Source organism: Massilia pinisoli (assembly GCF_024753285.1).
GTDB lineage: Bacteria > Pseudomonadota > Gammaproteobacteria > Burkholderiales > Burkholderiaceae_D > Telluria > Telluria pinisoli.
Map to the genome: position 1 here is coordinate 1 of NZ_JANUGW010000032.1, position 57,671 is coordinate 57,671.

Consider the following 57,671-nt stretch of genomic DNA (forward strand, 5'->3'; position numbering starts at 1 on the left):
TGAACCTAAAAAAACGCCGCCCCGGTTTCCCGGCGCGGCGTCAACTCTGCTGTGATCAGTGTAACCGATCAGCGGCCCGAATGGTCAGGCAGTTTCTTTCAATTGCTCCAGGATTGCCGGATTTTCCAGCGTGGAGATATCCTGGGTGATCGTCTCGCCTTTGGCCAGCACGCGCAGCAGGCGGCGCATGATCTTGCCGGAGCGCGTCTTCGGCAGGTTGTCGCCGAAGCGGATCTCCTTCGGCTTGGCGATCGGACCGATCTCCTTGCCGACCCAGTTGCGCAGCTCGGCGGCCAACTTCTTCGCTTCCTCGCCGGTCGGACGCGCCTGTTTCAGCACGACGAACGCGCAGATCGCCTCACCGGTCGTGTCGTCCGGCTTGCCGACGACCGCGGCTTCCGCCACGATCGGGTGCGCCACGAGCGCGGACTCGATCTCCATCGTGCCCATGCGGTGGCCCGACACGTTCAGCACGTCGTCGATGCGGCCCGTGATCGTGAAATAGCCCGTGTCCTTGTTGCGGATCGCGCCGTCGCCGGCCAGGTAGTACTTGCCGCCCAGTTCATCCGGGTAGTAGGCGCTGCGGAAGCGGTCGGGATTGTTCCAGATGGTGCGGATCATCGACGGCCACGGACGCTTCACGACCAGGATGCCACCCTGCCCGTTCGGCACGTCGTGGCCGGCTTCGTCGACGATGGCGGCCATGATGCCCGGCAGCGGCAGCGTGCAGGAACCCGGCACCATCGGCGTCGCGCCCGGCAGCGGCGTGATCATGTGGCCGCCCGTTTCCGTCTGCCAGAACGTGTCCACGACCGGGCAGCGCTCGCCGCCCACCTGCGTGTAGTACCACATCCACGCTTCCGGGTTGATCGGCTCGCCGACGGTTCCCAGCAGGCGCAGGCTGGACAGGTCGTAGTTCTTCGGATGGACCTTCTCGTCCGTGTTCGCGGCCTTGATCAGCGAACGGATCGCCGTCGGCGCCGTGTAGAAGATGGTGGCCTTGTGCTTCGCGATCGTGTCCCAGAAGCGGCCCGCGTTCGGGTACGTCGGCACGCCTTCGAACACGATCTGCGTGGCGCCGACCGCCGTCGGGCCGTAGCAGATGTACGTGTGGCCCGTCACCCAGCCGATGTCGGCGGTGCACCAGTAGACATCGTCCGGCTTGATGTCGAAGGTCCACTTCATCGTCAGCGCGGCCCACAGCAGGTAGCCGCCGGTCGAGTGCTGGACACCTTTCGGCGTGCCCGTCGAGCCGGACGTGTAGAGGATGAACAGCGGGTGCTCCGCATCGACCCACTCCGGCTCGCATTGTGCGCTCTGGCCGTCGACGAGGTCGTGCAGCCACAGGTCGCGGCCCTGCTGGAAGTTGATGTTGCCGCCCGTGCGCTTGTACACGATGACGTCGCGGATCGTGTCGCAGCCTCCCAGTGCCAGCGCCTCGTCGACGATGGCTTTCAGCGGCAGCGATTTACCGCCGCGCAGCTGCTCGTCGGCCGTGATGACGGCGACGGCGCCCGCGTCGATGATGCGTTCCTGCAGCGACTTCGCGGAGAAGCCGCCGAACACGACGGAGTGCGTCGCGCCGATGCGCGCGCACGCCTGCATCGCCGCCACGCCTTCGATCGACATCGACATATAGATGATGACGCGGTCGCCCTTCTTGATGCCGCGGGCTTTGAGGCCGTTGGCGAATTTGCAGACGCGCTCGTGCAGGTCGCGGTACGTGGCGCGGGTAACCTGGCCATCGTCCGCTTCGAAGATGATCGCCGTCTTGTCGCCGTTGCCGTTCTCGATCTGGCGGTCGAGGCAGTTGTACGACGCGTTCAGCTGTCCGTCCGCGAACCACTTGTAGAAGGGGGCGTTCGATTCGTCGAGGGTCTGCGTGAACGGCTTGTGCCACGCGATGTTCTCGCGCGCCAGGCGGGCCCAGAAACCTTCGTAGTCGCTGGCGGCTTCGTCGCACAGCTTTTGGTAGGCGTCCATGCCGGAGATGGCGGCATGCGCTGCGAATTGCGGGGACGGCTGGAACACGCGGTGCTCTTGCAGTCCCTGTTGTTGGGTCTCGTTCTCGGCCATACTAGTCTCCAATTAAGTAGTAGTAATTTTGCCTCATACCTTAGGCGCCCTCGCTTACTGAGCCCTTACAGGCGCGCGCTGGCCTCGGAGCGGGTCATTCTACCAACATCGGCGGACGACGAAGGCAAGCCGGCAACGCGCGACGGGTGTAGAATGTTGAGCTGTCTTGACCGCAGCCGCATTGGAAAGCCCGCCAGATGCTTGATTCGCAACCCTCGTCCAGCGCAGGAAAACGCAGCGCCCTCGCCAGTTTCATGTTCGCCAGCCGCTGGCTGCAACTGCCCCTTTATCTGGGGCTGATCCTCGCGCAGTGCGTGTACGTGTTCCATTTCTGGGTCGAACTCAAGGATCTCGTGCTCGCCGCGCTCGGCAACGAGGACGCGCTGCACCACGTGTTCCAGGCCGTCGCCGTGCCGGGCGCGCCGCTGCCGGACAAATTGAACGAAACGACGATCATGCTCGTCGTGCTGGGCCTCATCGACGTCGTCATGATCTCGAACCTCCTCATCATGGTGATCGTGGGCGGGTACGAGACGTTCGTGTCGCGCATGTACCTGGAAGATCATCCGGACCAGCCGGAGTGGCTGTCGCACGTGAGCGCGTCCGTGCTGAAGACCAAGCTGGCGATGGCGATCATCGGCATCTCGTCGATCCACCTGCTCAAGACGTTCATCAACGCCGCGGTCTACGACCCGAAGCCGTTGATCGCGCAGACCTGCATCCACGTCGTGTTCCTGCTGTCGGCGATGGCGATCGCCTACACCGACCGGATCATGATGACCACCCAGAGTGACAACAAGCACCACTGATTCCACCGTAATCCAAGACCCCCACAGCGAGAACCCCATGACTGTCATTAAACAGGACGACCTGATCGAATCGGTCGCCGCCGCGCTCCAGTACATCAGCTACTACCACCCCGCCGACTACATCCAGCACCTCGCGCGCGCGTACGAGGCCGAGCAAAGCCCGGCCGCCAAGGACGCCATCGCGCAGATCCTCACCAACTCGCGCATGTGCGCGGAAGGCAAGCGCCCGATCTGCCAGGACACCGGCATCGTCAACGTGTTCCTGAAGATCGGCATGAACGTGCGCTTCGAAGGCTTCGGCAGCGGCTCGATCACGGACGCCGTCAACGAAGGCGTGCGCCGCGCGTACAACTTCGCCGACAACAAGCTGCGCGCCTCGATCGTCGCCGACCCGCACTTCGAGCGCAAGAACACGAAGGACAACACGCCGGCCGTCGTCCACATGGAACTGGTGCCCGGTAACACGGTCGACGTGATGGTCGCCGCAAAGGGCGGCGGCTCGGAAAACAAGACCAAGTTCGTCATGTTGAATCCGTCCGACTCGCTGGTCGACTGGGTCCTGAAGACCGTCCCGCTGATGGGCGCCGGCTGGTGCCCGCCGGGCATGCTGGGCATCGGCATCGGCGGCTCCGCCGAGAAGGCCATGTTGATGGCCAAGGAGTCGCTGATGGAAGACATCGACATGTACGAGCTGAAAGCACGCGGCCCGCAGAACAAGCTGGAAGAGCTGCGCATCGAACTGTGCGACAAGATCAACGCGCTGGGCATCGGCGCGCAAGGCCTGGGCGGCCTGACGACCGTGCTGGACGTGAAGATCAATATGTACCCGACGCACGCGGCGTCGAAGCCGGTCGCGATGATCCCGAACTGCGCCGCCACGCGCCACGCGCACTTCGTGCTGGACGGCTCGGGCCCGTCGTACATCGAACCGCCGGCGCTGTCGACCTGGCCGGACGTGAACTGGACGCCGGACACGCAGAAATCGAAGAGCGTCAACCTCGACACGCTGACGAAGGAAGAAGTCGCATCGTGGCAGCCGGGCCAGACGCTGCTCCTGAACGGCAAGATGCTGACGGGCCGCGACGCCGCGCACAAGCGCATCCAGGACATGCTGGCGAAAGGCGAACCACTGCCGGTCGACTTCACGAACCGCGTGATCTACTACGTCGGCCCGGTCGATCCGGTGCGTGACGAAGTCGTGGGCCCGGCCGGTCCGACGACGGCGACGCGCATGGACAAGTTCACCGACATGATGCTCGAGAAGACGGGTCTGATCGCGATGATCGGCAAGGCCGAACGCGGCCCGGCCGCCATCGAGGCGATCAAGAACCACAAGTCCGCCTACCTGATGGCCGTCGGCGGTTCCGCGTACCTCGTGTCGAAGGCGATCAAGTCGGCGAAGGTCGTCGGCTTCGAAGACCTGGGCATGGAAGCGATCTACGAGTTCGAAGTCAAGGACATGCCCGTGACCGTCGCCGTCGACGCGACCGGCACGTCGGTGCACCAGACCGGTCCGAAGGAATGGGCCGCGAAGATCGAATCGCTGAAGCTGATCCCGGCGTAAGCCGAGCGACGGCGCGATCGATGCCATATCGATCGCGCCGTCGTACAATCCCTCCATGTCCTCATCCACGTTCTCCAACGACGCGCCGGTCGGCGTCTTCGACTCGGGCCTCGGCGGCCTGTCGATCCTGCGCCACATCCGCGCGCAACTCCCGCACGAACACCTGATCTACGTGGCCGACACGGGCTTCGCGCCGTACGGCGACAAGTCGGAACAGGTCGTCGCCGAACGCTCGCTGGCGGTGGCCCGCTTCCTCCTCGAACGGGGCGCGAAGGCGATCGTCGTGGCCTGCAACACGGCCACCATCTCCGCCGTCAAGGTGTTGCGCGCGCATTTCCCGCACATGCCCATCGTGGGCGTGGAACCGGGCCTGAAGCCGGCGGCCGCCATCACACGCAGCGGCAAGGTCGGCGTGCTGGCGACGGCGCGCACGCTGGAAGGCAGCAAATTCCTGCAACTGCGCGACCAGATCACGGAAGCGACGGGCGCCGCATTCCTGCTGCAGCCATGCCGCGGCCTCGTCGACCGCATCGAACTGGGCGACACGGCCGGCACGCGCGAGCTGCTGGTGCGCTACGTGACGCCGCTGCTCGAGCAAGGCGTCGACACCCTCGTGCTGGGTTGCACGCACTACCCGCTCGTGCGGGCTTCCATCGAAGAGGTGATCGCCTCCGCGGGCGCGCACGACGTTGCACTCGTCGACACTGGCGACGCGGTGACGCGCCAGCTGGTGCGCCTGCTCGACGCGGGCCGGTTGCTGCGCGCCGCCTCTCCCGACGCGCCCGGTACGCTGGTCGCATATACGAGCGCCAGCGCCACCGCGTTGTCGGCCGCGTTCAACAGCCTGATCGGCATCGATCCGCCCGTGCACGAGACGACGTTCGGCGTGGCCTGACGGTGCATCGCACTGCTGGGCAAACTCGATTTGCCAGAATGCGAATGACCCTATATAATCTCGTTCTGTCTCGGCAACAACGGGACAGTATGTAAGACAGTGGTGGCTGTAGCTCAGTTGGTAGAGTCCAGGATTGTGATTCCTGTTGTCGTGGGTTCGAGTCCCATCAGCCACCCCACAGAATTCGAAAGCCCGGCCTGTCCGGGCTTTTTGCATTTCGCCTCTGTCGTACGCCTCCCCCTACCTTTCTCCGATTTCTTCGTCCTGGCGCAATACCTGCCTAAATAGCACACCGCACCATCGCCTTGGCAGTCACCCGTGCGTGGACTGCCGTACTGCATAGGAAAGGCGATCCCGATGTGCGGCATCAGCGGAGTTGTCAGCAAGAATGGTTCGGCCGTCAGCCGCAAGACGATCCAGGCCATCAACGACCTGGCCGCGCATCGCGGGCCGGACGGCGAAGGTTTTTTCTTCGGTGCACAGTTCGCCCTGGGGCACCGCCGCTTGGCCATCCTGGATTTGTCGAAGGACGGCCACCAGCCTATGGAATACGGAGAAAATTACGTCATCACCTTCAGCGGCGAGATTTTCAATTACCTCGAAATCCGCGAACAGCTGACTCTCGACGGCTATCGCTTTTCGTCCGAGACGGACACCGAGGTCATCCTGTGCGCCTACGACAAGTGGGGAACGTCCTGCGTCGAGCGCTTCAACGGCATGTGGGCCTTCTGCCTGTATGACAGGGAAAAAAATATCCTGTTCTGCAGCCGCGATCGATTCGGCATCAAGCCGTTTTATTACTCGGATACGCCCCAACGGTTCGTCTTCGGCTCGGAGATCAAGCAGGTCCTTTGCGGCAAGGGCGGCAGCGCCGTCGCCAATATGCGCGCCGTACGCGCTTTTCTGATCGAAGGCCTTTCCGACCACACGCGCGAAACGTTTTTCGATGGCGTGTACGCGCTGGCAGCGGGTCATAACCTCGTGTATTCGCTGCGATCCCACCGTGTGGAGGAATGCCGCTACTACACGTTGGCGGCGCGGGACGACGTGCCGGCCTTGGACGAATGGGCCGCCTCCGAACGCTTCCTGGCCGAACTGCACCGATCGGTCGCGTACCGGATGCGATCGGACGTCAAGGTCGGCGCCTGCCTGAGCGGCGGGCTCGACAGTTCCGCCGTCGCGGCCCTCTCGTCAACCGTCTGCCGCGCGACGTCGTCGACACGGTTCCAGGCAGTCCACGCGAAAGCCGGCGCCGGCAGGCTCGACGAAAGCGGCTTTGCCCGCGACGTCGCCGCGAAGTGCGACATCGACTTGTTCGTCATCGAACCGAGCGCCGACGATTTCATGGAAGCCATCGACGAGGTCGTCTATTGCCAGGAAGAGCCGTTCGCCACCCCGTCCGTCTTCATGCAGTATTTCGTGTTCCAGAAAGCGAAGCAGATCGGATGCAAGGTCTTTCTCGACGGCCAGGGCGGCGACGAGGTCCTGCTCGGCTACGAGCGCTATTATTCGGCCTACCTCCGCTCGCTGCCATGGCACGCGGCGATCCACGAGTTCTTTTCCATCACCGGCCATTCCAGGCTCGCGCCAAGGGAGTTGCTCGGCTACCTGCTGTATTTCTCCGTGTCACGAATCCGCATCGCGAGGCTGAAACGGAAGTTCGCCTACGTCAGGCCCGAGTATCTGATCCAGTTTCCCAATATCGCGGCACTGAATGCGGCTGGTCGCAGCGTCCGCGCACTGCAAAGAGTGGAAATCGAACGGTTCCAGCTGCCCCATCTGCTCAGGTACGCAGACCGCAACTCGATGCGCCATTCGATCGAAGCGCGCCTCCCGTTTCTGGACCACCAACTCGTCGAATCGGCGTTTGGCCTGAACAACCGCTTCAAGATCAGGAACGGCTGGACGAAGCACGTCATGCGGGTCGCACTGGCCGGCCTCGTGCCCGACAGTATTTTGTGGCGCAAGGTCAAACTCGGCTTCGAGGCGCCTGACGCGGCCTGGCTCGAGGCCGCCGGCGCCGAGATGCAAGCGGTCATCGGCCGGTCCGCCATCGTGCAGCACATGTGCAAGGTCAAGCCGAACTTCGACAAGCTCGACAGGGGGACGCTCTGGCGCCTCTACAGTATCGCCAAATGGGAAGACATCTACGCGGTGCAGCTGACGGCGGGCACCGGGGAATCGCCCGGCTGCGGCAATCCCAACCGTACGCCACAACCCATCGGCATGAACTAAAATGCATGCCAGAAATGTATTAACGTCAATCATATTTGAGCAAATGAATTATTTGCCCTATACTTGAACTCAGCAAACATCCAAAAAACCGAGCGGCAGGCCTTGCGTTGACCTGACCGCCCTGCGGCCCCGCCGCATCGCCGGATGCGCTCCGCATCCACTCTGTCAACGGGTCCAGACGCCGGCCGGCACGGCCGCGCTGTGACCGCCCGCCTCCGCGCCCCGGACCGGATCCCCCATCCCGCACCGGCCCGCGCCGAGGTCTTTCATCGAGGGCCAAACACGCATGACCCCAACACGTCCATTGCAGCGAGACCATTCTTGCGCGATCCACCTGGTCGCTGGCGCGTGCGCGCTGTGCGCCGCCTTGATGGCGCCAGTGCAGGCCGCCGGCCGCAAGCCCGCGCCGGCGGTTCCGCCGACACCCGCGATCGCCGACTTCACCGCGTTGAGCGGCGCGCGGCCCGGCGACTGCGCCGCACCAACCGATCCGGCCCTGTCCACGATGGGCATGCCGACCATGCGCCGCTGCGCCTGGGGGCAGCGCGTGGAAATGTTGTACTGGCGCAGCATCCCCGCCCCGGCGGGCACCTGTCTGCCGCCGGCCGCCATCGCGTGGTACCGCCTCGCGCAAGCCATCCATGCGGACGCGCCGCCGTGGAGCGCCGCGTGGTCCGGCAGAACCATCGCGACCGGCACGGGCGACGCGCAGCAATTGGCCGCGGTCTGGCGCGGCGGCGATGGCCAGTGGTCGGCCACGCTGTGGCGCTGGCGGCCGACCGACAAGCCCGCGACGCGCACGTGGCAAGCCGGCCACTGGAACGACGTGACGCAGGCCGCGCACGCCATCGACGCGGGCAATCCGCTGCCCGCCGCGTCGCCCTTGTTCGTCGCCTGGCGCGACTCTTCGCAGGGCAAGCCGCGCATGCTGGACGGCGATACGTGGCGCTGGGTGTCCGACAAGACGTGCCTGCGCCTCGAGACCTCGGGCATCAGCCAGACCCGCATCCACCTGCCCTATTCGCGCGACGACGCGCGGCTCGAGCAGCGCAGCGGCATGCAGGTGCAACTGGCGCGCCGCTTGCCCGACGCCGAATGGCTGCAGCCGTTCACGTTGCTGGACCCGGCGAAGCCCGGCGAGCGCACGGGCGCCAAATTCATCGCCGTCTGGAAGGAAGGCCGCAGCGTCAAGGGACAGCTGTGGATCCCGTTGCGCGGCGACGCGGGCATCGTGCGTGCGCGCATCGTCAGCGACCTGACGGCGGCATCCGCCGACCCGAAGCAGCGCGCGGCCGTTGTCGAACGCGAGCTGACTGCGCTCGCCCACGCATGGGAGGTGCGCCATGAATGACGAACTGTCGACGCCCCTGTGGCTGCTGTCGCCGCTGGCCGTGCTGGGCGCCGGCCTGATGCTGGCGCTCGTGATCGGCCTCACGCTGCAGCGCTTCCGCATTCCCAAGCTGTACGGCGCCGTGATCGCGGGCCTGCTGCTCGGCGCAACCGGCGGCGGCTTCATCGACCGCGCGCTGCTGACCCAGTTCCAGGAACTGCTCAACGGCGCCGCCGCGCTCGTGCTGTTCGAGGTCGGCCGCAAGATGGACCTCGCATGGCTGCTGCGCAGCGGACGCCAGGGCGCGAGCCTGCTGCTGGCCACGCTGCTGCGCGGCGCCGCATCCGCCATCGCGCTGGGGCTCCTCGGCCTGCCGTGGGGTGCCGCGATCTTCATCGGATCGATCCTCATCGCCGTCAATCCCGTCATCCACAGTTCGATGGTGGCGGACGAAAACGCGAGCGGCACGAGCACCTTCGCCACATCGAACATGGTCGGACTCTCGAACCTCGTCGCGCTGCTGGCGCTCGCCGTCACGCTCGCGTGGACGCGCAGCCACGGCCCCGACGCCGGCGGCGACTTCGCGACGGAGCTGATGCGCCAGGGCGGCAAGCTGGTGGTCGGGGCCCTGATCGCCGTGCTGTCGTACGGCGTGTATGCCGTCGCCACGCGGGCATGCAAGGTGCCGGCCACGCTGCGGCCCGGCATGCTGCTGGCCGCGCTGCTGATCGACCTCGGCCTGTGCTCCGTGATGTCCGCGAGCGCCCTGCTCTCGCTGCTGCTGATGGGCGTCCTGCTGCGCAATGCCGAGAAGCGCGACAACGTGTTCCAGGCCCAGTTGAAGACGGCGCAGGACATCGGCTACGTGCTGCTGTTCCTGATGTCGGCCGCCCTCGTCGACCTGCAGCAGCTGCTGCACGGCTGGGCGATCCTGGCCGCCGTGACGGTATTCGTCGTGCGCATCGCGGCGACGCGCCTGGCACTGTGGCCGGGCACGGCGTGGGACATGCGCAAGCAGCATGCGATGGCGTTGTCGATGTGCTCCCTCGTGAGCTACGGCGGCCTCGTCGTCGACAACACCCTCAACGCCTATACCGGGCTCGATGCGACGTCCACCGCCGTCATGGGCGCGCTGCTGGCCCTGAACGTCCTGCTGGCGCCGGGCCTCACGTGGCTCGGCTTGCACTTGGCAGGCGAAACCTATCGAGGAAGCGCCCAATGAGCGAACTACTGAATGACGAAGCACTGGGAAAACTGAAAACGGACGCCCAGGCACAGGCAGTGTCGGGCCAGGGTCCCGCATACCTGCCCGACTTCAAGCCGTCCACGGTCGGCACGATGGGCATCGAGCTCGAACTGATGGTGCTCGACCGCCTGACCTACGACCTGTTCCCCGCCGCGCCCGACATCCTGCGCCTGCTCGACAAGCACGACAAGCCGTGGGTGCACACGCCCGAAATCACGACGTCGATGCTCGAAGTGGCGACCGCGATCCTGACGTCGTTCGACGAGGCCGCGGAGCAGCTGGAACACATCCGCACGACGGTGCAGCGCGCCGCGTTCGAGGTCGGCGCGTCGATCTCCGGCGGCGGCGCGCACCCTTTCCAGAAGTGGAACGAGCAGCGCATCTATCCGAAGGAACGCTACTTCGCGTCCGAACGCAAGTTCGGTTATCTGGCTAAACTGTTTACCGTGTTTGGCATGCACGTGCACATCGGCGCCGGCACGCCGGACGAAGCGATGCGGCTGTGCGCCTGGCTCACGCAGCGCGCCCCGCTGTTCATCGCCCTCTCCGCCAATTCCCCGTGCTGGCAGGGCGAAGTGTCGGGCTTCTGCAGCTCGCGCAGCAACGTCGTCGGCGCGTTCCCGATGAGCGGCATCCTGCCGTACGAGATCCGCACGTGGGACGATTTCCGCGCCCACTTCGACCAGCTGGCCGCGCACGGCATCGTCAACAGCATCAAGGATTTTTATTGGGACGTGCGCCCGAAACCGGAATACGGGACGATCGAGCTGCGCGTGCTCGACACGCCGTTGAAGCCCGTGTACGCGGCCGCGCTGGCGTGCTACGCGCGCGAGCTGTGCCTCGAATGGGCCGACCAGCCTGGCCGCTGGCCGGGCAGTACCAGCCGCGAGCTGTACATCTGGAACCGCTTCAACGCGGCGCGCGACGGCGTCGACGCGAGCTGGATCGATCCGGAGACGGGCGTGTCGATGCCGGCCGCGCAGGCGATCCGCGCCGACCTGGAACGGCTGCGGCGCCGCGCGCAGGACCCCGGCTTCGGCAAGGCGTGCGACGTGATCGAACACCTCATGCGGGACGGCGGCCAGGCACGCTGGCTGCGCGCCCACCTCGATGCCGGCGGCGGCATGAACGACCTGGCGCGCATGGCCAGCGAGATGTTCGAGGAGGACGCGGCGCGGGCCTGACCGTCACGAGCGGTTCGGATTGTCCGGACGGCGGTCGAAGCGGTTCGGCACGCCGTCGCGATCGCGATCGCCGTGACGCCAGCCGCCGCGGTCCAGCTCCCAGCCGCGGTCGCCCTGGCGCCATTCCGGACGATGCCAGACGTAGCCCGGGCGCACGCGCTCCCAGTGGCCGCGTATCCAGACGTAGCGGTGGCCGTTCCAGTTCCAGTAGCCCGGCGCCCACTCATAGCCGTGGCGCGCAGCCGGCACGACCTCGGCGCGCGGCGGCGGCGGCGCGACGCGGACGACGGCGACGTCGCGTGCGAACGCCTGCGCCGGCAGGACCGCGGCGCTACTTGCCAAGGCGATGGCGGCGGCACAAAGAATGCGTTTCATGGTGGCTCTCCTGTCGTTGCGTTGTGAGACCACTATAGCGATCCGCCGCGCGCGCCGACGGCATTGAAGCAGGCGCTTACATGCGAAACATGACGCCACACCCCGTAACAGATTTTCACGGGGCGAAATGCAAAAAGGGCGTCCCCGCAGGGACGCCCTTTCGGACTGTCGGGTGCCGCCAGGCCGCAGGCCTCGTGCGCTCCCGGCCAAGATGCCGGGGACGCAGAGCCTCACCTGGGGCGCCGAGCCTGGCCGGCCGGCACCCGCGCAGCGATCAGTCGAGCTTCCAGGCGTAATCGACCTTGGTCCAGGTCTGGGCCGGCGCGCCATCCTTCGTGCCCGGCTTGAACTTGCAGGACGACAGGCCCTTCAGCGCGGCCTTGTCCAGGCCCTTGAAGCCGCTCGATTTTTCCAGCTTCGAGTCGGCCACGGAGCCGTCCGTGCTGATGAGGAACGACATCGACGTGATGCCCTGCTCTTCGTTCATCAGCGAGGCCTTCGGATACTCGACCTTGCACTTGGACGGATCGAACGTCGCCGGCGTCTCGCCTGCGAAAGCGGAACCAGCGATACCCGAGACCAGCAGAGCAACCAAGCTCACAGCAAATTTCTTGTTGGACATTTTTATTACCCCCGAAAAACAAAGTTTTTTTTGATGCCGGCGCTGTCGCCGGCGCTGGACGAGCCGTCCTGGCTCAGAATTCTTCCCAATCGTCGCTGGCGGCAGCCGCTGCGACTTTCTTCGCGGTCGACGCCGGCGCATCGGCCGGGCGCTCTTCCTGGACCGGCGCCGCGGCGCGTGCTTTCGCCGCCGGCTTCTTCAGCTGCGGCTTGGCCGGACGGACGACAACGGCGCGGGTGGTTGCGGCGGCCGGTGCCGGCGTCGCCGCGACCGCGGGCTCTTCGCCTTCGGCCAGCTTGAAGATGCTGACGACGCGCTGCAGTTCCGCGGCCTGGTCCTGCAGGCTCTGGAAGGCGGCGGCCGCTTGTTCGACGAGCGCGGCGTTCTGCTGCGTCATGCCGTCCATCTCGATGATCGACAGGTTGACCTGCTCGATGCCGGCGCTCTGTTCGGCGCTGGCGCTGGCGATGTCGCTCATGATGTCGGTCACGCGCTTGACGCTGGCGACCACCTCATCCATCGTCTCGCCGGCCTGGCCGACGAGCTTGCTGCCGCGGCCGATCTTCTCGACGGAATCGCCGATCAGCTGCTTGATTTCTTTCGCCGCCGCAGCGGAACGCTGGGCCAGGTTGCGCACTTCCGACGCGACGACGGCGAAGCCGCGGCCCTGCTCGCCGGCACGGGCCGCCTCGACGGCCGCGTTCAGCGCCAGGATGTTCGTCTGGAAGGCGATGCCGTCGATGACGCCGATGATGTCGGCGATCTTGCTGGCCGAGCTGTTGATCTCACCCATCGTGCCGACGACTTGCGACACCACTTCGCCACCCTTGCGTGCCACGTCCGATGCGGTGGCGGCCAGGTGGTTGGCTTCGAGGGCATTGTCCGCGTTCTGCTTCACGGTCGACGTCAGTTCTTCCATCGCCGACGCCGTCTTTTCCAGCGAGCTGGCCTGCAGTTCCGTACGCGACGACAGGTCGGTGTTACCGGCTGCGATTTCACGCGATGCGGTCGTGATGGTGTGCGTGCCGCGACGCACCTGGCTGACGATGTCGACCAGGCTGTTGCGCATCTGTTTCATTTCCACGAGCAGGCTGCCGCGATCCGACGATTTCGTCTCGATGCCGATCGACAGATCACCTTCGGCGATGCTGCCGGCGATCTTCGCGGTATAGCCCGGTTCGCCGCCCAGCTGCTTCAGCAGGCCGCGGGTGATGACGGTGGCGGCCAGGATGCCGAACGTGACGGCCACGCCCAGCAGTACGAGCATGAAGTTACGGGCGCTGGCGAAGGAGGCTTCCGCATCGACCTGGGCCTGTGCGTTGAGCTTGTCTTCCAGCGCACCCAATTGGTCGAGCCCCTCCAGCCATTTCTTCTGGGCCGGACGGATTTCCTTGACCATCACGCGGGTGGCGTCCATCGCGTTGTTGGCCAGGTACAGGGCCGATGCCTTGGCGATGGCCGGCATGGCGGCGCCTTCCGCATCCTTCACCTGGTTCAGCAGGGTTTTTTCTTCGGCCGACGCCTCTTCCGAGAATTTCGCGGCCAGCTTGCCCTGCAGGGCATCGTACTTGGCGGTCTGTTCCTTGAAGCGGTTCAGTTCCGGCTCCATGTCCGCCGGGTCGGTCATCAGGGTCAGCGTACGCAGCGACGTGACGCGTTCGCTGACGTTGTTACGCATATCAACGACCAGGCGCGTCACGACATTATTGACGGTCACGACGTGGTCGAGCCGGTTTTGGATCTGCGCCATGCGCAGGATGCCGACGACGGTAACCATGACCAGCAGCACGAGCACCAGAGCAAAGCCCAGGCCCAGACGCACGCCGACCTTCATGTTTGCTAGATTCATTCCTTATCTTCCCTGTTTCAAGTGAACGGCCTCGCTCCAGGCCTTCTTTTTTGTTACAGAAAGTCCATCTTCCCGGTGGACTTGCGTATTTCCGTCAGGATAAATCAAAACGACGAATTTTCAGACAGAAAACATGCACTACTGTAATTATGTTTCACCACAACAACAGGATTGAATGTCGTGCAAGGAGAAGAACCCGCATTATCGACGTGTTCTTGCTTTTCGGCAAGCAAGACGATGCAAATGATTTCACAATTGCATCATTTTCTGTAGCGGATTTTGAACACCCCGGCCGCATCATGCGGCCGGGGTAGGAAAGGAACGGCTCAGGCGGCCAAGCGGAGGCGGCCTGCGGCTTCGAGGAGGAGTTCGGGGTTGCCTTCGGCGAGGCGGCGCGCGTCGGACAGCATCTGGCGATACCCGCGCGCCCCCGGCAGGCCGGCCATCAGGCCCAGCATGTGGCGCGTGATGCTGTTCAGGCGCAGGCCCAGCGGGCCGTAGCGGTCGAGTTCGGCGCGGATATACGGAATCATCGCCTCCAGCACCTGCTCGCGCGACTTCACCGGCGTCGCGTCGCCGTAGAAACGGGCGTCCCACCCCGCCATCGAATACGGGTTGTGATAGGCCTCGCGGCCGATCATGACGCCGTCCACGTGCTGCAGGTGCGTGGCGATGTCGTCGTCCGTCTTGATGCCGCCGTTGATGATGATCTCGAGTTCGGGAAATTCGCGCTTCAATTGATATGCGACTTCGTAGCGCAGCGGCGGGATCTCGCGGTTTTCCTTCGGCGACAGCCCTTTCAACACCGCATTCCGCGCATGCACGATGAACGTCCGGCAGCCGGCATCGGCGATGGTGCCGATGAAATCGCGGACGAACCCGTATTCCTCGTTGTGGTCGATGCCGATGCGGTGCTTGACGGTCACATCGATGCTGACGGCGTCGCGCATCGCCTTGACGCAATCGGCGACGAGCTGCGGCTCCTGCATCAGGCACGCGCCGAACGCGCCCTTCTGCACGCGCTCGGACGGGCAACCGCAATTCAGGTTGACCTCGTCGTAGCCCCACTGCTCGCCTAGGCGGGCGCTCTTCGCGAGGTCGGCCGGGTCGCTGCCGCCCAACTGCAGCGCGATCGGATGCTCGACGTCGTCATAACGCAGGTGGCGCTCGACGTCGCCATAGACCAGGGCGCCCGTCGTCACCATTTCTGTATATAACCACGTGTGCTTCGTGATCTGGCGGTGGAAGACGCGGCAATGGCGGTCCGTCCAATCCATCATCGGGGCAACACTAAGTAACCTCTTGTTTCTATTGGTATTATTGTCGCTCATTTTTCATATGTGCAGCTCTGAGTGCACACGAAGTGCACACAGCAGGATTTAACTGGAGCATAATCGGTACATAACTTGACGCACAAAATTTGCACACGATGGCTACGATTACGAAACTTCCTAGCGGGAAATGGCGGGCGCAAGTCCGAAGGGGTGGAATGTATCGAGGAGAGACGTTCACCCTGAAACGTGACGCTCAGGCATGGGCACAGCAGATTGAAGTGCAAGCAGAACACATAGTCGCGAGTGGCTATCAGCCAGTCCCCGAAGGCTATAGCGTCGGCAACCTAATCGACGCCTACGGGCAAGAGTGTAACATGGGTGGGCGGACTAAACAGGCGACCCATGCCATGCTGAGGCGTGAACTCGGCAGCATCCCGTTGAAGCGTCTAAACAGTATCCACCTACGAGACTTCATCGACAAGAGACTCAAGGCTGGCGCTGGAGGGGTGACGATTGCGGCCGACCTATCATTCTTCGGTGCGATCCTGAAATGGGGGAAGCACTCGCGCAAGCTGGATGTACCCGCTGACCTCGCGCGCGACGCGCGGCGTGACCTTACAGCCCGTAAAGTGAACACTCGCAGCAATGAGCGGGAACGCGAGCCAACGCCGACAGAGCTTGAAAAGCTGTTTGCATATTGGCGAGACAACAAACGCCAGAAAATCCCGATGGCAACGCTCTGTGCGTTCGCTTTGGAAACCGCGATGCGACAAGATGAGATTTGCTCGATACTGGTGGAAGACGTGGACCGGGAGAAACGTACTGTCATTATCCGTGACCGCAAGGACCCACGCAGAAAGGCGGGCAACGATCAGAGAGTTCCCCTGCTCCCTGATGCCTGGAAGCTTGTCGAACCGATACTCGCCACACGAGAAGCTGGCCGCATCTTTCCCTACCAAGCAGGAAGCGTTAGCACAGCATTCACGCGCGCGTGTACAAAGCTAAAGATCGTTGACCTCCATTTCCATGACCTTCGACACAAGGCGACGAGCGACCTATTCCGGAAGGGGTTAACAATTCCACAGACTGCCCTGCTCACTGGTCACAAAACATGGACACAACTGAAAAGGTACACGCACACCAAAGCGGAAGACGTTCACGCAGCGATCGCTGCGCTGACGAATAGCGGACTGAAGGCCCCTACGCATGACTAAGCGAGCGAAGCAAGCAGACGCTGTTGACATCAGCAAACGGATTCGTGATGGCTTCGGGCTAAAGAACGACTTTTCCCACTCCTTTCTGGCAGGAAGAAAAACGACGTTCGCAGCAGCCTTGCTTGATACTCCCAAAACGTTCGTAATGCACATGGACATGGTGCTTCGCAAGATCGAACCTCAACTGTCGGAGGAAGCTCGTCCACTCTACGACGAAATGAAGAAGTTGGTAGAAGAAATAGAAAAGGAGAGGCCACGCAATCGCGTGTGGCGCTTCCCCCTGGCTCTTAACCCCTCAAAAGCCGCAGCACGTGCTGAGACAGCCAGATACATCGCAAAGCGCGAACGGATCATGGTGCTGCTTGAGGAAGCGGAAACACTTCACCGGACAGCACCTGCCCTCGCTGCGCAGAAGGCACAGGCTTCACTTGGTAAGGCACAGAGCGTACGCGCTTCACAAAACCGCAAACCCGATCTCGATGACGACAAGCGGAGAAGCATCGCAAAACGCTACTGGTATGCCAAGGAAAACGACGAGTCCTACGGCGTCGTGAAGGCCTTGGCGGCCGAGTATGGAGTAAGCGCCACGACAATCCAAACTATTGTGAAAAAGTTCAAACCAAACTGAATTCGCAAGTAGCCGGGGCTGCTGTTTGATCACTCCTCATAATGGAGTCCTCACAACAAACAGGAGGACTAAATGGAAATTGATCCAGACACCAGCCCGAACATAGCTGACCTTGCCGACCTTGCCCGCCTCGTTGACTGCCTCGACGAACAAAGTGTGGCTAAGCTCGCAGGAGTGAAAGTATCGACTCTCGATGCATGGCGCAAAAGGGGCAAAGGGCCTGAATACATATTGCTTGGCCGCAATTACTTCTACCCTATCTCAGCAGTCCGAAAACACATCGATAGTTTGGTCCGCCCACGTCCGGCTCTCGACCCACAACTCTTAACCTTGTGATGGGAACTAACGTACTAAGGGAGCAGCAAGGACTGACGGCTCGGCCCTATACAACCGCACGACACGGCGCAGAAGCTGATGAACGCGGCTTGCAATAGCCTACAGGGGACGAGGCAGTGCACAGGGCTGAAAGAAAATTATGCACCTTGGATATTTCCCAGGGACGACACGGGGTCATTTTCAGGCCATAGAACCCTTGCTAAGGCCCGAGCACAACTTTCACTGACAAACGTCGATAGGAATGCCATTTCCAGGCGTTCTAAGGGGGCTAGAATCGATTTGTTTGGAATGAACGACTTCGGATGACCTCAAGCGAGAAAACGCTATGACAAGCCCAAAAAACCATTGAAAAGATGAAATTCAACGATTCGGGCAAAAGAGCGGAAGAGCATTCAGTTGGCGCAATTGGCGAATGTTAATTATTTCTTCGATTTGTTTAACAAAAACGGTTTATGAAAATTGACAGAATGCCAACCCGATGTTATAGTTTGATTATGTGAAGTTAGAAACAATCCATACTTCACTCATCAAACTGGCGCAAAGCCGCTTCAGCTCGACGATTCAGAGCAATAATCTCCCTCATTCCAAGCAAAGCAAATCCTTGATTCCCCTAGGATTTTCATTGGTTACATAGTAGTAAGGACAAACAATGAGGGCATTCTAAACTACAGACAAGCTTATCATTGATTGACTACTCACGTCAACAGGAAAGAGAGAACGATTGAAGTACGAGACAGTAATCACAAGGAGGAACGGAGGAAACCACAACCCACCGGCTACGAAAAAGGCATGGAAATGGCTTGATGTATGCAGCAAGGAGTATCGCAGCCCTCGCCTCTATCACTTGGTCTTCTGTGCATACAAAGAACTTGCGGCTTACATGGGCTATCAAGGCTACAGAACGAACAAGGCATTGCTAAAAGATTTGATGCAACGACTCAGACGTAAGGGGATCAGGTGTAGCTATCGTGCCTGCCGCGAGATAGACGAAGGCCCGAAGGGCGATCACTTGCACGTTTTTCTCTGCTGTGAAGCCGCTGTGGCGAACCCCGCTCAAGTACTTAATTTGACGACGGACGGCTGGCTGTACCGATACGCCAAGGATGTTGGCGCTTACGTGCATCTGAACGAACCTAAAGACCCAATGCACAGCGGCCAGCGATACATGAGCTTACCTCCATCCAAGCCCGAAAAAATCCTGGACGCCAAGGTATGGATTACCTATCTGTTCAAACGTCGCACCAAACCCGATTATGGGGAAATCTACACATCAAGTCGAACACTATAGGAGGAAGCATGCACTGAAACTATCAATAGAAACAGTAACTTGCAAATAATTATTAACCCAAAAGGAGGGAATTGAATGAAAGAGAAATTGTATGTACGACCCGTATGCAGACTACATAGCCAAGTGCAAAGCCCCGAAAGAACCTAGTCGAGCCCGAAAGCTCATCCAATGCTTTATACTTGGCGCCAAACGCGGATGGAGTAACGCACAAATAGCGGACAGATTGAATGAGTTAGATATTCAGACCTTAGTAGGCAAGCGTTGGAGCCCAAACAACGTCGCTATGGCGATTTTGAAAGCTGTGCGATTTGATCAGAACAGCACATTGGCACATATGCTAGCGCGAATGATTCAATCTGGAGAAGTCAGCGACGACGATCTGTTGCTCCTTCAGCGGCGAACGCGAGTTATGCATTAAAGCGCAAAGCGAGCACGATCCCGCGCAAGTACCTCTAGGGCCGCCCATTGTGAACTCTGACGATGGTGTAGCAGACCATTCCTAGTGCGATTAGTCCGCCTACCCACATTGCACCACGCGGGTACTTCTCGAATGCTTCAGGCAAAGCCGCCAGCGCCGTCAAACAAGTCGATAAGTCTACCTTCCCCATTTCTGGCCTCCCATGCTGTAGGCAGCACAACGCTACCCATTGCAGAATTATTGCAGTGTTTGCGGGCCGTGAAACGAAGATTGGTCTTCACTCCAGGTTGTTTCCTCGCCATGACGGAGCGAGCGAAGCATCACGTTCCAGCAGCTACAGCCCTCTAGCATGGGCGATCTTCATAGGGAAAATACCGCTCCGTGATCTGGACAATTTCGACGGGAATACGATAGGACCGCACATGGTACGGATTTCATCGATGTTGTAGATGAAGTATGTTCGGATGCGGCTCTCGTCACCGACAATGTCGGTTTGCATGCGAATTATCGTTCTCGGCGGCGTCTCGGGCGGCATTAGGGCAAGTTCCGCACCTTAGCACTTGACGACTTGGTATACTGTATATGCATACAGCATTTCCGAGAGGCAACCATGAGGGTTAGGATGGTAAAAATGTTTCAGAGCGGTGTCGAGCTAGAAAAGCGCAAGCTGCACGACAGATACGCGCGCGTCTACCGTGGACGACTCACAATTGCCGATGTCACGCACCAAGGACGTCATAGGCCATCCAAAGTAGCGCGAATTGTGGGAGATTACGATTCCGCTTGTGAACTCTACGACGTGACGCTTCTTTGGCTGAACGATAACAGGCTCACCTTGACGGGTGACGAACGCATAGCGAACGATCAAGGTAAGCTTGTCTACTATCGGCAGAGTTGGCTGGTCATGCTCGACACAGAGTAGCGCCCCGATTGACCCATCGATTCCCGATGGCCGGGGCATTCTCATCAGCGTCGGTTTTTGGACTTACGGCGACGAGAGAAGACTAGTCCAGCCATAGCCACCCCGATTAAAGCTACTGAACTAGGCTCGGGAACAGCGGCACCATCTGCGGACTGGCGAAAAACCGCCCAGTTAATCTGCGGGTAGCCGAAGCCGTTGTATCCATCGCGCACGGGTGTTGTATCAACATCTATAACCATATAAACGTAGTCTTCCACCGCGTCAATATAACTACCAGTAAAGTTTCTCACATACGCTGTCTGGACCTGATCGAGCCCAGGAGGGAGATAGATCGGGATCAATGTTTCGCACTGGAACCCATCCGTACAACCACGAATGTGGGTTGTAACGCTATCGAACGCTCCGGCGGAGCCATCGATGAAGACCTGATCGAGTAAAGCTTGACCAGCAGCCCTACCGTCAGCAGTGGTATGGAAGGCAAATGCGGAATTCGCGCAGCGATCGAATAGTGAGTTACATGACCCATCCATAAAGGAGACGTCATAGCGCTTGCCCGCGACGTTGACATTTTTTGCGCCGGTCAGAATGCCGTTGGCGTCAACCAACAGAGTAGGGGTTGCACTCGCCTGAGCTGTTATGGCAACAGTGCAAGCGACTGATAGCGTGCGAAAGAGGTCACGAAGTTTAATAGCATTCTCCCGGTTATAGATGAGGAAGCTGCTCGGCCGCAGCATTCGTTGCACCTCAACAAGCATAAAACATGCCGACTGGAAAATTCTCAGGCAAAACAGTCACTTGTTAGGTAAGCAACCCTATTATCTAGTTGTTGTGTAAGGACTGCCGACAAATTGATGTCATCCGTGGAAATCGTGCACATGATTAATCCGCTTCGTGCCCCAAGCAAAGCTGACACGCGGGGCTATGATTTCATACGAATAGTCGAGCAGCAACGTGAAATCGATCGAGGAAATTTTTCGGGCATCTCTTCGGGCCCCTCGGACGGACCCGGACTTGCTACTACCTGCGGAAGCAGGAAGGTGAGCTGATGGTGTCAGACTCCCTGGAAGTGCAGACAAAATTGTACTGCCCCCTGATCGAAGCGAGTAGACTGGCCCGCCCCATTGACCGCTGGGCCAGGCAACTAGGTGATTGCTTAGCTGCTGAACTTGGTCAACAGAAACTGTTCAACAAACCCGATCACTCCCCCCACGTCCGGTTCGCTGATCTTGTCCCAGTTTGCGTGAAGGGCATAATTGCGAATCGTCGGCATCCGATCAAGCATAGCCTTTTGAGCGCCAGCGACGTGCCCAGCTGATTTCAGAGCGTTGATGATGTCGGACATCGTTTTGTCCTCGACCTCAAGCTTCTTCGCGATGGCATAACGCTTTAATGTGTCTTCCAAGGCCGCACAGGCAAGAACAGCAGCAACGTCCTTATGGCCTTCGTCCAGAGACTTCCGGGCAAGTGCTACGAAATCACCAAACACTTCACCTGACACGCGAAGCTCGACGTTGAACACGTAGCCTCCTTCAAAGTCCTCCTTCGCGCTTCGGAAGATGTTGAAGAGTGTCTTAACGGCAGATGCGGTGCTCTTACACGCATGATAGGACGCGGAAAAATTGAGGTACTGCTCACTGGTTTCGCCAAAGACGGCACGCAAGAGGCTCTGAGCGCTGGTAGCCCATCCTCTCCATTCGCCGTCTGGCACGTAATCAGAACCAGACAATCCCGGTGTGGAACGGAAGGGAATATGTTGACGTTTGATTTCTAGCTCTTGAAAGCGTTGAGCAAACACTTCGTTCATCAATGGCTCCTTGTTGACTTGTTGCCACATTAACACGGTCGCGTGCTGGCAGGAAGTAAATCGACATGGCTCACTAGGGTATACCTCAGCAAACCTAGCAAACTGAGGTATTAAGGTGGCTCATTAAGCTTGACTGTAAATGAGCCAGCACCTATTATTGAGCCACCAATCCTATTGAGCCAAAAAGAAATAGAGATGACTAAGGCCTGTTATTACGGACGGATCAGCACGACCGAAGGACAAACAAGCGCAAGCCAAAAAGAAGACGCGAGGACTAACGGGGTGGACGAAAAACATGTCCACATTGACGAGGGCGTAAGTGGTTACCATGTTGCCCCAAACGATCGTCCCGAATGGAAGCGTGTGATGGACAAGCTGTCCGACGGAGGTGTGTTATATGTACGTTGGCTCGACAGGATCAGCCGACGCTACGACGAACTTCACCGGGTAATGCGCGAGTTGATGAACATGGGCGTTCGTGTGGTATGTACACTAAACCGAATGGAGTTTGATGGGACCGCCACTGACCCCATGAAGAAGGCCACGCGCGATGCGATCCTTGCTTTCATGGCAGCTCAGGGCGAAGCGGATTACATCAACCGCCGTGAGATGCAGGCTCGTGGTATCGCTATTGCGAGGGCTGAAGGGCGTTACAAAGGCAGAGCCAAGGCTACGGACCCAACCACGGTGAAGGCATGGCGTGCAGAACATGGTAAGAGCATCGCTGAGACAGCCGAACACTTTGCAATCTCTCCTGCTACAGTCAAACGTTACCTTAATACAGTAAAGAAATAAACCGACACCCCGACAATCATTTTTGCCCAACTGCCGAGTTTAATAGAATCAGAAAAATCACCTCGAGTTGTTCTTTCGCCGAAACCAGTATACCCTAAACGTAAATACGTTAATGTTCGTGGCATTTACACCACGAAATTGGCGCATAAGACGCGAAATTAAGAAATCGTTGCCCGTTGTCCGGGCATAATTTTTCGTTAACGTCCAGAGGGTGAAATGAAAAATTTTTCCTTATGCTTTTTCTTACCGCTATTATTATCGTTCCCCTACGCGTATTCTCAGAATCAAGAGAGTTTCGTTAGGTGTGTGCATGGAGGTGGCCACGTCACTCTCAATGACTGCCGATGCAAGGGGACTCCCAAGTATCAAAGGTGTGAGCAGCTCGTCGCCGCTGACGGTAGTGACAAGAGCTGTGCTGTGACTTGTGACCAATGTCAGTGTCCGGATGGCTATAAAGACGGGCCCACTGTCGCAACGCCTCGACCACTTGCGTCACAGTCCCGCGAACAAATTCGAAACAGTTCAGGAAATATTGTGGCGGAGTATGTGCCGGGTTCACGGGAGTTTTGTGTAGATGAATTCCGTCAGCAGTGTCCAACGTCGATGTCTTGGCAGGGATGCCCTCAGGATAATGGAAGAAGCGACGTTGACATGGTCCGAGATATTTGCATTCGTGAAGGGTTCCATAACTTCTCTAAGACGACCGTTACTGCTAATCGTGCGGATGCTAAGTGTGGCTATACAACGTACGCATTCAGTTGCTTTCCTTAAAAACAACGTCGGGCTTAACTCAACGGAGAGCGGTGTTAGACTCGACAGCTGGTGAAGCGACCTCGCCCCAAGCTGAGACCGAGTCTATAACATTATCGTGTCTAGGCGTGACCTCCTAAATAGCTCTCCAATAGCTTCAGCGAACTGGACTTGAGCGGCTCGGAGCGTTTCAGCTTTCAAGCGCTACTGTGCTCGATGATGTGAACGCAGATCGTGGACGGCCGGTCCAATCGTGAGGACAAACTCAGCGGAAGAGTCGAAATGCTGCACCGATAGACTTCCATACCGTTGCTCGCACTGCAGTTCGTACTGCAAGCTCACCCAAACTTTGCCTTTGGCGCGAGGGAACGAAAAGGACAGGGTCAGTCTGATGGTCCCGTTGGACTTTGAGTCCAAGTCTCATCTTGAGTAGTTCGGGATCGCGCGCGTTCTCGCGATCTACCAGTTCCATCTCTTCAGCTACCACCCTCAAAAACTCGTCCGCCCGAGCCGCAGGCATAATCGACGCCATCGCCTGCGCCCGCTCTCCAAATCTCTGGACGGATTCTTTAGCTGAGCTGGGGTTCACGGCTGATGTAGTCAAGTGGGAACGGAAAAAGTCTTCGACCATTGACCTGATCATTCCCCGATCAATACGGTCTGGCATTCTCAACCCCCGTCTTTCCCTGAAACATCAAGTTCACATAAAGAAATGGCTGGCATAAGCAACGGCCCCAGCCATCCCTATACCTGCCGCAATTACGACAGCACAGCCGCTTTGGCCTTGGCCTCCAGTCAGTCTGTCCCTTACAAGGCGGTTGTATTCGGCGTTATAGACCCTTGTAAACTCCGCAGATTCCTTCATAGTCATGTTTGCGACGTAGGATCGCATTCGCAGAGCAAGCTCGTTATCGATCTTTGCGCCGAGTTCTCGGATCGAGCCCTTCTCCCTTGCTATGACCCTTAAGTCAGCATAATCACGCCTGGCCGCATTCACAATGGCCTCGTGGTCGGATGCATTAATCGCTTCACCACCTTGTGGCGGCGGCGACAACAAACCAAGTCGGGTCTTAAGGGCGTCCGGGCTGTTCTTATACTCTTGGAATAACGCGTCCCGCTCTTCTTCAACTGCCCTGCAGAAAGCCTCCGACTGCTCGGCAGGCATCATAGATGCTAGAGCAGAAATTTGATCGTCGAACTTGCTTATGGACGCCGTCGACGTCTCGGGGTTGGCTTGGGCAGTAACAAGAAAAGACCGCCAAAAGTCCTCAACCATAGAACGAATCTTCTCACGATCGACGACGAGTTCCGCTGTCATAAGTCCCTCTCATGTTGTTATGCTAGACATTGCCACCCTAGCAAGCAACACGTTAGCACAAACACAAGCCTTTGTGCTTATAGAAATTATCGTCGTTCTTCCGGAATCGTCGCTACCGAATCAGACAGTGCTGTCTGAACTTGAAGGCTCGTCAGTGCACACAATCTGCACACGGTACAGCCCAAACCCGCATGGATGCTGCTTTTTCCGTCCAGTCCATCATGGGCGCACAACTTAATGTTCGCTTGCGGTACTTCATATTATTCGTGATTCCTAGCGTTCGCCTTTTGACTTAACCCCCTAGTTTATACCGACATAGCACGTACCGCTAGCTAGTGCTCATCGTGGAAGTCGCGTTGATGGCGCGCTTGTCAGCGGGGCAGCTATGCGACGCAGCATGGTCCATGCACGCCGCGGTCTGAGCGCCACTCATCCAATCGGAAGCGATTTCATTATTTGCTATCCAGGCTATCGCACGATGTTGCCGACGGGTCATAATTACTCATCGGCCAACTCGAAAAACTCCGTGGATCGAGAACTTCAACAGTTCCTTCTGAAAGCGAAGAACCGCCTGGAAAGAATTGCCCGGTCCACGGGCTCAGGTGCCAGGGCAACAGACCTCTACGGCGAGGTGTGGATCGCCGTATGTACCCTACGAGAGCGCCTGAATCGAGAGCTTGATCTGTTTCAGTCAGAAGATGAAGACCGCATCTTCTCCTTTGTCTATTCGCGTTTGCGACGACAGACAGATTGGAAGCTTCACTTCGCCGATCGTCTTGACTTTGACGATGGTGAAGGTCTGCGCTTGTCGGAGCGTCTTGGTGATAGCCGACCGGACGAAGCATGCGAGCAGGCCGAGAACTACAACGCGCTTGCATGCACGTACTCACAGGCGTTCGCATATATAGTCGCCCTATCAAATTTTCGGAACGAACTGGCGCTGCTAGCGAATCATCTGGCAATCACATTACCAACGCTACGGGCACGAATGCGCAACCTGAATAAACAGGCGAGAACGCAGCCATCGCTCTTCGATAGGAAGCAACGCATGGATGAGAACTTCGTGCCGCTGCCGGGCCGGCAAATACGGTCCCTTCTTAAGACGCCAGTGATGGATGGCGAGCATGCGACCTTGTTTTAATACTCGCGTGCATATCGCCGCTCGGCGGTAATTTTCCGGCGCTTGGTTGAGCTGGCAGCGCTGTTGGGTCAGGTATCAAGCGAACCCGGCCCAAACCGCGCCATCAATCCGACAAAAACTTGGCGCAGTTCTTCGAACCGCGCCATAATGGCGCCATCTCTTGCCTAACTGCGCCAATCGATCATGTCGACGACTGCTGAATTGCTTACAAGTATTGAAGCTTCCAGTACTGGCCCAACACTAAGCGAGCTCCTCGCTCAACATCCCCATATCGCCCGACGTACGGCTCAACGCGCGATTTCGCAACTGCTCACAAGTCGCCAGGTCACCGCGGTAGGAGAAGGTCGAGCCCGCCGTTATTTCGCCACCGGTCCGCGTGGCAGTACTGACGTGCGAGGTTCGCGCGCGGATACATTTTCCAGCTTCATCCCCCTTTCTGCGGACAGTCAGGACATCCTTGCCTACATCGACCAGCCGCTGGAGCTGCGACGCCCCGTCGGTTACCAGCGTGATTTCCTGGACGCCTACCGCCCCAACGAGACCTGGTACCTTTCGGCGTCGTTGCGTCGCCAGTTGCGCACGATGGGCGAAACTGCGGAAGTGGATGCGCCCGCCGGCACATACAGCCGCGCCATCCTGAACCGCCTGTTGATCGACCTGTCGTGGGCGTCGAGCCACCTGGAAGGGAACACCTACTCGCGCCTCGACACGCGCGAACTCATCGAGCACGGCACGGCAGCGAGCGGCAAGGCAGCCATTGAGACGCAGATGATCCTGAACCACAAGACCGCGATCGAACTACTCGTCGAGAACGTCGACACCGCCGAGTTCAACCGCTACACGCTGATGAACCTGCACAGCGCGCTGGCGGAAAACCTGTTGCCGAATCCGGCCGACGAGGGCCGCGTCCGGCAACACGCGGTCGACATTGGAAAAAGCGTCTACCGACCGCTGTCCACTCCGCAGCAGATCGACGATGCACTGGACATGCTACTCGACAAGGCGAACCGCATCCGCGACCCTTTCGAGCAGTCGTTCTTCATGATGGTCCACCTGCCCTACCTGCAGCCGTTCGCCGACATCAACAAGCGCACGTCGCGGCTGGCAGCCAACCTGCCGCTGTTCCGCGCCAACCTGTGTCCGCTGACCTTCCTCGACGTGCCTGAACAGGCCTACAGCCGTGCGACGCTCGGCGTGTACGAATTGACGCGCGTGGAATTGCTGCGTGATCTCTACGTGTGGGCCTACGAACGCTCGACCCAGGAATACCTGGCCATCAAGCAGAACCTTGCCGAACCCGATCCTTTGCGCCTTGCCTGGCGTGATCTCATCCGGCAAACCATCCGGGAAGTCGTCCGCCAAGCGGCGGTGGACCCGCTCTCATTGATTCACAACGCCGTGGAGCACGACGTTCCACAGTCCGATCGGCAGAACGTGCAAGCGCTGATCGTGGATGAGCTCAGGCGCCTCCACGAGGGCGTGCTCGCGCGCTACGGCTTGCGACCGTCGGAATTCGCACTTTGGAAGACGGCACAGGGCCGTTGACGGGCCGCTGCTCGGCACTCGCAAAACCTGTTGCTACAAATTTGCTACAACCGCCCAGTTCATCACTCTGTAAACCCGACTTCCTCGGTCCAGTCCATCATGGGGGCCACACTGAGACGTCTTGACTTATAAGTTTCTGATTTCATTCATTTTTATCCCATTTTTCAGGCATCTATTCCTCCGTATTTCTTGCTGTTTTCTGCGGATTTTTGTGGTATTTTGCTACACCACTACGGAGAAATTGCGGAGAACTGCGGATGGCCTCAATCAGGAAGCGGGAAGGAAGTTGGGTTGCAGAGGTGCGGCGGGTTGGGCATAAGTCGATTAGCCGATCCTTTCCTACGAAGTCCTTAGCTTCGGAGTGGGCTCGGAAGATCGAAGCGGAGATGGATGCGAGCCTGTACCGCGACAGTCGAAACCTCAATTCTATTACATTCGGGGATCTCATCGACAGGTACACCGAAGAGATCGGCGCTATCCGGCCATTCGGCAGGAACAAGGCCGCAGTCTTGAAGAACCTGGCCGCAGCGCTCGGCACGGTTCCGTTGTCGAGCCTAAATGCCGAACGCCTCAACAAGTATGTGGACGAGCGACGCGCTGGCGGCGCTGGTGGGGTTACGGTCGGGATTGATCTCACCTATATCGGTGGCGTCCTGAAGACAGCAAGCGCCATCTGGAAAATGCCTGTCGACCAGGCCGCTGCGTCAGATGCTCGAGCCCGGCTTGCACACCTCGGCATATCCACAAAATCCCGGGAGCGCGCCCGACGCCCTACTCGAGAGGAAATCGAACGGCTGTGCCAGCACTTTGCGGCGAAGGGCTCGCGGCAGCGCGTCCCTATGCCGGATGTGATCCAGTTTGCGATCGCTACAGCGATGCGTCTGGGCGAGATTATCAATCTCAAGTGGGCTGACCTGAACCAGGCCGACCGAACTATCACAATCAGGGATCGCAAGCACCCGAGAGAGAAGGTCGGCAATGACCAAGAAGTGCCGTTACTCGGAGAGGCGTTCAAAATCGTCATGCGCCAGCCTCAGAATGGTGTGCGGATCTTTCCGATCACTGAAGGAACGGTGAGCACTATCTTCCCTCGCGCCTGCAAAAAACTGAACATTGAAGACCTCACGTTTCACGACCTTCGTCATGAAGGCGTGTCCCGTCTGTTTGAGCAAGGATATTCAATCGAGCAGGTCGCCCTTGTATCCGGTCACCGCGACTGGAAAATGCTGGCTAGGTACACCCAAATCAAGGCCAAGGATTTACATCGTGATCAGCCTGAAGTCGCGCCTCCGAAGGATACGACCGCATGATACGAAAAATTACGGTGCAAGACGGGCACTGTGAAGCATTATCTTAAGACATCAATGGGTGATTGGACTTTATAAAAAAAATTTCAACAAGTTTATGGCGAGGCAAGTCAATTTTCCAATTAACCGCTACAAGATCTTCATCAGCAAAAGCTGCAGGCCTCGAGGAAATTCTTAGGAGGTTAAAAGCAGAGATTGCTGCTATTGATGATCCGGCACGCTACAATAGTTTACGCTTCGATGTGATGCTAAAGGAATGGGAAAATACTGATAAGATCTGAGAAAACTATAGAATTAGATGTTGAAGTTCCCCTACATACAGGAACAGACGAGCGAGCGCTGCTATTATAAAATCATTTCTCGAGCGATATCGATGCCACCAATTTCATATCATGTTTGTTGTCAAAAAAGTGCTCGTACAGTTTGAGATGCACTGATGGCGAGACTGGCGCTACGTCCACCATTCGCCCGGCCGGTAAGACTTGGAAGCCCTGATCGAAACGAATTCCTCCCTTATTCGACAACAAATAACGTCCGTGCATGCGTTCACTTGCTCGGTCATCATCCCACCACAGCATGTTGATTTTCTGCGGACGTGTCGGCATGTACAGATCCATAATCCGGCCGAGTTGTTGCTGTGCTTGCGCGACACATTCGTCCATATCATTAACAGATACGGCGCGTACATGAAGAAGAACGCGTTGACACGCGCTTCTTCTTACTTTATCTAACATTGGCTCAAGAACGCGAGTGACCGCCCGCTTGCGAAAGTCGAGGTAAGGGTCGACGAATGCAAGCTCAGCACTTCCAACCAATAATGTCGTACTCACGCGACAGTATTCAGTGGCCGCGCCGGCGATGCGCTCTTCGGCAGTCGGCGGCAAAGGAACCTCCGTCAGGGGCCAGGTAGGTACTACGAAGTCACTTGCAGGGGAGTCAGCGGCATCCAAGATCAGGCCCGCCACGACCGCGCGACCAAGTTTGAGCTGGGTCATAATATTGGCGAGCCAGTCAAACTCTTGCTCCCACACCAGCCCTGGCGCCGAACGAAAGACGCCCTGTTCTTTCGCCCGCCGAAGCAAAGTGCGCAATCGCGCCTCTTCAATGTCCCCTAGCCCCTCCCGCGCCTTCAGGACGTCGGCGCGCCAGGTCGCCGGAAAATCCATCAGATAACGGCCGCTTGAATGACCGAATAAGCTGAATAAGAATCTAAGTGCCAGCGAATCACGCCCGATCTTTGGGTCGGCAGCGAAGAGGTCATTCATCAAATAACTCGTCGTCTCGTTCTGAAAAAAAACCGTTAGGCCAACGGTCTATGAATTCGCCTGCCTGGTTTAACCTCAATCGCTTAACGGCAGTGGTACCGTCCAGCTGAGGCAGAAAATAGAGTACACATACGTCATCGGCGTCAAGTGCCACCTCCTCCGCTGCGTAGCGACCTGAAGCGCGTTGACGAATACGCTTCAGGATGCGCAAGAGCAGGTGCTCACTGTGTGTTTCGATAACGGTCTGCTTGCCCCGGCCTACTGCCTCAATGACCACGTCCCCGACAGCTGCCTGCAGCGCAGGATGTAAATGCAGCTCCGGCTGTTGAATGATGCTCGTGTTGGCGAAATCACTGCACAGAGACACTAGTGCGGGGATGACGTAGCCTATGCCTGACCCCACGTCTTCGATTTCGATCCGTCGCATCGCTGCATCGGCCAAATGCAGACGTGTGATGCCATTGCTTAATTCAGTCCTCTCTTGTCCAGGTTCAAGCCCTGCGACCGTTGCTACCCGATCATCATTGACGACGATGGTCGCAACGCTTTCAAATTTTACTTGGTAACCTTTTTCAATGAATAAATGGCCCGACAATGCATCATTCACGCGCATCGCGATTTCTGCGCTCACCTTGGGCAGGAATGGCGATGGGCGCGTCGGAGGAGCAAGCCCACACTGCATCGCCAGCGATTGCATGAGCAAGATATAGAACGGGTCGCTGTTGACCTCGGGGGATATCACATTCAGTGCTGACAGCAGCTTAACTGGAAAAAATGTAACTTCCGACGGAGACGGTACCTTGCGCGACGCTCGAACGATTTCGTGCCGGACTGCGGAATTGCCGAGGCTCACGCACCCCAGTGCGGCGTTCACGAGAGACATCCAAGATCCATAAGCAAATTCCCATTCCTCAGAAGGCAGAGGACTCTTGTTCATGGTGTAGATGTATTCATTGAACGCCTGCTCGGCCATCCCATAGCTCTGGTAGATATAAGAACCACGGACCTGAACCGAACTTTCCGATACGGTACACCGGACCGGATTTGTTGCTAACGTAGCAAGATCGACCCATCTATTGACTAGAAGTGGGTCAACACATGGATGAGTGTGAAAAAACTCTAGGTGCGTGCACGACGATTTCGCGGCATCAAATCCATGCATTTTGATAAACGGGAGGCCATTCAAATGAATTTCGTGATCTACATCAACCTCCCAAGTTACGCCGGTATCTTCTAGCTCGTCTTCCGTCCAGGCGCGGATGTGCCAACGGTTTTCCTGGACGAAACCGTCCCAGCCATAGCTCTGGTCATTCGCCAACGCAGCTTCCCCCAATGTGTCGCAAAGGGAGTAATCAACGCGACAAAACTGTTCATGCTTCACCGAAATTAACATGGTTTCACACAAGTCGCCGGCATCACTGCTGCGATAGTGGCGCCGAATAATTTTGGAGACGTCTTCGGCTGGGATAATGTCAAAGTAAGGCTCGAGTAGTGAAAAAATGTCGAGCGCATCGGAAAGCGCACTTTTGCCTGCAGAGTTAGGACCGAAAAGGAAAGATATTTTCCCAAGTGGTATCTCGACGGGCGTGTCGAACACCTGAAAACCGCCAAGAGTTATGCTTTGAAGGGAATGTGTCATTAAATTTATGGCCTGGTCTCGGTTAATTCATCCGTAAGCGGTCACGCGATGGCGAAAACGTGTCGACTGCCAAGGTCGTGCAGATCCGAGCGCAGAGGATTTTCTGCAAACATTTGCTGCCAGATCCTTGGCGTTAGCTGATGCACTAGTGGCGCCGGGTGTTGGCCGGCACGCTGCTGTATGTCGACGAAGTAGTCACATAGATTGATATCGTTTAGGCGACAGGTCGCCAGCATGGTTTGCACAATGCCGACGTGCCTGGCGCCAGGTTCGCCACGTCAGACCATGAGGTCGGGTGCGAAAGCGTATTCACTGCAGCTTTACGAAGGTCACATTAAACTCTTTACACTGTCGGTGCCGCTGCACGCGGTTTGCGAAGCTGAATACGTCGTTAACATCATAGCGCTGAAACACATCTAACCCTCGACTAAGTACGATCTTCCATCCAAGGTCAGTTGTGATATCTCGGTCATGTCTGGTGCCAGATGTGTCGTACGCCCACGTGAACTGAATGCCGATACCAGCACAGGCATCCGCCATTCTTTGGAAATTCTCGGTCTGGCGATCACCGTTAAACTCGTCCTCGACAGTAACAACATGCACCGCTACCTCGTCTTCCAGCCTTGAGGACTTGCTCACAGTCTCGAGCAGTTCCATCAAGTTACGCTGTTGGTGGAATATGCGTAGATAGGGGTCGGTAACGATGATCCGCTTGGCTCCGACCAAATAGGGCCCAAACAACTTGTCGAAGCTTACTCCACGCTGATTCTCCTGAAAAACCAGGTGCTGCTCCTTGAGCACAACATCGGGCTTCGGGGGTAAGACCCTTGTGGCCGACATCTTTTCCTCTACCACTGGTGCGGAGTCGTCAGTCGGGATGGCTTGTGCCAGTGTCACCTCTGCCCCTCCGACCTCCACCCGGCGATGGTACGCATTCGGATATTCGTCTTCCTCCAGAGTGGTAACTAAGCGCTCGGCACCCTGAGAGTTGAAGTACGCGAAGCGCACTGCCGGATAGGTCTGATCAATCCGAAGAAGCTGATCCTTCACTCGCTTACGCCCCTCAATAGCTACCCGCAGGATATCTTCAATTTCTGCGTCGCTGGCTTCTCCGTGAGGGAAGAGGATTTTCATTAGGCCTGAAAATGTCTTATTGATGCCGTCACGGTCTCGGGTAGAAATATCATCCGACAGACGGAACCGGGCCTTGTATCGATCGGAGAAATCATGGTTACGCAGCGAACGCAGGATCTCGGCAACGTAGTCCACCACAAAGCCGTAGCCACTAGAGAACATTTCGCCGCGGATCACATCGACCTCCCAGCCAGGGATGTAACCATGGATACGATCGAGGAAAGCGGAATCGTGGAACTTATCTGGCAACGGGTCGAAGAGATCGGAGTGCTTAAGCATATAGGGCACCGTGTGGTCAGTATTACCCACGAATACCATGCTAGCCTCTGCGCCTAGCGTCTCAACCCCGCGCGAGAATGACTTATTCGCCATGTAGTTCTTCATGATGTCTACCAGCGCCTTATCCACGCGCTTCTGCTTGCCGGCGAACTCATCGAAAGCCACTACATCCCAGTAACCGACAAGACCCAGCTTGCCAGTTCCATTGTGGACAAACAACTTAGGAACTGTTACCTCCCCGCCAGAAATCAGGATGCCGTGTGGTGAAAATTCTGAATAGATGTGTGACTTGCCGGTCCCCTTTGGTCCCAGCTCAATCAGATTGTAGTTTCTCTCGCAGAAAGGAATCAGCCGCACCAGCTGGCTAAGCTTATTGCGCTTGCCAAACATCTGCGGATTGAAGCCCACACTCTGGATTAGGAGGTCGATCCACTCATCGGTGGAGAACTGCTTACGCGCCTCCACGTAAGCCTCGAAGTCGAAGTACGAAAGCTGGATCGGCTTGATCGAGGCAAGTATCCAGGGTGATGCGTTCTTATCCTCGGTGAACAGGTACTCCACGTCGGCGATGCACCACACGCCGCCCACTAGCAGCTTGGGGTGCGCTTTCACCGTGGCGGAATCGATTATTACCTTCTTAATGCCGAGATTGGCAAATTCGGCCTCGTATGCATCTGACTTGTCGTTTAGGGCTACGCTGATACGGTCGATGGCCTTATGTCGTCCTTTTTCCTTTATGGTCGAGCGCACCAGGCCCGCCTCGTTGCGGTGTACATAGTGCTTGCGCAGGATCTCGCGCACTGTGTCGATACCGGCCTCTATGGTGACTTCGTCATTCGTGGCGCAATACTGACCTAGTAGGTACTCCAACACATAGGTAGGCACGATGGCATTGCCCTTCACCATTTTGACCAGATCCTTGCGGACCACTAGCCCGGCAAAGTGCTGATTGATCTTGTCGTCCAATTGGCTCATCGGTCGTACCTCGTCCTATTTCTTAAAAGTCGAACTCGCTGGTAAACGAACGGCGAATGGTGTAACGCACGGCTTGGTAGCGCGTGTAGTGTGACGTGCCATCCACCGGCTCCTCCAGGCGCAGTTCGATTTGCTGATTGTTATAAGCGTCGGCCTTGCGGCTCAGGATAAAGCGAACCGCCACCTCCCGCTCACGTGGATTGCTAGACGTCATGTCAAAGCTCAAGTCATGCACATCGGAAATCGTCTCACCTGCTAGCGTGTACAGGCCGGCGCGCACACGTCGCGGCTGGCGCTTATCCGTAACAGGCTCCGTCTGATAGAGCACAACGGCTAGTTGCCCGGTTGTGATGGTTTTGCCACCACCGCCAATCAGTTCTACGTCGACCTTGCCTACATCGCTCTGGCGCTTCTTATTGATACTGATCACCGGGATCACCACCTCCTGCAGGGTGGCCCCGCCATGTACAAACCGACTGCCCGAGCCCTTCAAGCGTAAGCGATTGATCGATTTCGGGATCTGCAGCTGCAGGTTGCCTGCCAGGCCTAATTGGTCGGGCTGAAAGGTCTTGAAGCTGCTGCTTTCGCGCAGACCACGGCCCAGCACGAAACGCCGGTCAGTGTAAAGAATCTCGTCGCCGCTGGGTTCTGTGCTGAGGAAGTCACTGTCCTGCAATGGTTGGTGTTGGTAAATGAAACCGTGGTCCGCGGTCACCACGATATTGTTGGCATTGGCATTGGCCAGCTTTTTGACCACCCGCAGCAACTCATCCAGAGTCTCTTCTGCCGCGCCAAAGACACGCTCTTCAGTGTCCCGCGTATCCCCTGTCTTGTCGATCAAGTTGTGGTAGACGTACACCACATCATGGTCGCGCACCAAGGCCCGCGAATCCTCTTTTCCCATGGCTAGCACATCTTTCGCGAGCACTGTGGTGGATGAGGGCACGGTCTTGGCCAAGATGCGGGCGCGGTTGGTGGTGCCCGTGGCGCTAACTCCATCGGCCATGACCTCGCCGCTGTCGTTCTCCAAGATCTGGAGAGTCTTGTGAGGCAGCAGCGAAGCCATGCCCAGCTGGGTGTAGCTGGGCAGGCAGGACAGTGCGGGCACCAACTCCGCATCAAAGCGGTCTTCGCGGCGAATCAGGCTCTGCAACTCCTCCCCCACCTCGTAGCGGAAAGCATCGGAGATCAACACACACACCTTGCCCTTGCGCTCCAGATAAGGCTGCACGAAGCGATCAAAGAAGTTCGACTGGCTCACCACGGGGGCAGCTTCCCAGTGCTGGCAAGCGTCCACGAAGCGTTGCCAACGCACATTCAGTTGTGACAGATAGCTGTTGGTGTAGAGGTTCTCCATCTGCTGGCTCAGTGCCTGGAGCAGCGACGCTTGGCCCGACTCGCGTGCATGGTGGATGAACTTACGGTAACGCTGGTCAAGACGGAACCACGTCTGCGTGTACTTGTGAATGCCATCAGGCAGGGAGTCCATCTCCAGCTGCGTCAGTTCTAGCGCCTGCATAAACTGCGCCGCATGCTCAATGGCCAGGTACACGTGCTGGTAGCGATCAAACCAGTGCCCTTGCCGACGCTGGCGTACCCATTGCTCCACCTCTTGCGCACTGACCGTACGCGATGTCACCTCGCGCACCAGTTCGCTTAGGATCTTGCAGTCGATGGCTTCAAACTCGTCCACCGACATCAGCACCCGGTATTCCAAGCCCTGCAGCTTGTCCTCGATCTGCAAGATGTCTGCACACTGGGCGGACAACACCTCGAAGGCCTGCGCGTGTGCGCGGCTGTCTTTCCAGCGCCGGATGAACACCTTCGCGTCGGATGTCATGCGAGGCTTGAACTCGACATCCACCTCAGTGAGAAAGCAGCTCTTGAACAGCTCGATCACAAAATCCTGAAGACCGGGTTGCTCGCTGACGTAGCCGTAGGCGCGTTTCATCAACTCCCAGAAATACTCGTTCAGGCCGCTGCGCTCCATCAGCTTACTGCGCGTATCAACGCCGCTAGCCAGTTCGGCTAGCAGGGCTTCCAGCATCGCGTCCAGGCGCGGCTCGCAGCCCACACAGACGGCTAGCATCTTCTGACGCAAGGCGTTGTCGCTGTCGCCTGGCTCCAGCAGCTCCTTCAGCCTTTCACGCCGCTTAGCGGCCTCAAAGAAAGCCGCATGGGCCTCCAACAACGGGTAGGCACCGGGCCCCAGTTCCAGCTCCGCCAGCCACAGTGCCACTTGATCGGTGCGGAAGGCGCTACCGCTGGCCAATTGCACGTCCAGCAGCCAGTTCTCCAGGTAGGCGGGCTCAGGGCCATCGCGAAACAGCAAGAACTTCTGCTCAGGCTGCTCACGCAGCACGCGGTACTTTACGCCAAACTCGTTATTGGCCAGCTCAATCTTTTCCACCCTAGGTAAATCCAGCGCCTCGAAGTCGGCCCGGAATTCGCGGCGGGTGTCATACCAGAAAACTATGCGCTGCTTGTCAAACAGATTGCTCAGCGCCTGCTGGATCTTTGCGTTACTCATCTGAGGTCAATCCTCGTCCTTGGCGTCTAACCCCGGAATTTTCTTCAGCGCCAAGCCGAACTTCGAATAGTTCACTTTCACCCCGTCGTCTAGGTTGATGGGTTTTTGCTCGGTGGCCAGCGGGTAGAGCACATCGCGCTCATAGTCCTCCAGCTCGGCCAGCACCTTGGCCAAGCGGTCCACCTCTTTCAGCGCCCGTGTCTTGTCGCCCTGACTGGTGGCAGGGTTGATGCTCGCAGAGGCCTGGCGCTCCTTTTCGGTGACGAGCTTTTCGCGATAGTCGCGCAGGTACTTCAGCACCACACTAACCATATCCGGGCGGTAGCGGTGCATGTAGATCAGCGCATTGAAGCTGCCCTTGGGGCTACTGAACAACCAGTAGATGGGGCGCTTTTTGTAACGCTTCACATGGTCGGCATAGAACTCGCTCAGGAAGTAATCACGAAGGCTGTAGTTGCGCTTGCCCTTAAGGTTGAGCGCCTGCTCAATGAAGGCCAAGTTGTCTTCGTAATGCGCATCGCCAAACGCCACGCGCAGGAACTGGCGGAAACGCAAGGTTATGTCGTCCGGGAACCAGTCGCCGTCCAGCAGCGGGACTACGTTATCGTCATCAGCTGGGAAGCTGGGTTGCGGCACCTGGGCTAGGTAGTCGGCTAGCATCTCGCCTTGGTTGGCCAGAATCAGTCCCGGCTTGTCGAGGCTGTAGCGGCCGAACATGCAGCCCACGGCGTAGCTCACCAGCTCGCGCATAGTGTCAGCCAACAGCAGGGCTTCAAGCTCGTCTTCGCTCTTGTCGCCACCGTAGCGATAGTGCGGGTTGCAGGTGAGCGTAATTTCGTTCAACGGCACATCGGGTTTCAGTTCGTCCTGCAGGCCGTAAGCGTCGATGAAGATGCGGTTGTTCTCTTGCTCTAAACGCTGCATTTCCAACGTCACTTCGCGCCAGTGAGTGCGGAGCCTCTGATAACTGGTCTTGAGTGTGGTTTGGCTGTGGCTGGCTTGTAGCAGCGGGGATTTGGAGAAATCCCAGGAGGTTTCGTATGTATTCCAATCCTCTTTCGCAAGACAAATATTAGTGCGACTCGCTGCCTTTACCTGGTCAGAAAATGCGGCACCAGTATCAAGCGGTAGAGCCGATATATCTGCGACTAAGAAATTAAGCGTCGGGTTCAGCACCTGCAGCGCATATTTCGCGACGAAAGAATTCAAAAAAGACAGAACTCCTTCAATCGAATTCTCCACCTGCGGAATGCAAGCGGTTCCAGCAGCCCCAAAAACAAAGCCGCCATCACAATATCTCGCACCATAACCCGAAGATGTAATATTCGACCAAGTAATGCATTCGAGGAAATAGTAGTTTGTATTCTGTATTTGACGTGACGCTGAGCCATATAACTTGGCCGCATAATCGATTATTTCTTCTCCGTCGTTCTCCCAGTTTACCAATATCTCCGCATTTCCATACCATTTTCGATATCCGCCACCAGCATTTATTGGAAACCACTTATTTTTCGAGCGCTGGGCCTCCACCCTTGAGGAAAACCCAAAGCCAACTTTATTTCTTGAAACCTCGAACCACTTTTTCAAGAATCTTTCATTATCACTAGTTACAAGCCCCTTCTTCGGGGACGCGATAGAAGATAGTTTCTTCAAGCTCACGAATTTTTCCAGCAGAGATTCATTAGCCCAGTATGCAATCGGGTTTCCCGGGATCTTTTCGAAGTCCTCTGCTGATGCTCGTGAAAAATATTTCTTAATGGCTTGCTCTGGCGTGCTGGCTTGGCTGTTACTCATCTTTAGTATCCAAATTTTTTCCTCAACTGGCCCACTGATCTACTGCCAATCATCTGGAATATTTTTCTGATTCATTATTTGTTTGACCGTCTCGGCTTTACTGTCCTAGCTTAACCACCTCAAAATCTGGGTTGTCCGACTTCGGCCGATGACGTTAGGCCAGCGCATTCGTCTCCAAGTTGCCGACACGAGCTGCGCGCCATTTCGGGAAGCTTTGGTTCCACAGCTCGATGTTGAATACTTGGCAGTTCTCGACTAACTGACGCTTCCAGCGCGGCACGGCCTTCCCCATGGGCGGGAGTTTTTTGGCAACTTCATCTGAAAAGTTGGGCAGCAGCTCACTGTCTTCGAGCGTGACGAGGCTGATGTAGTGAACAGGCTTGTGCAGCCTTTCTTCAGCCCAGCGATACAGGAAGGTGTCGATGAACTTGGCGGCAAAGGTGTCACTCAGCGTGCCGTCCTGCAGTTCTCCATAAAACTTTGCCAGCCCCTCGGCCTGTGCTTTCGGGTTTCCCGGGTCTTTCACTTCAACAAAGAGAATCGCTTCCTCAAGCTCGACCACGAAATCGACGCGGTGCATTTGCCCGATGCCGTGGTAGCCCGGTTTACCGGCCTTCATTTGATCGAAAACAATGGCGTCGATTGCATTCGTAAAATCAATTTCCAGATCGCGTTCGCGCAGTTTCATTTACCCAAGGCCCCCATCTTGCGAGCAACCTGCTCCTTAGTCAGCTCGTTGAAGGTGTCTGCAATGGCATTCGGCTCGATGGCTCGATAGTCGTCCATGCTGTCCAGACAAACCTGACCGGAGTCAGCATCACGTGAAAGCACGTGAAAGCGGACTTGATCACCCTTCCCCTTGTCCATCAGCAGGTCGAACCACTTGAGCAACACATAATCATGTGTGGCCAGGATAACTTGCTGACCATTGCGGGCGAGCTCTAGTAATGCCTGCACCAGATCCTTCATCAACTTGGGGTTGAGATTGGATTCGGGTTCATCCCATAGCAAAGGGCCGGTGGTACCGGGGTTGAGGCTCCCGTTGCTGAGCAGGCGCTGCAGCACGCCAATCTTGCGGAAGCCCTCGGCAGTCATGCCGCTAGAAAGACGATATTTGCTACTGGGCACGAACTTCCATTCGGTGCTGTCCTGGTACATCTGCGCATGCTGAGCTTTGCTACGCGTGGCGGCTTCTTTCTCCACGAAGCGGCCGGATTCGAAGACGAAACGGCCGTTCTCCAGCAAGTATTGACCGCCGATCAGGTTGATTAGACGGGGCACTATGCTCGTAAAGCGCGGGTCAAGCTGGACTTTGGCGTCTAAGTCGTTAACACCTTCTTTGACCAGCTGGTTGGCCAAATCCAAGTAACCGTTGTCGAAGATGCGTTCGATAGTAGGAAGATGAGACTGGTCGGCAGTTAGGCCGCGCACTAGCGACAGCACCTCTTTCGTCGGAATAAAGATGGCGGGAGAGGCTTCGCCACTCATACTTGTCCTGACCTTTGACACCGTGGCGCTGCCGCTGAACCTGACGGCAACCTCCTGGCCCGAGGCAAAGGTAATACTCAGCAGAGCCTCGCCGCGCGTGCCAGCACGACGCAGCTCGCCAACTTGCTCGCTGAGCGGATGGTAGAGTCGGCACAGCTTCCGCGCCAGCTGCTCGCCAGCTAGTTCTCCAAGGACTTCCGGCCCACTTAGAGCCTGAATGGCCTTGAGTAGGTGAGTCTTGCCTGTGCCATTCTCGCCGATTATGATGTTGATTCCCGGCGAGAATTCGATGGACAACGCAGTGAAGGCGGTAAAGTTCCTAAGCTGCAGGTTAGTGATCATGAAGCCCTCCCTTGAGCGACAGCCTTGGCCATCATCTCCATCTTTTCCGCTTCCGAATTGCCATCTACCAGGCGCATGTAGGCGCCCCTATGGTCCGGTTTGTGAGCGTTCTCCAGCACGAAGGCGGTGGTAGAGACCACTTCTCCGCCAATGCTGTCGAAAGCCCGCGCGCCCAAGTGCGCCATGGACAAAATGGTGTGCTGGTCGAGGATGCGGCTACGCAGCGCCTCGAATGAGGCCAGAAACATCCAGCTCTGCATGGTGATCATGGCGACTGTGCCCCCCTTCACCGCAAGGTCCAGGTTGCGCTCGATGAACATCGCAAACAGATCGGCCTTGCTGTTGGGGTAGGATTCTTTTGCCCAAGCGTTCAAGCGTCCGTTCATGCCCTTGCCGCCCATGTAAGGCGGGTTGGCTACTACCACGGCATAGCGTGGGCTCAAGGCCTCGGCCATGCGCAACACGGTTAGCACGCGCTGATGAGTCTCTGCCAGGAACAGGTTGCCGGCCATATCCTTAGCTTCCAACGTCGCCAGCACATCTTCCACATTGCCTACCTTGGGCACGATCAGCGAACCAAAGTTGTCGGCCTCGCTGAACTGTTGCAGCGTCTCACGCAGGCCATGGGTGAAAAGGTCGCGACCAACATGGCCCATGTACTCGTCCAGCTCTTCGCGGGTGAAGCTCACTTTTTCCAGCACGGTGATGTGGGGCTTGACGCGCTTGTTGAAGAAACGACGCTGGCGGGCGCGGGCCTTCATGGTCAGCGCAAAAGCGGCCAACTCGCCGGCGCGCTCGTCCAGTTCGATGCCGAAAAGATTGTGGGTGAGGATTTTTTCCGGGATCTCAGCCGCGTCGAAGCCTTCTTCTTCGTAGATGGCGTGCAGCAGATCAAAGGCATAGGTGAGCATGTGGCCCGAGCCGCACGCGGGGTCGCAGACTTTGATGTCTTCTGGGCCCTTGATCTTAAGGAAGTCCGTTTCCGGTTTTGCGGAAGGAACGTAGTAGGCCATCTGCTCGGCCAAGCGGGAATCTGGCCGGTTGAGCATCCACAGGCGACCCAGCGAGTTGTCCACCAGGTAGCGCACGATCCAGTGCGGCGTGAAGAGCTGGGTGGCAGCGGGGATGTTATCCGGGGAAATTTTCTGATTTTTCTTCAGTCCTTCGAAGATGGCATCTTTCTTCTCGGAGATGTAAAACTGGTACAGCCAGCCGATGACTTCCACATCCTGGCAGGCATCCGGCGTCATGGCCTCGCGGGTATACGCCAGGATGGAGTTGCCTGAGAGAAGATCGTCAGGCATCAGCAGCTCGGTGTAATCGTCGATGTGCTCGAACAGAAAAGGCATCGCCTGATGCCAAGCGTTGCTGGCGGCCACCACCAGCAGGCGGTAGGCCTCGCCCTGTGGGTCGTGGCTGGGACTTTTACCGGCTAGCAGGTCGGCAATCTGCTGGCGCGTCTTGGCCCGCACCATCTCTTCGTCAATATGGCCCATCTTAGCTTCCAGCAGGATCTCGGGCTGGAACTGACCTTCAGCGGGCGACACGATGCCGATGCGCGTGTAGCGGTTCACATCCATGAAGCGCAGCGCGCAGAAGCGGTTGAACCAGATGTAAGCCACACGCTCGATGACCTGTTCCTTTCCATGGCTCTTAATCGCTTCTTCCAGCGTCTTGACGGCCGCGGCCCTTTCGCGGCGCGCCGGACTGGCGTCAGATAACACTAAGGCCAGCTTGGCGCCTACTTGCTCGCCCAAGGTGCGTCGGGCGAACTGGGCGAATTTTTTGAGTTTGCTTGTATCCATGCCCTGCCTCAGATCTGCACGCGGTTACCGGCAAGGATTTCCCTCAGCCAGGCTTCACGCTGTTTGTTCAGGTAGTCGTCGAGCTCAGTCTCATTGGTCAGCCATGGCTTGGCGTAACTGACTTTGATGGCGCGGGCGGGCACCAGTTTGGGCTCAGGTGACGGCGGTTTGGGCCCTGTCGAGCCGGCCGGCGGGGTTTCTTCGCCAACGGTCTGCTCGCCATCGGGTTCCAGGCTGGGCTTCGGCGGTGGCGGCGTCTCGGGCTTGGCCCATTGCTCCAGTTGCACTAGTAACTGTGGATAGCGGCTGTCTTCGAAGTGCCGCAGCTGATCGCGGATCATGGCGATCCGCTTCTGGCCATGCAGCGCCAGCCTTGCATCAGCAAAAGGCTGGCTCAGCTGCGACTGGTGGGTAGAGCCGAGACGACCGTATTCCTCGGTGGCTTGTAGTTTTTGCTCCAGCTCTGCAAGGCGCTTGGTGGCTTCTTCCTTTTCACTAGCCAACTGGTTGACGATTTCTTGCTGCAGGGCATCCAGCTGCGGCTTGAGTTGCTGCAAACGGTTGCCTTGCCAGGGTTTGCCGTCGGCAAGCAGGTTACGAACAGCCTCCACTCCGGCCGCGCCCACATAGGCAAAGTTGTCTTCCTGCTCGGCGACCAGCAAGCGAGCATGTTCAAAGATGGCACGCTGCGGGCTCTTCATGAAGCGCCGCAATGGGTCGATGATGTTTTCTTTGGTGTCAAGCAAAGTGTCTTCAGCGCGGGCGAGGTCGGTCAGGAACCAATTGGGGTTCTTGCTCGCCACATCCTTTAGGGTGGCCAGCACTGGGGTCAGCGCGCTCAGGAACGGCAACTGCGATTTCTGGCCGTGCAGATCGACCAGTTCGATTTCCAGGTCTTTTAACGCGTCGATAGTCTCACGAGCCAGCGCACGCGCCTCGTTGCTGCTGGCCGGCTTGTCGAAGAAGTCGGCAAAGAACTCTTTAAGCGTGCGTACTTGTGAGGCGCTGAATTCAACCTGTGGCTCAAGGACTAGCGAGGCATGGGCATTGGTGTTGCGCAAACTGCGCTCCAGAGTGTCATGCTCCAGCGAGTTACTGTCTTGCCTGACCTCGACCTTGCCGCGCGCACACAACAGGGCCAAGTTGCAAAGAATGGCAGCGTAGTACCAGCCGTAGTTCTTGCGCTCGAAACGCTCGATCAAGCTCTTGACGGTAGTGCGCACTCCGCCCCGAGCGTTGCCTTGAATGAAGGCCAGCAGTTCTTGTTCAGGCTCGGTGAGACTGGTGGCGTCATTGGCTAGCAGCCCGTCTTCCACCATGCGCAGGTGCTTGCCGATGTCTGCCTCGTTGAATGGCACATCGCGCAGCATGCGCAGGTTCGGGTAGGTGGTTTGCAGCAGATGTTCAAAGCCTTTGAGCACCCGGGTCTGGCCGTCTCCGGTGCTGACATCCACATCTGCCGCATTGATGATGAGTGTGGCTTTCCCCAACAGGCTACGGGCACGCACTTGCAGGTCGTTCAAGCGTTCGGTGTTCTGGAAGCCCCTGGCATCCAGAATGCGCTTGACCGCTTCTTGTGTAGTGTTGCTGTTCTGCCGGATGTACTTCTCGGTGCGCTTGTACATCGTCAGGTCCTGCATAAAGCGTACGTCGGCTGGTAAGACCACTCGCAACTCATCACGTCCCATGCTCTGCATGCGCTGCAGGGTGATGTTGTCGAAGTTATCGGAGAGCGGCGTGATAATGTGGATGGCCAGCTCGTGCTCACGGCTGAGCGCGCGGTCATCCATCTTACGGGTGTAGGCGTAATCCTGACCGTTGCTGTAGCGGATCTTGCGCTGCCTGATGACGCCATCGAAAAGCAGGGTTTCCAGCTCCTTGAGGATGTCGGCTGTCTCGACCTCGGTGTTCTTTATCTCTTCTTCGATGTCTTTTTCTTCGTCGGTCAGGTACTCGTAGACATCGCCATTGCGCTGGATGTAAGTCTGCTGTTCCAGCAGGTTGAGTGCAGCTTCAAGGCGCTTGCGTTGCGCGGGCAGGTCGTCGCCAAAGCGCTCCAGCATCAGCACACTGAGGTTGCGCAGCGTGGCCTTGAACTCCTTGACGTATTTGACCAAGAAGAGCGCCTTGAGAACGCGCACTGCGTAAGGGTCGCCCAGATGGCGCTCTGCATTGTTGATGGCACTCTGGATGGCGCTCTTGAGTGCGCCACGGATACCTTCGAACATGCGGTCAAAGGTAGCCAGCTGGCCAACCGGCTCCTGATCGATGGCAATCGCTACTTCCCGGAACACGCCGAGCATGGAGCGCTCGCCCACCGAGTTGGCCTTACCTTCGAAACCGTTGTGCAACGAGATGCCGCGAATCGAGGCCTGGAACAGCGGGAACTGATAGGGCACGAAGGGGTAGCAATAGGTGAAGTGTTCCGCGTCCCGGAAGTTCATGTACTGCTGACCACCGTCAGCGAACTCAAACAGGGTTTTGAAATTGTTGAGCTGCTGGTCGTAGGTGCTGACCAGCAGCTCGGTGCCGATCTCGTTTTTGGTGAGCAGGCGCTTTTGAATCACCTCGGCCACGTCGGCACTGGTGAGCTTGAGTCGGTTGGCAAAGCGGGCCTGGATCTTTGAGAAGTCGTTGCTCTGCTGCTTGTTCATGTCCCCCAGCACGGAGTTCATGTCCTCCTGGGCGGTAACGATGATCCAGGCGCGGCCTTGGCACTTTGTGGCCAGGCTTTCTGCCACGGTCTGCAGGTTGGTCATCAGCTTGGTGTTGTCGGCGATGTACTGCCCCACTTCGTCCACGAAGAAGTTGAGGCGGAAGTTGGCTGGCTTCTTGTCCAGCCATGCCTTGACCTGTTGACTAAAGTCTTCGATGGAGACGTTGTACTGTGCGCGGTACTTGTCCAGAATGCCCTTGGCCAAGGTCAGATCTTCCCCGGTGATCTCGGCATAAGCGCGGGCGATGTTGCCCGATTCCAGCAGCGCCTGTTCTCGGCCACGCTCCCAGGGTTTGTTGGCCAGGCGCTGGTAGGCGTCCTTGAACGCATTCAACTGTTCCCGGCTGTCCAGGTCTCGTTCGAACTGCGCGATGTAGCCCTGCTTGCCGAAGTAGCCACAAGTCTCGTTGAATACCTTGACGAAGACCGAGAGCAAGGCGTCACTCTGGCTCTTGCTAATGATGTCGGCCTTCTGGTCGATATTGAACAAGATGCTTTTCGAAGGGATTGAAGTGGCCTTCTTCAGGGCTGCGCGCAGCAGCTCGTCCTCTTTCGGGATCTTGGGAAGGAAGATGTCGAGTGCGGAGGTGCCATCGATGGCGCGGTTCTCCAGCATCAAGGCCAACATCTTCAACAGATGTGACTTTCCCGAGCCGAAGAAGCCCGAGACCCAGACGCCGTTCGCACCATGGTAGTCGTTGTAGGCATCAAGAAAATGCTCCAGTCGCTTGGCGACCTCGTCTGTCAGCACATACTCGTTGAGCTCCACATAAAGGCTCGATTCATCGTCGGCCTTGATAACACCTTCTATCGGGCGGCTTACTGGATGCAAAAAAATGCGGTTAAGTTCCATCGGGTCTTTCCTCAAGCCTGGGTCTCGAAAATATTGAAGGCACGGTAGTACTTGTCGTCGTGCAACAGTCCAAACAGCTCCAGCGACGCGCCCTGCTCCAGCGAATGCCGGTATTCGCCAGGGAAGAACAACACAGTGGGCTTGTTCTTGGCGGTGCTTTGCAGGTTGTTGAGCACGTTATGCGATCGGATGTAGGGGAAGACTTCACCGATGCCGGACAGGAACAGCACGTCAAAGTCAGCTTGCTGCAATCGCTCGCCGATGGCGGGGATCAGGTAGTCCTCAATACCGAGCACGTTCTGCAGCAGTTCGAGCAAGTTATCCTTTTCGACATCGGCTTCGACAGTAATAAGTTCATCCCAGAGCCGGCTACCATCTCCGCTGCCCTCGCGAGCCTGCAGCAGCTCGATGCTGAGGTCGTACAAATTGATGTCCAGCACTCTGACACCGCGTCCGCCCAAGCACAGCACGCTAAGATTGGCCAAGGAACTGATGAGCTGCCGTTGCAACCGTTGCATCTCAACGGCTTCGCTGGCGCGAAACTCACAGATGTAGAAGGGCAGATCGTTGTTCAGCCCGCGCATCTGCAAAAATCGCTCACTACCAATCACTTTGATCAGATGTTCAAATCGGTTGGCTAACGGTTGCTGACTAATCTTTTGGTTCATTGAAGCCATCTTTGAATATCGCTGTCTGTAGCCGGAAAGACGAGCAGTTCTCGTTCGCTACGCTTGGCTAGAAGGTGCGCAAGATGCGGACTGAGCAAAGCTGGCTGGATCATGTGCTGCTCCGAAACCAGATCCGCTTCCCGCAACATGCGAAATAGGTTCTGCCGCAGTTTGTGCTGGGTGGACGTGGCAATATCATCGAGCTCTGCATGCCAAAGCGCCTTACTGTTATAGAAATTGTCATAGTCGCCAAAGGACAACTGCCGACGCATTAGCACGTGATGCTCCCGAAGAACTTCGGTGGCGAAATCGCGAATAAAGGCGTAGCGACGACAGGCGGCTACCCATAACAAACTGGCTTGATCACGAAGGTTCAGCCCCAGCAGCGCTTGCAGTTCGAGTTCGTCTAGATGCTCCAGCCGTGCAGTGACCTCCTTGCTGATGCGCGTGGCGGCGGCGGCGGTTCGTACTTGGAGGAGGTTGTCTTGTCGCACCTGGTCACGGGCCCTTACCCAATCCCTGAAATTCAGGTAGCACGCGGCGACCGTAGGTGCCTCTTGCAGGAATAGCCCACCAGTAGTGAAAGAAAGCCGGTAACGCACAGTCATGCGGCTTGCTCCTTGCTGGCCTGATACCCCGGAGCCAACATAGCGGTCTCGACGCCGTAAAGGACTAGGTGGTCTTTTAACCACAGACGATACTCGGGCCCTCGCAGACTATGGTCGGGTGAGCAGTCTACGCTCCACTTGCGCAATGCATAGCCAGCCAACGCCGCACGCAGTCTCAAACGCAGCACGCTACTTGGCATGTCGTAATCCATACAAGTGATTTCGGGACGCGGCTGGTCGGGGTGCGGCACGAAGTCGAGTTCCACGATACGCGCCCACTGTACGTCCTGCTCGGGCAATTCATGGCGCAGCGGAGCATCGTCGAGACGCGGCTGAGGATCACGAATACGAGTGAGTACGAAGTCACGGAACGCTTGGCTTTTGCGATCGAAAGCACGCACGTGCCATCTTAACCCCGTGTCGAGCAAGGCAAACGGTACGATCTCGCGATGTGACTCCCCACTGCTAACGGAGTGATAGCGAATGCCAAGTACCTGTCCTAGATGAATGGCTCGGGTGACGCATCCCAGTACGTCTAGATTGGGATGCGAAAGCCGCGTCGGCATGAGACAAGGTAGGAGAGGGTCGGACGATGGCGTAATTGCATCGCCTAGTTGCTCAGCCAACCAACTCAAGACTTGTTCGGGGGGCGCCGGGAACAGAGGGGTGAATTCGGAACCGAGCAGGTAGCGCTTTCCCCTGCTGTCGTAATCAATATTGGTTGGCGCCAGCTCCTTGTACATCGCAAGATCACGAGAGGCCGCGGCTGACTGAATGCCAAAACGCTGCATTAGATCCAGGCGACGCAATTCTCCCAAGAAGCGCAAACGCAGCTCGGCATGCTTAAGCCGATCCCTTTGCGGTAACGGCAGCTGTGCAAGCGGTTCATCGATCATGGTCAGGACATCCGAGCAAAGAGAAGAGAAGCTGCTAAGTATATCCAAAAAGAAACATCACCGCATCAAAATGATACGGTCATGGCGTCCAAAGCTGTGGTTTTATTGTCAACCCATTTCGATCTGCATGTGCTACCGGTACCCAAGTCGGCGCAAGTCGGTCACAGCCCACGCAAGCCTTCCGTGGATCCGAATTGGACGAACTGGTCCGTTCTCGTAGCACGCCCACTTCCGTAGCGTCTGTACCTTACGTCCAAGGTGATAAGCCGCACAGGCCGTGTCGACATGTTCACGGGTTTCGTTGGCCAGCGAAGAATAAGGCGCGCATAGCGGAGCCGGCTGCACGTCAAGCTGGCTACGTAGCATGGCCATTTCATCCCTCAAGTGTTCAACGTCTGCACCCAACCGGGTCAGAGCAGCGGCTAGCGTGTCTCGCTCGCGAGCAAGAACATTGAGAGTGTCAGCCAGTTGGGTGAGCGCCTGAAATAGCGGATCGTCCATGGTGGCAGTCTACGCTGATTTTGAGCATGGAAAGTGCACTCGATCCCGCGCAGTTTCCGCTTTGGCTGGTCCACGCCATCTTTTCTCATCTTAATAATTCTGCATCGCAGAATAGAACTTTATGCGCATACAGCCTATTTAACAGCTGAGTCCATTGCTTAGGCAGTCAATTCCGATGGACATACTAGTAACACCATTATAAAATTGCAAATATGAAATTTATATTGTTGTAAAAAGTTTGAGCCAGACGGTCGCATTCAATTTGTTAGAAAGCAATAAGAGTCACTGAAAGGCAGGGCAAGGGCGTGAAGCGATACAGGTTGACGAATCTCCAGCGCGACATCGTGTCGAAGTCAGGTTAGGTTGAACTCATGGATGAAGTCGAGGTTAAGGAATTTACACAGCGCGCTTCTCAATTGAGATCTGAAGGCAGGCTAGAGGAATCGATGCTGGCGGCGCGCCACGCGACGACTCACGGACCAGAAGACGCGAATGCGTGGTGGCAGCTGGCGCTGACGCTGCGCCGCCTGGATGACGATGGCCGGGCATTGTCAGCGCTGGAGCGGGTCACCGAGCTGGCGCCGCATTTCGCCGCCGGATGGTACGAACTGGGTCTCGTTTACGAGGCATTCGGCCAGCTGGACGATGCGATCGCCAAATACGAGATGGCGCTCACAGCCGACAGCGAACACGCGCCAAGCATGCGCATGCTGGCGCGTGCCCTAAAGGACGACAAATCGGCTTCCGCAACGCAGCGCCGCCTCGAGCTGTTACGCGCCCTGTGGGACGCCAAGGAACTGCCGGACAATGCGCTGTTCGACTTCGCCTACCTGCTGGCGGATCAGGGCGAACCGGCTCATGCGGCACGCATGTATGAGACGTACACCTGCCGGTTGGACGGGAAGGCGGCGTACTTCAACCTGGCGTTGACCTATAAGAAGCTGGGCCGCGACGCTGATGCGCTCGACGCCTTCGACATGGCCCTGTTCATCGGCTTTGAAGACGACAATCTGCCAAGACTAAGCAATGACGTGCACGGCAAGCTGCGTGCATTGGCGGACAAGATCGCGCGCAATCCCGAACCGCTGCTGGCGGAGGACGAGTGGTACCAGCACTACGTTAATCCATTCGCGCTGCTCGACGCCGATACAGTGGAGGACTTGCGCAACCAGCCGAAGGCCCTACAGAAGGCGCGCCAGGCGGTACTGCGCGAAATCGAGCTGGAAGACGGGCACTTGGCGTGGATGCCTGGCCTGGTGCTTGACAAGTCGACCGCGCTGTCCAGATTGGACGAACTCAACGACCCCGATGTGTGGGATGCGCATCAGGTAGTGTTCGAAGACAAAGCACTGTGCAGCTTCCTGTCGCGCGGTGAACTCGATCATTTTCTGGGCCGCGCGGACCCGTCGGTCCCGCCTGTGATGCCGTACCAGCTGGACGAGACTACTTTGCGCGTGCTAGGGCCCGTCTTCGCTGCACAGTACAACCGCGTCCTAACCCGCGCCATCGAGAAAGGCAATGTCGACGCCGTCGAATGCCTGTTCAAGGGACGCCGCTGGGTCGCGCCCGAACATGCAGAGCACTGTTTTGAAGGTGCCCGGCGCGTCCTCGAACGCCTGGCCGCCCCCCTAGTCACGCTCGACGACGCAGCCGATGGACGGACCGTCGGCCTGGACGAGATCCAGCGTGTACTCGCGGCCGGATCACTTAGCAGCCTGCTGCCTCATCTTCCGATGGAGTTCCACGCCACGCACAATGCGGTCGGAGGCGCACTTCGCGGTCTGGCGGTATCGCACTTCGGCCGCGAACACGATGCGCCGCAAGCGCTTGAAATCCTCAAGCTAGCCAAGGTCTGCGCCAACAAGCTGCCCGCACTAGCGCATCTCGTCGACGCGGACGAGAAAACGCTGAACGACATGATCGCCGAGGAGCGCAGCAAGGAAGCATCCATTACGGTCGGTCGGGCACGCTTGCAGGTCACGCGCGCCGGCGTCAGCCATGGCGACTCTCAACTGTCCCCCGGCAGCATCGTTGGCGTGCGCTGGGGGATGACCAAGACCAGCAATGCGCCGCCGACCATGCGCTACACGATCTGTTTCCAGGGGCGCAATGGCGGCGACATCCTAGGCATCTGGACCAAAGTGGGCAATCTCGACGAGCAGCGTTCCCAGTGGTCGAAGCTGATCGATGCGGCTTTTCATTTCGTGATGGCCAGCGTGCTCGGATGGTTTGCCGAACAAATCGAACACGGCCATCAAATGCGTGTCGGTTCGGTCGACGTGGACCGCGACGGGGTCACTATGGACGAAAAAGGCTGGATTTTCACGAGCCGCACCACGGTTCCTTGGCATCAGCTGACATCGCAGCTGGTAAACGGCTCGCTCGTGCTGGGCAGCCTGAGCAAGCCTAAGGCGAGCGCCGACTTGCCGCTAGAGACGACCTGGAATGCCGTCGTCCTGCATTTGTACGCTTCGAAAAAGGAATAGTCGAAATCATGAACTCTCCCGTCCGCTTTGAATATCCAAAGTACCTGCTGCAAACACTGAACCAAGTTTACGACATGGAACGCAAGCTCAGCCTGCACGGCGACAGCGCAAACCTGCTGCGCAACGTAGAGCGCATCAAGGACGCGTTTGCTAGCCAAGAGCCGCCGCTGTTCTACGAAGACCCGATGGGCCAGCCATTTAGTGAAACGCGAACCGACCTCGAAGCGTCGATCTCCGGCGTCGGCGCTGACGATCTTGTGGTCACTGAAGTCATCAAACCGATCATCCGGGCTGGCAAGCAAGAATATTCAGTCGTTGTCCAGCGCGGCATCGTCGTGGTTAAGACGCGCAGCGCGGACAACGCCGCATCAGCGGTCGTACCGATCGAAACCAGCCAGGGTACAGACGGCACGGCAGGTCCACAACCAGACACCCAGAATGGAGAGCAGGCATGAGTAACACGATCAATTTCGGCATCGATCTCGGTACGTCGAATTCCCTGATCGCCAAGTTCGACAAGGGCGAAGTACAGGTCTTCAAGAATCCGAACGGGTTCAAGGAGACGCTACCGTCGGTGGTGGGCTTTCGCAACGACCGCACCATGGTCGGCGATAAGGCGCGGGTATACTTGGAACGCGACGCTCGCAGCGTAGTCAGCCGTTTCAAACGCAAAATGGGAACGTCGGAAAGCTTCAACATCAAGGCGCTAGGCGCTTCGCTTACACCGACTGAGTTGTCTGCCATTGTCCTGAAAGAGCTGAAGGCTTTTGTGCAGTCGGGCGAGGAGGTGGACGCGGCCGTGATCACGATCCCGGCGTCGTTCGACACGCTACAAAGTAACGCGACCAAGGAAGCCGGGCGCCAGGCTGGTTTCAAGACGGTGGTGTTGCTGCAGGAGCCGATTGCGGCCAGCCTCGCCTATGCAAACAAGGAACGCAACGTCGATCTGAAGAACAGCCAGTGGCTGGTGTACGACCTGGGCGGCGGTACGTTCGATGCCGCACTCGTGCGCATCGTCGAGGGTGAGTTGACTGTTGTCGACCACGAGGGCAACAACTACCTGGGCGGCACCGACTTCGACGAGCTGCTGGTGGAGAAGGTGCTCGTGCCGGAGCTGCTGAAGCGCGGCCGCTTCGACGATCTGCTTGGCTCCCTGAAGAGTCTCACCGGCGAGCGCAATGCCTTGTGGCACGTTCTGCTGGCCCGGGCTGAAGAAGCGAAAGTCGAGCTGTCGGCCAAGACCTCAACCGAGTTCGACCTCGGCGCGACGCCAGTGGAGGATGACGACGGCAACGAGATCGATGCGATTCTCACGGTCACGCGCAGTGAATTCGAATCCGTCATCAAGGACGCGGTCGAGGCTTCGATCGACATGGTCAAGCGCATCCTCACGCGCAACAAGCTCCAGCCCAGCGACCTGCAGTTTGCGCTGATGGTGGGCGGCTCAACGTACATCCCCTACGTGCGCCGCCGCGTTCAGGAAGTGCTCGGGATCGCCGTCAACACCGACATAGACCCGACCAACGCGATCGCCGTCGGCGCCGCCTATTTTGCCGGCACTAAGGAAAAGCAGCGTGACGCGGAGGCAGGTGCCGATCGCGACGCCTCGCCGCTGAAAATCCGCATGGTCTACAACAAGACCTCACAGGAAACCGAGGAAACGTTCACCGCCAGGGTCGAGGGTGACCTCGACGGCATGCAGTACCGGATTGTGGGCAATGACGGATCGTTCGACAGCGGCCTCAAGAGGCTAGCCAGCCGGATTATGGAAGATCTTCCGCTGCGCGAAGGTGCCTACAACATCTTCACATTCAAGGTGTTCGACGCCCAAGGCACGCAAGTCAGGCTGGACGAAGACGCTATCCAGATTGCGCAGGGCCGCTACAGTGTCGCCGGCCAGATGCTGCCCGACGACCTGTGCTTGGTGTTGGACAAGCTCGATGCCAACGACACCCGGCTACATCTGCTGTTTGGCAAGAATGTCGTGTTACCGGCTGCCACGAAGTACACCGCGGAAGTCGGAAAGACGATTGTCAAAGGCTCGGACGAAGCACTGCACATTCTGGTGGTCGAGGGGCCGCAGGATCGCCACGCGTCGACCAACAAGCCGCTTGGCGCCTTGGTCATTACCGGCCGCCAGCTGACCCGCGACCTGATCAAGGGTACCGAGGTCGACATGATATTCACACTGTCGGAGTCGCGCGACGTGACCGTCAGCGCCTACCTGAACGGGACCGATCAGGAATTCTCGCAGGTCTTCAACCCGAAGCTACGGGAAGTGTCGACTTCGGTGCTCGCCACCGAAACACTGCGGCTCGAGGAACGCCTGCATGAAGAGATCGCGGACGCAGAGAAGCGCGGTCAGCGCGACGTCGCTTCCGGCCTAGGAAAGACGCTAGCGGGCGTACAGGAGCTAATGGGAAGGGTCGCCGCTCTGCGTGATGACGATGTCACTGACAGGAAGTTCCAGCTCGAGGACACAAAGCGAGAGCTGGCGCGCTCTATGCATGAGCTCACAGCCGGCAAGAGGCTCGAACTGGCGCGCAGCGAATACAGGAGCGTAAAAGAAGGATGTGCCACGACCGTGCAGGAATCTGGCAACGACCGCGAGCGTAACCAGCTCAAGGAGATCCTAGCGCGCGAGCACACTTTCATTGCCTCACATTCGCCCGAGAAGATCGAGGCCGTGACGACGGAGCTGCGTAGCATCGAATTTGGCATCTTGGCGCGCACCCCTGGCTTCCTGTTGAGCATGTTCGAACACCTAACGACGAAGCTGCCTTCGATGAATGACCAGATCCAGGCTACCCGCCTGTTCGACACGGGTAAGCGTGCCATCGCCGGCGAGGACTGGAGCGAAGTACGTGCAATCTGTGCACGTCTTTGGGACTTACTGCCGGACGACCAGCAGGACACCCCGCAGGCACGCATGTTGACCGGCTTGGTGTAATAGCGCGCCTGAAACCCAAGCCAGTGCCCGTACGTGGCAGGCGGCATCTCTGCACGCTCCTTCGCGGCCTCTGGAAATTTCGCAGCGCGGCGCATACCGATCGCGCTCGCGCTAGATTCTAGATAAAAAGGGATCAAAATTATGTCCGTAATAGAAAAAAACCGGAAGCCTTATATTGAAAATGATAACTTGGTCCAGACGTTGGTCGATCGTGAAAAAAAATTACGGCAACTCGATATTGATTTACCAATTAAAGTTCAGTTGTCTAAGGATGGAAAAAGAATTGAGGTCATCCAAAATAATGTAGTGCTAAACGGTGAAGTTAAGCGCCCGCTAATGCATCAGCTTGGGGGCCGAGCCTGGGGACAAAATCAAGACTTCAATTCTATTAATAGCACTTGGAAAGAGAAGTTTTATCATAATTGTGCTGAGTTGGAAGAGGAACTAGAAACTGTCTTTAGGCGCCATGAACTTTCAATTCGTTATGAGACAGATAGCCAGGGACAAAACCAGATTTATGGCATCGTAACACCACATTTTGTTGATGTAAATCAAATTGAGTTTCGAGAAAAATTTATAGAACAAACTCGTCAATCAACTGCAATCATTCCAGAAAGCTATGGTTTGGAAAGAGGAAAGTATGATGAAGTTATCGAGTATTTTAAATTTGATAGTCCAGGTTTTCAAACTGAGTTTCGATATGGACTAGTTTACGCGAGAAATAACGGATATGAAGCTTATAAAGTAAACTGGGAAAGATTAGTCCTCATCTGCAAGAACGGATTAAAAGGCTGGAGAGGCACAAAAAATTCCTGGAAACATACTAAGGCGATTGATTTATCTGACTTTATAGCCGCTACAGTAGAGGATGGAATAGGCAATCAAAGATTCTTGGAAGAGAGAATCATGGCATCCAGAGATGCACAGTTGAGTAAAGACAAGGTAAGCGAATTGATGGAGCGTTTGTCATTGGCCCAAGCATCAAAAAAGCGTGTTGCCGAGCGCCTAGCCATTGAGACTGATGCCGTAGGGTATAACGAATGGGCATTGAGTCAAGCCTTGACCTGGTTGGGCTCGCATGAAAAAGCAATCCCTTCAAAAAATCAACAACAACTAACTGGCTTAGGAACTGATGTCCTTGAACATTCTCTTGATGAGGTATTAGAAGAAGAATCAAAGATGTTTTTTGACGGCTCGTATGGATTGGTTTTTCCAAAAGGTTTTCGGCGCAGTTAACTCTGCTCCTGATCTCGAAGCTGGGCCGCATCGAGACACCATGCCACAGCTATTCCATTGATTTTCTACACCTTCTTAGTCATTTGATGCGTTCCACATTTCAGCAGCCTGCTCGACAGATGTTACCTCATCGATTTCCAAGAATAAACTATTGCCAACACCAGGGCTTTTCTCATTAACATAAGCGTAGCCAAATTCCGGCGAATACAAAACATTTACTCCGTCGGCATCGTGATACTTCAGTAGCGTACAGTCGCCTTCATCTTTGACGATAGCAGAGGCGTCGTCACGGCATTCGCGGGCATGGTCGCGCATGTCTGAGAACCGGATGCTCTCCAACTCGTCGTCAGTGGTTGATGCCTGATAGTGAAGATATTATTCACATTAATCCCTAATTTTTACGTATTCCACGATTCTTGTAGAAATAAAGTCATAAGCAGATTCATTACGTCTGAATAGCTGTATCTATTAGCATCGCAGTATCTTTTGAACTGGTCTTTCAAACCCTGATCGATACTGAATATGAAATCTACCATCGTTGGTTTCTTTGGGTTTATCAGAGTCGCAAACGACCGTGCAGCAGCACTAGTGGCAACAGGTAAAAGATCGGTATCAGGCAACCCCAAATAGTTAGAATGGTTCAGCTTGAAATTCTCGCCCTCGACTGGGTCAGACAATCGAAGCAGAATCAACGCTTCTCGGCTCAGAAAGTTTAAATCTTTCGACCAATGGCTGTGAAAACACTTTATTAAACCGTTAGCTCCCTCACCACTGATGTAAAGAGAGTATCCGTCTTTTGATGTATGTATATTGGCGACATAGTTTTTTCCAAGAATTACATTGCTTACGGAAGATAAAATCATAATATTTCTCGACGCTTTTTAGTTTTAAAATTTTTTATTGCGATTTTTTTAGCCTGAGAAGAAGAATTTTTAGATTCGGAAGTATCGCCAAGTTCTTCCTCGCATTCATCTTTTAAACTAAAATAGTCAACTTCTTTGTATTCATCCTCGCTTTCAGGATCGCGAGAATCAGGTTCGCCTTCGTATTCTTTATCATCCTCTTCGGGATCATGAGAATCGGGCCCATCTTTGTATTCATCGTCATCTTCTGGGTCACATGGATCAGGTTCGTCTTCATATTCATCGTCATCTTCCGGGTCACGAGAATCAGGTTCGTCTCCATACTGTTCCTCGTTTTCAGAAGCTCGAGAACTAAATTGCTCGACTTCTCGAACAATCTTATCAATTATGCTTTCAAGCTGAGTATCAGCTTCGCGAACTTGTTTGACAAACGTAGCCGAAATTCTACCTTCGGAATCCATTTCTGAATTTTCTGAAAATTCGTCAGTTTCGTTTTGCATAAATTCTAAATTCACAGAATCATTTGGCGCTGACAATTTAGAAATCCCATCCTCTACGGCATCAATAGGTTGGACTTCGCCTTCGAGCTTTAAGTCAATATGCAAAATCTCATTAACTATCTTGCAATATTCAGAATAAACTTTAGAAATCAAGGCTTTACGATCGCAACTCATATCGCCAAACCGAACCTCGATAAATTCCCCTAGTTCGTCCCAAAGTTGCCTGACTACGACACACCCCTTAAACAATGAATCCTCAGAATCTGGATTATCAACAACTTCAGCATAAACATGATGATTTTTTAAAGTTATTGATTTCCTAAATGTGGGCAATGGCACTTCAATCTCCTTTGGTTTCCTACTGATTCATTTAAGTTTATCACTGAGAAATCCAAAAAACGACGAAAAAAATTCTGCACATCTTTATCAAAAAATTTTATTTTTTTGTTGTTATGGTTTTCTCGCGAACCCGGCGTCGATTAGTGTAGAAATTGAAAGTCCGATACCATCATTCCAATTGCAATAACGCAAGGTCAAAAATATTTTTATGAATATGTTTTCGTTAGGCATAGAAAGTTCTGGTTAACTCCGGCCTAGCATAGGTAGACAGGGGTTTACCTTAGTAACTTCCTGGCTGGGTATCCGATCGGCGCACGGACGGGTACAGTACCTCCCGTAATTCTTCCACCTCGGCCTCTGCTCTATCTCGCTCGCTCGTGAGCAGGCCGATTCTCTGCATGAAGCCTTTGACCTGGTCGAGCGCCTTTGCCAGCTGCGCCTTGAGGTCGTCAATCTGCCGCTGGAAATAGGTCCGCTGCACCTGTATCTCGCGCGCCAGGCGGGCGTTTTCCTTGCGAAGCTGAGCCGCTTCCCGTTCCCGCTCGTCGCTTTCCTGGCGCAGCCGTTCCAGCGCCTCAGCCTGCCGGGCACGGGAATGCCGGCTCACCTCGGCCACGGTCTGGGCTTGCTCAACCAAGGCAATATGCTTAGTCTGTTCTTCCTTGTACTTAGCTTCCAGCTCCTTCGCCCTGCCGGTGACGCGATCTACGAGCCTCGGCGCCGGCGGCTTTAAGGCGGCCAGTGTCGGGTTTTTGTTAAGCGCCGCAGCGTACTGCTTGGCCGTTGTGTGCTTTGCCTTGGAGCCCTGTATGCCACGCTTCAAGCCGACCGGCGCACCAACCTTGGCGGCGAAATCGGTCTGCATGTCGCTCAGAACCT

42 protein-coding genes and 1 tRNA gene (1 of these 43 running past the window's edge) are annotated in these 57,671 nt (G+C 56.9%); 20 read left to right on the forward strand and 23 right to left on the reverse strand.

Going from position 1 to position 57,671, the window contains the following annotated elements:
* Positions 1-84 precede the first annotated feature (84 nt).
* Positions 85-2,076 carry an acetate--CoA ligase gene (gene acs, locus NX784_RS27345; RefSeq protein ID WP_258819828.1) on the reverse strand — a complete coding sequence of 664 codons (1,992 nt, stop codon included), beginning with the start codon at positions 2,074-2,076 and terminating at the stop codon, positions 85-87.
* A 197-nt stretch (positions 2,077-2,273) separates the two neighbouring features.
* Here acs and NX784_RS27350 point away from each other — a divergent pair, with 197 nt between their 5' ends.
* The 8 genes from NX784_RS27350 (at position 2,274) to NX784_RS27385 (ending at position 11,339) form a co-directional block, all read left to right on the forward strand.
* Complete coding sequence (locus NX784_RS27350) at positions 2,274-2,885, forward strand: YqhA family protein (RefSeq protein WP_258819829.1); 612 nt, start codon at positions 2,274-2,276, stop codon at positions 2,883-2,885.
* Between the two features lie 37 nt (positions 2,886-2,922).
* Positions 2,923-4,449 (forward strand): fumarate hydratase, encoded by a 1,527-nt coding sequence (locus NX784_RS27355; protein ID WP_258819830.1) that lies wholly within the window; start codon positions 2,923-2,925, stop codon positions 4,447-4,449.
* A gap of 55 nt (positions 4,450-4,504) precedes the next feature.
* Positions 4,505-5,344 carry a glutamate racemase gene (murI, locus tag NX784_RS27360; RefSeq protein ID WP_258819831.1) on the forward strand — a complete coding sequence of 280 codons (840 nt, stop codon included), beginning with the start codon at positions 4,505-4,507 and terminating at the stop codon, positions 5,342-5,344.
* A 102-nt stretch (positions 5,345-5,446) separates the two neighbouring features.
* Positions 5,447-5,522 (forward strand) — tRNA-His (locus NX784_RS27365).
* 179 nt (positions 5,523-5,701) lie between these two features.
* Positions 5,702-7,579, forward strand: coding sequence for an asparagine synthase (glutamine-hydrolyzing) (gene asnB, locus NX784_RS27370; RefSeq protein ID WP_258819832.1), 1,878 nt, complete (start codon positions 5,702-5,704; stop codon positions 7,577-7,579).
* Between the two features lie 286 nt (positions 7,580-7,865).
* The gene (locus NX784_RS27375; RefSeq protein WP_258819833.1) at positions 7,866-8,930 is read left to right on the forward strand and encodes a hypothetical protein; all 1,065 of its coding nucleotides are present in this window, start codon (positions 7,866-7,868) and stop codon (positions 8,928-8,930) included.
* Complete coding sequence (locus tag NX784_RS27380) at positions 8,923-10,131, forward strand: cation:proton antiporter domain-containing protein (protein ID WP_258819834.1); 1,209 nt, start codon at positions 8,923-8,925, stop codon at positions 10,129-10,131. Before NX784_RS27375 ends, NX784_RS27380 begins: the two co-directional genes overlap by 8 nt.
* Positions 10,128-11,339 carry a YbdK family carboxylate-amine ligase gene (locus NX784_RS27385; protein ID WP_258819835.1) on the forward strand — a complete coding sequence of 404 codons (1,212 nt, stop codon included), beginning with the start codon at positions 10,128-10,130 and terminating at the stop codon, positions 11,337-11,339. The genes NX784_RS27380 and NX784_RS27385 overlap by 4 nt, the downstream gene beginning before the upstream one ends.
* A 3-nt stretch (positions 11,340-11,342) precedes the next feature.
* Here NX784_RS27385 and NX784_RS27390 read toward each other — a convergent pair whose 3' ends face one another.
* From NX784_RS27390 to dusA, 4 genes are all read right to left on the reverse strand, one after another.
* Complete coding sequence (locus tag NX784_RS27390; protein ID WP_258819836.1) at positions 11,343-11,714, reverse strand: YXWGXW repeat-containing protein; 372 nt, start codon at positions 11,712-11,714, stop codon at positions 11,343-11,345.
* 274 nt (positions 11,715-11,988) lie between these two features.
* Positions 11,989-12,336 carry an energy transducer TonB gene (locus NX784_RS27395; protein WP_258819837.1) on the reverse strand — a complete coding sequence of 116 codons (348 nt, stop codon included), beginning with the start codon at positions 12,334-12,336 and terminating at the stop codon, positions 11,989-11,991.
* Between the two features lie 73 nt (positions 12,337-12,409).
* Entirely contained in the window at positions 12,410-14,185 is a 1,776-nt protein-coding gene (locus NX784_RS27400; protein ID WP_258819838.1) for a methyl-accepting chemotaxis protein, read from the reverse strand.
* Positions 14,186-14,511: 326 nt separating this feature from the next.
* The gene (gene dusA, locus NX784_RS27405) at positions 14,512-15,516 is read right to left on the reverse strand and encodes a tRNA dihydrouridine(20/20a) synthase DusA (RefSeq protein WP_258819839.1); all 1,005 of its coding nucleotides are present in this window, start codon (positions 15,514-15,516) and stop codon (positions 14,512-14,514) included.
* Positions 15,517-15,737: 221 nt separating this feature from the next.
* Between dusA and NX784_RS27410 the strand changes: the two genes are divergently transcribed.
* The 4 genes from NX784_RS27410 (at position 15,738) to NX784_RS27425 (ending at position 18,925) form a co-directional block, all read left to right on the forward strand.
* On the forward strand, positions 15,738-16,673 hold the full coding sequence (locus NX784_RS27410) for a tyrosine-type recombinase/integrase (protein ID WP_258819840.1): 936 nt from the start codon (positions 15,738-15,740) through the stop codon (positions 16,671-16,673).
* Complete coding sequence (locus NX784_RS27415; protein ID WP_258819841.1) at positions 16,666-17,301, forward strand: hypothetical protein; 636 nt, start codon at positions 16,666-16,668, stop codon at positions 17,299-17,301. Before NX784_RS27410 ends, NX784_RS27415 begins: the two co-directional genes overlap by 8 nt.
* Positions 17,302-17,373: 72 nt before the next feature.
* Entirely contained in the window at positions 17,374-17,637 is a 264-nt protein-coding gene (locus NX784_RS27420; RefSeq protein ID WP_258819842.1) for a helix-turn-helix transcriptional regulator, read from the forward strand.
* A gap of 721 nt (positions 17,638-18,358) precedes the next feature.
* Complete coding sequence (locus NX784_RS27425; protein WP_258819843.1) at positions 18,359-18,925, forward strand: hypothetical protein; 567 nt, start codon at positions 18,359-18,361, stop codon at positions 18,923-18,925.
* Positions 18,926-20,309: 1,384 nt separating this feature from the next.
* Here the strand turns inward: NX784_RS27425 and NX784_RS27430 are convergent.
* Both NX784_RS27430 and NX784_RS27435 read right to left on the reverse strand, forming a co-directional pair.
* Entirely contained in the window at positions 20,310-20,999 is a 690-nt protein-coding gene (locus NX784_RS27430; RefSeq protein ID WP_258819844.1) for a PEP-CTERM sorting domain-containing protein, read from the reverse strand.
* A 419-nt stretch (positions 21,000-21,418) separates the two neighbouring features.
* Complete coding sequence (locus tag NX784_RS27435) at positions 21,419-22,069, reverse strand: DUF4145 domain-containing protein (RefSeq protein WP_258819845.1); 651 nt, start codon at positions 22,067-22,069, stop codon at positions 21,419-21,421.
* 195 nt (positions 22,070-22,264) lie between these two features.
* Here NX784_RS27435 and NX784_RS27440 point away from each other — a divergent pair, with 195 nt between their 5' ends.
* On the forward strand, positions 22,265-22,864 hold the full coding sequence (locus NX784_RS27440) for a recombinase family protein (protein ID WP_258819872.1): 600 nt from the start codon (positions 22,265-22,267) through the stop codon (positions 22,862-22,864).
* Positions 22,865-24,314: 1,450 nt separating this feature from the next.
* On the opposite strand, the gene NX784_RS27445 is transcribed toward NX784_RS27440, so the two are convergent.
* Positions 24,315-24,932 carry a hypothetical protein gene (locus NX784_RS27445; protein ID WP_258819846.1) on the reverse strand — a complete coding sequence of 206 codons (618 nt, stop codon included), beginning with the start codon at positions 24,930-24,932 and terminating at the stop codon, positions 24,315-24,317.
* Positions 24,933-25,329: 397 nt separating this feature from the next.
* Here NX784_RS27445 and NX784_RS27450 point away from each other — a divergent pair, with 397 nt between their 5' ends.
* From NX784_RS27450 to NX784_RS27460, 3 genes are all read left to right on the forward strand, one after another.
* Positions 25,330-26,073 (forward strand): hypothetical protein, encoded by a 744-nt coding sequence (locus tag NX784_RS27450; RefSeq protein WP_258819847.1) that lies wholly within the window; start codon positions 25,330-25,332, stop codon positions 26,071-26,073.
* A gap of 390 nt (positions 26,074-26,463) precedes the next feature.
* The gene (locus NX784_RS27455; protein ID WP_258819848.1) at positions 26,464-27,618 is read left to right on the forward strand and encodes a Fic family protein; all 1,155 of its coding nucleotides are present in this window, start codon (positions 26,464-26,466) and stop codon (positions 27,616-27,618) included.
* 386 nt (positions 27,619-28,004) lie between these two features.
* Positions 28,005-28,928, forward strand: coding sequence for a site-specific integrase (locus NX784_RS27460; protein WP_258819849.1), 924 nt, complete (start codon positions 28,005-28,007; stop codon positions 28,926-28,928).
* Positions 28,929-29,278: 350 nt separating this feature from the next.
* Here the strand turns inward: NX784_RS27460 and NX784_RS27465 are convergent, their stop codons facing one another.
* From NX784_RS27465 to NX784_RS27525, 12 genes are all read right to left on the reverse strand, one after another.
* On the reverse strand, positions 29,279-30,190 hold the full coding sequence (locus NX784_RS27465) for a hypothetical protein (RefSeq protein WP_258819850.1): 912 nt from the start codon (positions 30,188-30,190) through the stop codon (positions 29,279-29,281).
* Complete coding sequence (locus tag NX784_RS27470) at positions 30,183-31,829, reverse strand: AAA family ATPase (RefSeq protein WP_258819851.1); 1,647 nt, start codon at positions 31,827-31,829, stop codon at positions 30,183-30,185. The genes NX784_RS27465 and NX784_RS27470 overlap by 8 nt, the downstream gene beginning before the upstream one ends.
* Before the next feature lie 309 nt (positions 31,830-32,138).
* Entirely contained in the window at positions 32,139-34,217 is a 2,079-nt protein-coding gene (brxL, locus tag NX784_RS27480; RefSeq protein WP_258819852.1) for a BREX system Lon protease-like protein BrxL, read from the reverse strand.
* A gap of 22 nt (positions 34,218-34,239) precedes the next feature.
* Positions 34,240-36,747 carry a BREX-1 system phosphatase PglZ type A gene (gene pglZ, locus NX784_RS27485; protein ID WP_258819853.1) on the reverse strand — a complete coding sequence of 836 codons (2,508 nt, stop codon included), beginning with the start codon at positions 36,745-36,747 and terminating at the stop codon, positions 34,240-34,242.
* A gap of 6 nt (positions 36,748-36,753) precedes the next feature.
* The gene (gene pglX, locus NX784_RS27490) at positions 36,754-38,541 is read right to left on the reverse strand and encodes a BREX-1 system adenine-specific DNA-methyltransferase PglX (protein ID WP_258819854.1); all 1,788 of its coding nucleotides are present in this window, start codon (positions 38,539-38,541) and stop codon (positions 36,754-36,756) included.
* A 154-nt stretch (positions 38,542-38,695) separates the two neighbouring features.
* Positions 38,696-39,229, reverse strand: coding sequence for a hypothetical protein (locus NX784_RS27495; RefSeq protein ID WP_258819855.1), 534 nt, complete (start codon positions 39,227-39,229; stop codon positions 38,696-38,698).
* On the reverse strand, positions 39,226-40,371 hold the full coding sequence (locus NX784_RS27500) for an AAA family ATPase (RefSeq protein ID WP_258819856.1): 1,146 nt from the start codon (positions 40,369-40,371) through the stop codon (positions 39,226-39,228). Before NX784_RS27500 ends, NX784_RS27495 begins: the two co-directional genes overlap by 4 nt.
* Positions 40,368-42,176, reverse strand: coding sequence for a BREX-1 system adenine-specific DNA-methyltransferase PglX (gene pglX / locus NX784_RS27505; RefSeq protein ID WP_258819857.1), 1,809 nt, complete (start codon positions 42,174-42,176; stop codon positions 40,368-40,370). The genes NX784_RS27500 and pglX (NX784_RS27505) overlap by 4 nt, the downstream gene beginning before the upstream one ends.
* An 8-nt stretch (positions 42,177-42,184) precedes the next feature.
* Positions 42,185-45,745 carry a BREX system P-loop protein BrxC gene (brxC, locus tag NX784_RS27510; protein WP_258819858.1) on the reverse strand — a complete coding sequence of 1,187 codons (3,561 nt, stop codon included), beginning with the start codon at positions 45,743-45,745 and terminating at the stop codon, positions 42,185-42,187.
* An 11-nt stretch (positions 45,746-45,756) separates the two neighbouring features.
* Positions 45,757-46,413 carry a DUF1788 domain-containing protein gene (locus tag NX784_RS27515; RefSeq protein WP_258819859.1) on the reverse strand — a complete coding sequence of 219 codons (657 nt, stop codon included), beginning with the start codon at positions 46,411-46,413 and terminating at the stop codon, positions 45,757-45,759.
* Positions 46,410-47,021, reverse strand: coding sequence for a DUF1819 family protein (locus tag NX784_RS27520; protein ID WP_258819860.1), 612 nt, complete (start codon positions 47,019-47,021; stop codon positions 46,410-46,412). Before NX784_RS27520 ends, NX784_RS27515 begins: the two co-directional genes overlap by 4 nt.
* Positions 47,018-47,917 (reverse strand): BrxR family transcriptional regulator, encoded by a 900-nt coding sequence (locus tag NX784_RS27525; RefSeq protein WP_258819861.1) that lies wholly within the window; start codon positions 47,915-47,917, stop codon positions 47,018-47,020. The genes NX784_RS27520 and NX784_RS27525 overlap by 4 nt, the downstream gene beginning before the upstream one ends.
* A gap of 872 nt (positions 47,918-48,789) precedes the next feature.
* Between NX784_RS27525 and NX784_RS27535 the strand changes: the two genes are divergently transcribed.
* The 4 genes from NX784_RS27535 (at position 48,790) to NX784_RS27550 (ending at position 55,090) form a co-directional block, all read left to right on the forward strand.
* Positions 48,790-50,904: a tetratricopeptide repeat protein gene (locus NX784_RS27535; RefSeq protein WP_258819862.1), complete on the forward strand. Its 2,115-nt coding sequence runs from the start codon at positions 48,790-48,792 to the stop codon at positions 50,902-50,904.
* An 8-nt stretch (positions 50,905-50,912) separates the two neighbouring features.
* A complete protein-coding gene (locus NX784_RS27540; RefSeq protein WP_258819863.1) occupies positions 50,913-51,359 on the forward strand; it encodes a hypothetical protein in 447 nt (148 codons plus the stop codon).
* The gene (locus NX784_RS27545; RefSeq protein WP_258819864.1) at positions 51,356-53,854 is read left to right on the forward strand and encodes an Hsp70 family protein; all 2,499 of its coding nucleotides are present in this window, start codon (positions 51,356-51,358) and stop codon (positions 53,852-53,854) included. The genes NX784_RS27540 and NX784_RS27545 overlap by 4 nt, the downstream gene beginning before the upstream one ends.
* A gap of 141 nt (positions 53,855-53,995) precedes the next feature.
* The gene (locus NX784_RS27550; protein WP_258819865.1) at positions 53,996-55,090 is read left to right on the forward strand and encodes a hypothetical protein; all 1,095 of its coding nucleotides are present in this window, start codon (positions 53,996-53,998) and stop codon (positions 55,088-55,090) included.
* Positions 55,091-55,165: 75 nt separating this feature from the next.
* Here the strand turns inward: NX784_RS27550 and NX784_RS27555 are convergent, their stop codons facing one another.
* The 3 genes from NX784_RS27555 to mobV all read right to left on the reverse strand — a co-directional run.
* Positions 55,166-55,405 (reverse strand): hypothetical protein, encoded by a 240-nt coding sequence (locus NX784_RS27555; RefSeq protein WP_258819866.1) that lies wholly within the window; start codon positions 55,403-55,405, stop codon positions 55,166-55,168.
* Positions 55,406-55,949: 544 nt separating this feature from the next.
* On the reverse strand, positions 55,950-56,792 hold the full coding sequence (locus NX784_RS27560; RefSeq protein WP_258819867.1) for a hypothetical protein: 843 nt from the start codon (positions 56,790-56,792) through the stop codon (positions 55,950-55,952).
* Between the two features lie 280 nt (positions 56,793-57,072).
* Positions 57,073-57,671, reverse strand: the 3' portion of a protein-coding gene (mobV, locus tag NX784_RS27565; RefSeq protein WP_258819868.1) for a MobV family relaxase. Its footprint extends 442 nt past the window's final position; only the last 599 of its 1,041 coding nucleotides appear in the window; the start codon falls outside the window, past its right edge; the stop codon is at positions 57,073-57,075.

What these genes read in the sequence shown, in the direction of transcription:
- NX784_RS27355 (WP_258819830.1), top strand. Translation starts at nt 2,923, where the DNA reads ATGACTGTCATTAAACAGGACGACCTGATCGAATCGGTCGCCGCCGCG.
- brxL (WP_258819852.1), bottom strand. Translation starts at nt 34,217, where the DNA reads ATGAGCCAATTGGACGACAAGATCAATCAGCACTTTGCCGGGCTAGTG.
- NX784_RS27400 (WP_258819838.1), bottom strand. Translation starts at nt 14,185, where the DNA reads ATGAATCTAGCAAACATGAAGGTCGGCGTGCGTCTGGGCCTGGGCTTT.
- NX784_RS27415 (WP_258819841.1), top strand. Translation starts at nt 16,666, where the DNA reads ATGACTAAGCGAGCGAAGCAAGCAGACGCTGTTGACATCAGCAAACGG.
- NX784_RS27350 (WP_258819829.1), top strand. Translation starts at nt 2,274, where the DNA reads ATGCTTGATTCGCAACCCTCGTCCAGCGCAGGAAAACGCAGCGCCCTC.
- NX784_RS27465 (WP_258819850.1), bottom strand. Translation starts at nt 30,190, where the DNA reads ATGAATGACCTCTTCGCTGCCGACCCAAAGATCGGGCGTGATTCGCTG.
- murI (WP_258819831.1), top strand. Translation starts at nt 4,505, where the DNA reads ATGTCCTCATCCACGTTCTCCAACGACGCGCCGGTCGGCGTCTTCGAC.
- pglX (WP_258819857.1), bottom strand. Translation starts at nt 42,176, where the DNA reads ATGGATACAAGCAAACTCAAAAAATTCGCCCAGTTCGCCCGACGCACC.
- NX784_RS27420 (WP_258819842.1), top strand. Translation starts at nt 17,374, where the DNA reads ATGGAAATTGATCCAGACACCAGCCCGAACATAGCTGACCTTGCCGAC.
- brxC (WP_258819858.1), bottom strand. Translation starts at nt 45,745, where the DNA reads ATGGAACTTAACCGCATTTTTTTGCATCCAGTAAGCCGCCCGATAGAA.
- asnB (WP_258819832.1), top strand. Translation starts at nt 5,702, where the DNA reads ATGTGCGGCATCAGCGGAGTTGTCAGCAAGAATGGTTCGGCCGTCAGC.
- NX784_RS27495 (WP_258819855.1), bottom strand. Translation starts at nt 39,229, where the DNA reads ATGAAACTGCGCGAACGCGATCTGGAAATTGATTTTACGAATGCAATC.
- pglZ (WP_258819853.1), bottom strand. Translation starts at nt 36,747, where the DNA reads ATGAGTAACGCAAAGATCCAGCAGGCGCTGAGCAATCTGTTTGACAAG.
- NX784_RS27555 (WP_258819866.1), bottom strand. Translation starts at nt 55,405, where the DNA reads ATGCGCGACCATGCCCGCGAATGCCGTGACGACGCCTCTGCTATCGTC.
- NX784_RS27440 (WP_258819872.1), top strand. Translation starts at nt 22,265, where the DNA reads ATGACTAAGGCCTGTTATTACGGACGGATCAGCACGACCGAAGGACAA.
- NX784_RS27515 (WP_258819859.1), bottom strand. Translation starts at nt 46,413, where the DNA reads ATGAACCAAAAGATTAGTCAGCAACCGTTAGCCAACCGATTTGAACAT.
- NX784_RS27385 (WP_258819835.1), top strand. Translation starts at nt 10,128, where the DNA reads ATGAGCGAACTACTGAATGACGAAGCACTGGGAAAACTGAAAACGGAC.
- NX784_RS27380 (WP_258819834.1), top strand. Translation starts at nt 8,923, where the DNA reads ATGAATGACGAACTGTCGACGCCCCTGTGGCTGCTGTCGCCGCTGGCC.
- NX784_RS27535 (WP_258819862.1), top strand. Translation starts at nt 48,790, where the DNA reads ATGGATGAAGTCGAGGTTAAGGAATTTACACAGCGCGCTTCTCAATTG.
- NX784_RS27445 (WP_258819846.1), bottom strand. Translation starts at nt 24,932, where the DNA reads ATGACAGCGGAACTCGTCGTCGATCGTGAGAAGATTCGTTCTATGGTT.
- acs (WP_258819828.1), bottom strand. Translation starts at nt 2,076, where the DNA reads ATGGCCGAGAACGAGACCCAACAACAGGGACTGCAAGAGCACCGCGTG.
- NX784_RS27430 (WP_258819844.1), bottom strand. Translation starts at nt 20,999, where the DNA reads ATGCTGCGGCCGAGCAGCTTCCTCATCTATAACCGGGAGAATGCTATT.
- NX784_RS27470 (WP_258819851.1), bottom strand. Translation starts at nt 31,829, where the DNA reads ATGACACATTCCCTTCAAAGCATAACTCTTGGCGGTTTTCAGGTGTTC.
- NX784_RS27540 (WP_258819863.1), top strand. Translation starts at nt 50,913, where the DNA reads ATGAACTCTCCCGTCCGCTTTGAATATCCAAAGTACCTGCTGCAAACA.
- NX784_RS27435 (WP_258819845.1), bottom strand. Translation starts at nt 22,069, where the DNA reads ATGAACGAAGTGTTTGCTCAACGCTTTCAAGAGCTAGAAATCAAACGT.
- NX784_RS27550 (WP_258819865.1), top strand. Translation starts at nt 53,996, where the DNA reads ATGTCCGTAATAGAAAAAAACCGGAAGCCTTATATTGAAAATGATAAC.
- NX784_RS27500 (WP_258819856.1), bottom strand. Translation starts at nt 40,371, where the DNA reads ATGATCACTAACCTGCAGCTTAGGAACTTTACCGCCTTCACTGCGTTG.
- NX784_RS27450 (WP_258819847.1), top strand. Translation starts at nt 25,330, where the DNA reads ATGGTCCATGCACGCCGCGGTCTGAGCGCCACTCATCCAATCGGAAGC.
- NX784_RS27460 (WP_258819849.1), top strand. Translation starts at nt 28,005, where the DNA reads ATGGATGCGAGCCTGTACCGCGACAGTCGAAACCTCAATTCTATTACA.
- NX784_RS27390 (WP_258819836.1), bottom strand. Translation starts at nt 11,714, where the DNA reads ATGAAACGCATTCTTTGTGCCGCCGCCATCGCCTTGGCAAGTAGCGCC.
- NX784_RS27395 (WP_258819837.1), bottom strand. Translation starts at nt 12,336, where the DNA reads ATGTCCAACAAGAAATTTGCTGTGAGCTTGGTTGCTCTGCTGGTCTCG.
- NX784_RS27545 (WP_258819864.1), top strand. Translation starts at nt 51,356, where the DNA reads ATGAGTAACACGATCAATTTCGGCATCGATCTCGGTACGTCGAATTCC.
- NX784_RS27375 (WP_258819833.1), top strand. Translation starts at nt 7,866, where the DNA reads ATGACCCCAACACGTCCATTGCAGCGAGACCATTCTTGCGCGATCCAC.
- NX784_RS27525 (WP_258819861.1), bottom strand. Translation starts at nt 47,917, where the DNA reads ATGATCGATGAACCGCTTGCACAGCTGCCGTTACCGCAAAGGGATCGG.
- dusA (WP_258819839.1), bottom strand. Translation starts at nt 15,516, where the DNA reads ATGAGCGACAATAATACCAATAGAAACAAGAGGTTACTTAGTGTTGCC.
- pglX (WP_258819854.1), bottom strand. Translation starts at nt 38,541, where the DNA reads ATGAGTAACAGCCAAGCCAGCACGCCAGAGCAAGCCATTAAGAAATAT.
- NX784_RS27520 (WP_258819860.1), bottom strand. Translation starts at nt 47,021, where the DNA reads ATGACTGTGCGTTACCGGCTTTCTTTCACTACTGGTGGGCTATTCCTG.